The sequence below is a fragment of the Streptomyces ortus genome (genome assembly GCF_026341275.1).
GTDB lineage: Bacteria > Actinomycetota > Actinomycetes > Streptomycetales > Streptomycetaceae > Streptomyces > Streptomyces ortus.
The window spans coordinates 590,505-648,175 of sequence record NZ_JAIFZO010000001.1 but is presented as its reverse complement, the minus strand read 5'-3'; the positions used below and the strand labels follow the sequence as shown (position 1 = coordinate 648,175).

The 57,671-nt window shown below is 72.0% G+C and carries 46 protein-coding genes and 1 pseudogene (2 of these 47 cut by a window edge); 23 read left to right on the top strand and 24 right to left on the bottom strand.

Annotated features, from left to right (window positions below; genetic code table 11):
• The 4 genes in view from urtB to urtE are tightly spaced (at most 5 nt apart) and all read left to right on the top strand, a layout consistent with a single transcriptional unit that may run on beyond the window.
• A protein-coding gene (urtB, locus tag K3769_RS02605) for an urea ABC transporter permease subunit UrtB (protein WP_267024757.1) crosses the window boundary here: on the top strand, window positions 1-722 show its 3' portion. 175 nt of this gene lie to the left of the window's left edge; only the last 722 of its 897 coding nucleotides appear in the window; its start codon lies off the left edge, out of view; the stop codon is at window positions 720-722.
• On the top strand, window positions 719-1,828 hold the full coding sequence (gene urtC, locus K3769_RS02600) for an urea ABC transporter permease subunit UrtC (RefSeq protein ID WP_267024756.1): 1,110 nt from the start codon (window positions 719-721) through the stop codon (window positions 1,826-1,828). Before urtB ends, urtC begins: the two co-directional genes overlap by 4 nt.
• The gene (gene urtD / locus K3769_RS02595; RefSeq protein ID WP_267024755.1) at window positions 1,825-2,607 is read left to right on the top strand and encodes an urea ABC transporter ATP-binding protein UrtD; all 783 of its coding nucleotides are present in this window, start codon (window positions 1,825-1,827) and stop codon (window positions 2,605-2,607) included. Before urtC ends, urtD begins: the two co-directional genes overlap by 4 nt.
• A gap of 5 nt (window positions 2,608-2,612) precedes the next feature.
• Window positions 2,613-3,308: an urea ABC transporter ATP-binding subunit UrtE gene (gene urtE, locus K3769_RS02590; protein WP_267024754.1), complete on the top strand. Its 696-nt coding sequence runs from the start codon at window positions 2,613-2,615 to the stop codon at window positions 3,306-3,308.
• Between the two features lie 18 nt (window positions 3,309-3,326).
• On the opposite strand, the gene K3769_RS02585 is transcribed toward urtE, so the two are convergent.
• On the bottom strand, window positions 3,327-4,022 hold the full coding sequence (locus K3769_RS02585; protein ID WP_267024753.1) for a nucleotidyltransferase domain-containing protein: 696 nt from the start codon (window positions 4,020-4,022) through the stop codon (window positions 3,327-3,329).
• A 247-nt stretch (window positions 4,023-4,269) separates the two neighbouring features.
• On the bottom strand, window positions 4,270-4,437 hold the full coding sequence (locus tag K3769_RS02580) for a DUF8839 family protein (RefSeq protein ID WP_199854848.1): 168 nt from the start codon (window positions 4,435-4,437) through the stop codon (window positions 4,270-4,272).
• A 189-nt stretch (window positions 4,438-4,626) separates the two neighbouring features.
• Here K3769_RS02580 and K3769_RS02575 point away from each other — a divergent pair, with 189 nt between their 5' ends.
• On the top strand, window positions 4,627-6,159 hold the full coding sequence (locus K3769_RS02575; protein WP_267024752.1) for an SDR family oxidoreductase: 1,533 nt from the start codon (window positions 4,627-4,629) through the stop codon (window positions 6,157-6,159).
• Between the two features lie 199 nt (window positions 6,160-6,358).
• On the top strand, window positions 6,359-7,732 hold the full coding sequence (locus K3769_RS02570) for a cryptochrome/photolyase family protein (RefSeq protein ID WP_267024751.1): 1,374 nt from the start codon (window positions 6,359-6,361) through the stop codon (window positions 7,730-7,732).
• Window positions 7,733-7,740: 8 nt separating this feature from the next.
• On the opposite strand, the gene K3769_RS02565 is transcribed toward K3769_RS02570, so the two are convergent.
• Window positions 7,741-8,820: a MerR family transcriptional regulator gene (locus tag K3769_RS02565; RefSeq protein ID WP_372514851.1), complete on the bottom strand. Its 1,080-nt coding sequence runs from the start codon at window positions 8,818-8,820 to the stop codon at window positions 7,741-7,743.
• Between the two features lie 125 nt (window positions 8,821-8,945).
• Between K3769_RS02565 and K3769_RS02560 the strand changes: the two genes are divergently transcribed.
• The 3 genes from K3769_RS02560 (at window position 8,946) to K3769_RS02550 (ending at window position 11,367) form a co-directional block, all read left to right on the top strand.
• Window positions 8,946-9,551 (top strand): sigma-70 family RNA polymerase sigma factor, encoded by a 606-nt coding sequence (locus K3769_RS02560; RefSeq protein ID WP_372514850.1) that lies wholly within the window; start codon window positions 8,946-8,948, stop codon window positions 9,549-9,551.
• Window positions 9,552-10,033: 482 nt separating this feature from the next.
• Window positions 10,034-10,618 carry a sigma-70 family RNA polymerase sigma factor gene (locus K3769_RS02555; RefSeq protein WP_267024750.1) on the top strand — a complete coding sequence of 195 codons (585 nt, stop codon included), beginning with the start codon at window positions 10,034-10,036 and terminating at the stop codon, window positions 10,616-10,618.
• Window positions 10,615-11,367, top strand: coding sequence for an anti-sigma factor (locus K3769_RS02550; RefSeq protein ID WP_267024749.1), 753 nt, complete (start codon window positions 10,615-10,617; stop codon window positions 11,365-11,367). Before K3769_RS02555 ends, K3769_RS02550 begins: the two co-directional genes overlap by 4 nt.
• Window positions 11,368-11,446: 79 nt before the next feature.
• Here K3769_RS02550 and K3769_RS02545 read toward each other — a convergent pair whose 3' ends face one another.
• The 6 genes from K3769_RS02545 to K3769_RS02520 all read right to left on the bottom strand — a co-directional run bounded on the left by K3769_RS02545 (window position 11,447) and on the right by K3769_RS02520 (window position 17,869).
• A complete protein-coding gene (locus K3769_RS02545; protein ID WP_267024748.1) occupies window positions 11,447-12,253 on the bottom strand; it encodes a DUF1295 domain-containing protein in 807 nt (268 codons plus the stop codon).
• Complete coding sequence (locus K3769_RS02540) at window positions 12,250-13,560, bottom strand: class I SAM-dependent methyltransferase (protein ID WP_267024747.1); 1,311 nt, start codon at window positions 13,558-13,560, stop codon at window positions 12,250-12,252. Before K3769_RS02540 ends, K3769_RS02545 begins: the two co-directional genes overlap by 4 nt.
• Window positions 13,557-14,825 (bottom strand): SAM-dependent methyltransferase, encoded by a 1,269-nt coding sequence (locus tag K3769_RS02535; protein ID WP_267024746.1) that lies wholly within the window; start codon window positions 14,823-14,825, stop codon window positions 13,557-13,559. The genes K3769_RS02540 and K3769_RS02535 overlap by 4 nt, the downstream gene beginning before the upstream one ends.
• Complete coding sequence (locus tag K3769_RS02530; RefSeq protein ID WP_267024745.1) at window positions 14,822-15,610, bottom strand: DUF1365 domain-containing protein; 789 nt, start codon at window positions 15,608-15,610, stop codon at window positions 14,822-14,824. Before K3769_RS02530 ends, K3769_RS02535 begins: the two co-directional genes overlap by 4 nt.
• Window positions 15,604-16,890: an NAD(P)/FAD-dependent oxidoreductase gene (locus tag K3769_RS02525; RefSeq protein ID WP_267024828.1), complete on the bottom strand. Its 1,287-nt coding sequence runs from the start codon at window positions 16,888-16,890 to the stop codon at window positions 15,604-15,606. Before K3769_RS02525 ends, K3769_RS02530 begins: the two co-directional genes overlap by 7 nt.
• Window positions 16,891-17,098: 208 nt before the next feature.
• On the bottom strand, window positions 17,099-17,869 hold the full coding sequence (locus K3769_RS02520; RefSeq protein WP_267024744.1) for an ArsR/SmtB family transcription factor: 771 nt from the start codon (window positions 17,867-17,869) through the stop codon (window positions 17,099-17,101).
• Between the two features lie 558 nt (window positions 17,870-18,427).
• On the opposite strand from K3769_RS02520, the gene K3769_RS02515 reads away from it, so the two are divergent.
• Both K3769_RS02515 and K3769_RS02510 read left to right on the top strand, forming a co-directional pair.
• The gene (locus K3769_RS02515) at window positions 18,428-18,985 is read left to right on the top strand and encodes a GNAT family N-acetyltransferase (protein WP_267024743.1); all 558 of its coding nucleotides are present in this window, start codon (window positions 18,428-18,430) and stop codon (window positions 18,983-18,985) included.
• A gap of 134 nt (window positions 18,986-19,119) precedes the next feature.
• Window positions 19,120-19,386 (top strand): GlsB/YeaQ/YmgE family stress response membrane protein, encoded by a 267-nt coding sequence (locus tag K3769_RS02510; protein WP_267024742.1) that lies wholly within the window; start codon window positions 19,120-19,122, stop codon window positions 19,384-19,386.
• Window positions 19,387-19,718: 332 nt separating this feature from the next.
• On the opposite strand, the gene K3769_RS02505 is transcribed toward K3769_RS02510, so the two are convergent.
• Window positions 19,719-20,498 (bottom strand): GNAT family N-acetyltransferase, encoded by a 780-nt coding sequence (locus tag K3769_RS02505; RefSeq protein WP_267024741.1) that lies wholly within the window; start codon window positions 20,496-20,498, stop codon window positions 19,719-19,721.
• 198 nt (window positions 20,499-20,696) lie between these two features.
• Here K3769_RS02505 and K3769_RS02500 point away from each other — a divergent pair, with 198 nt between their 5' ends.
• Complete coding sequence (locus K3769_RS02500) at window positions 20,697-21,800, top strand: acyltransferase family protein (RefSeq protein WP_267024827.1); 1,104 nt, start codon at window positions 20,697-20,699, stop codon at window positions 21,798-21,800.
• 155 nt (window positions 21,801-21,955) lie between these two features.
• Here the strand turns inward: K3769_RS02500 and K3769_RS02495 are convergent, their stop codons facing one another.
• On the bottom strand, window positions 21,956-22,675 hold the full coding sequence (locus K3769_RS02495; RefSeq protein ID WP_267024740.1) for a chaplin: 720 nt from the start codon (window positions 22,673-22,675) through the stop codon (window positions 21,956-21,958).
• 361 nt (window positions 22,676-23,036) lie between these two features.
• Here K3769_RS02495 and K3769_RS02490 point away from each other — a divergent pair, with 361 nt between their 5' ends.
• Window positions 23,037-24,680 (top strand): alpha/beta hydrolase, encoded by a 1,644-nt coding sequence (locus tag K3769_RS02490; RefSeq protein ID WP_267024826.1) that lies wholly within the window; start codon window positions 23,037-23,039, stop codon window positions 24,678-24,680.
• A 97-nt stretch (window positions 24,681-24,777) separates the two neighbouring features.
• Entirely contained in the window at window positions 24,778-25,872 is a 1,095-nt protein-coding gene (locus K3769_RS02485; protein WP_267024739.1) for a baeRF3 domain-containing protein, read from the top strand.
• Window positions 25,873-25,903: 31 nt separating this feature from the next.
• On the opposite strand, the pseudogene K3769_RS02480 reads toward K3769_RS02485, so the two are convergent.
• Window positions 25,904-26,113, bottom strand: a pseudogene (locus tag K3769_RS02480) (hypothetical protein); the annotation flags it as partial.
• A 372-nt stretch (window positions 26,114-26,485) separates the two neighbouring features.
• On the opposite strand from K3769_RS02480, the gene K3769_RS02475 reads away from it, so the two are divergent.
• A complete protein-coding gene (locus tag K3769_RS02475; protein ID WP_267024738.1) occupies window positions 26,486-27,958 on the top strand; it encodes a PP2C family protein-serine/threonine phosphatase in 1,473 nt (490 codons plus the stop codon).
• 39 nt (window positions 27,959-27,997) lie between these two features.
• Here the strand turns inward: K3769_RS02475 and K3769_RS02470 are convergent, their stop codons facing one another.
• Window positions 27,998-29,497, bottom strand: coding sequence for a DNA-binding protein NsdB (locus K3769_RS02470; RefSeq protein ID WP_267024737.1), 1,500 nt, complete (start codon window positions 29,495-29,497; stop codon window positions 27,998-28,000).
• A gap of 232 nt (window positions 29,498-29,729) precedes the next feature.
• Here K3769_RS02470 and K3769_RS02465 point away from each other — a divergent pair, with 232 nt between their 5' ends.
• Together K3769_RS02465 and K3769_RS02460 are read left to right on the top strand one after the other, a co-directional pair.
• On the top strand, window positions 29,730-30,875 hold the full coding sequence (locus tag K3769_RS02465) for an aminoglycoside phosphotransferase family protein (RefSeq protein WP_267024736.1): 1,146 nt from the start codon (window positions 29,730-29,732) through the stop codon (window positions 30,873-30,875).
• A 264-nt stretch (window positions 30,876-31,139) separates the two neighbouring features.
• Window positions 31,140-33,176: an N-acetylmuramoyl-L-alanine amidase gene (locus K3769_RS02460; RefSeq protein WP_267024735.1), complete on the top strand. Its 2,037-nt coding sequence runs from the start codon at window positions 31,140-31,142 to the stop codon at window positions 33,174-33,176.
• Window positions 33,177-33,235: 59 nt separating this feature from the next.
• Here the strand turns inward: K3769_RS02460 and K3769_RS02455 are convergent, their stop codons facing one another.
• Window positions 33,236-34,090 (bottom strand): (2Fe-2S)-binding protein, encoded by an 855-nt coding sequence (locus K3769_RS02455; RefSeq protein ID WP_267024734.1) that lies wholly within the window; start codon window positions 34,088-34,090, stop codon window positions 33,236-33,238.
• A 140-nt stretch (window positions 34,091-34,230) separates the two neighbouring features.
• Here K3769_RS02455 and K3769_RS02450 point away from each other — a divergent pair, with 140 nt between their 5' ends.
• The 4 genes from K3769_RS02450 (at window position 34,231) to K3769_RS02435 (ending at window position 40,483) form a co-directional block, all read left to right on the top strand.
• Window positions 34,231-35,412, top strand: a complete 1,182-nt coding sequence (locus K3769_RS02450; protein ID WP_267024733.1) for an ATP-grasp domain-containing protein — start codon at window positions 34,231-34,233, stop codon at window positions 35,410-35,412.
• The gene (locus K3769_RS02445) at window positions 35,409-37,217 is read left to right on the top strand and encodes an IucA/IucC family protein (protein ID WP_372514847.1); all 1,809 of its coding nucleotides are present in this window, start codon (window positions 35,409-35,411) and stop codon (window positions 37,215-37,217) included. The genes K3769_RS02450 and K3769_RS02445 overlap by 4 nt, the downstream gene beginning before the upstream one ends.
• 99 nt (window positions 37,218-37,316) lie before the next feature.
• Window positions 37,317-39,260: an IucA/IucC family protein gene (locus K3769_RS02440; protein WP_267024732.1), complete on the top strand. Its 1,944-nt coding sequence runs from the start codon at window positions 37,317-37,319 to the stop codon at window positions 39,258-39,260.
• Entirely contained in the window at window positions 39,257-40,483 is a 1,227-nt protein-coding gene (locus K3769_RS02435; RefSeq protein ID WP_267024731.1) for a type III PLP-dependent enzyme, read from the top strand. Before K3769_RS02440 ends, K3769_RS02435 begins: the two co-directional genes overlap by 4 nt.
• Here the strand turns inward: K3769_RS02435 and K3769_RS02430 are convergent.
• From K3769_RS02430 to K3769_RS02390, 8 genes are all read right to left on the bottom strand, one after another.
• Complete coding sequence (locus K3769_RS02430; RefSeq protein ID WP_282566011.1) at window positions 40,480-42,963, bottom strand: glycoside hydrolase family 95 protein; 2,484 nt, start codon at window positions 42,961-42,963, stop codon at window positions 40,480-40,482. The two genes, K3769_RS02435 and K3769_RS02430, sit on opposite strands and share 4 nt — an antisense overlap.
• 91 nt (window positions 42,964-43,054) lie before the next feature.
• Window positions 43,055-43,552, bottom strand: coding sequence for a hypothetical protein (locus K3769_RS02425; protein WP_267024730.1), 498 nt, complete (start codon window positions 43,550-43,552; stop codon window positions 43,055-43,057).
• A gap of 118 nt (window positions 43,553-43,670) precedes the next feature.
• Window positions 43,671-46,895: an ATP-binding protein gene (locus K3769_RS02420; RefSeq protein ID WP_267024729.1), complete on the bottom strand. Its 3,225-nt coding sequence runs from the start codon at window positions 46,893-46,895 to the stop codon at window positions 43,671-43,673.
• Window positions 46,896-47,394: 499 nt separating this feature from the next.
• Window positions 47,395-47,637 (bottom strand): DUF397 domain-containing protein, encoded by a 243-nt coding sequence (locus K3769_RS02410; protein ID WP_055617755.1) that lies wholly within the window; start codon window positions 47,635-47,637, stop codon window positions 47,395-47,397.
• A gap of 82 nt (window positions 47,638-47,719) precedes the next feature.
• Entirely contained in the window at window positions 47,720-48,871 is a 1,152-nt protein-coding gene (locus K3769_RS02405; protein ID WP_267024728.1) for a thiolase family protein, read from the bottom strand.
• 119 nt (window positions 48,872-48,990) lie between these two features.
• Complete coding sequence (locus K3769_RS02400) at window positions 48,991-50,073, bottom strand: thiolase family protein (protein WP_267024727.1); 1,083 nt, start codon at window positions 50,071-50,073, stop codon at window positions 48,991-48,993.
• A gap of 54 nt (window positions 50,074-50,127) precedes the next feature.
• Window positions 50,128-51,072, bottom strand: a complete 945-nt coding sequence (locus K3769_RS02395; RefSeq protein ID WP_267024726.1) for a Zn-ribbon domain-containing OB-fold protein — start codon at window positions 51,070-51,072, stop codon at window positions 50,128-50,130.
• Between the two features lie 172 nt (window positions 51,073-51,244).
• Window positions 51,245-52,045: a crotonase/enoyl-CoA hydratase family protein gene (locus K3769_RS02390; protein ID WP_267024725.1), complete on the bottom strand. Its 801-nt coding sequence runs from the start codon at window positions 52,043-52,045 to the stop codon at window positions 51,245-51,247.
• Between the two features lie 187 nt (window positions 52,046-52,232).
• Here K3769_RS02390 and K3769_RS02385 point away from each other — a divergent pair, with 187 nt between their 5' ends.
• A complete protein-coding gene (locus tag K3769_RS02385; protein WP_267024724.1) occupies window positions 52,233-53,855 on the top strand; it encodes an acyl-CoA synthetase in 1,623 nt (540 codons plus the stop codon).
• 26 nt (window positions 53,856-53,881) lie between these two features.
• Here K3769_RS02385 and K3769_RS02380 read toward each other — a convergent pair whose 3' ends face one another.
• Entirely contained in the window at window positions 53,882-54,406 is a 525-nt protein-coding gene (locus K3769_RS02380; RefSeq protein ID WP_267024723.1) for a hypothetical protein, read from the bottom strand.
• Between the two features lie 204 nt (window positions 54,407-54,610).
• On the opposite strand from K3769_RS02380, the gene paaK reads away from it, so the two are divergent.
• Complete coding sequence (gene paaK, locus K3769_RS02375) at window positions 54,611-55,906, top strand: phenylacetate--CoA ligase PaaK (RefSeq protein WP_267024722.1); 1,296 nt, start codon at window positions 54,611-54,613, stop codon at window positions 55,904-55,906.
• A 66-nt stretch (window positions 55,907-55,972) separates the two neighbouring features.
• Here the strand turns inward: paaK and K3769_RS02370 are convergent, their stop codons facing one another.
• A protein-coding gene (locus tag K3769_RS02370; RefSeq protein WP_267024721.1) for an alkaline phosphatase family protein crosses the window boundary here: on the bottom strand, window positions 55,973-57,671 show its 3' portion. It continues 296 nt past the right edge of the window; 1,699 of the gene's 1,995 nt are visible here — the last part of the coding sequence; its start codon lies off the right edge, out of view — the gene reads right to left on this strand; it ends in the stop codon at window positions 55,973-55,975.

The following is a 57,671-nucleotide window of genomic DNA, read 5'->3' as shown; positions in this document are numbered from 1 at the left end:
GCGCGGGCCTGTCCCTGCTCGTGGCGCTGCCCGTCGCCTTTCTGGTGGCGGGCGCGCTCGGCGCGCTGCTGGAATGGGTCCTCATCCGCCGCCTGTACCTGCGCCCGCTCGACACACTGCTGGTGACCTGGGGTGTGTCGCTGATGCTCCAGCAGCTCGCCCGCGACATCTTCGGCGCGCCCAACGTCCAGACCCGCGCACCCGACTGGCTCACCGGGAACATCACCGTCCTCGGCGGCGACGACCCGCTGACCTTCGCCAACAGCCGGCTGTTCATCCTCGCCCTCGCGATCGCGGCCGTCGCCGCGCTGTCCCTGACCTTGCGGCTGACCTCGCTCGGCCGCCGGATCCGCGGGGTCGTGCAGAACCGGGACCTGGCCGAGGTGTCCGGCATCTCCACCTCCCGGGTGGACCGGACCGCGTTCTTCCTCGGCTCCGGGCTCGCCGGTGTCGCGGGCGTCGCGCTGACACTGGTCGGCCCGATCGGGCCCACGATGGGCACCAACATCATCATCGACGCGTTCCTGGTGATCGTGGTCGGCGGCATCGGGCAGCTCAGGGGCACGGTGATCGTCGCGTTCGTCCTGGGAGTCACGCAGTCCGTCCTGGAGTACTCCACCACCGTCAGCGTGGCGAAGGTACTCGTCCTCGTGGCCATCGTCGCCTTCCTCCAGTGGCGGCCCCAGGGGCTGTACACGCTGCGTACGAGGAGTCTCGTATGACCCTGTTCAAAGGTGCCCCGGGGGCCAAGGGCCTGTCGGCGTCCACCGGCCGCCCGGCCCGCGCGTGGGCCGGATTCGGCGCCGCCGCCGTCGCGCTCTTCGCCCTCGCCCCGCTGGCCCTCTCCGACTTCCGGCTCGGGCTGCTCGCCAAGTACCTGTGCACCGCGATGGTGGCCGTGGGCATCTGCCTGGCCTGGGGCCGCGGCGGCCTGCTCACGCTCGGCCAGGGCGTGTTCTTCGGACTCGGCGGCTATGCCATGGCGATGCATCTGAAGATCGCTGACGCGGGTCCCGGCAATCTTCCCGACTTCATGCAGCTGTACGGCACCGCGACCGAACTCCCGTGGTGGTGGCGGCCGTTCGGCAATCCCCTGTTCGCCCTCGCGGCCACCGTGCTGCTGCCCATGGCCGTCGCCGCGGTCCTCGGTTCGTTCGTCTTCCGCCGCCGGGTCAAGGGCGCGTACTTCGCGATCCTGAGCCAGGCGCTCGCCGCGGCCTTCGCGATCTGGCTGGTCGGCCAGCAGGCGACGACCGGCGGCACCAACGGACTCACCGACATCCAGGGCTTCTTCGGCTACGACCTCGACGACCCGGTCAACCAGCGAATGGTGTACTTCGTCATCGCCGCCGTCCTTCTCCTCCTGATCGCCCTGGTACGGCAGCTGATCCACAGCCGCTACGGCGAACTCCTCGTCGCCGTAAGGGACTCGGAGGAACGCGTGCGCTTCCTCGGGTACGACCCGGCGAACGTGAAACTCGTCGCGTACGTAGTGGCGGCCGGCACCGCCGGGCTCGCGGGGGCGCTGTTCGTGCCCGCGGTCGGCATCATCTCCCCCGCCATGATCGGCATCGTGCCGTCGATCGAGTTCGTCATCGGCGCCGCGATCGGCGGCCGGGCGAGCCTCGCCGGGGCGGTGCTCGGCGCGATCGGGGTGGCCTGGGCGAAGACGGCCCTGTCGGAGGAGTTCCCGGCGGGCTGGACGTACTTCCAGGGGCTGCTGTTCATCGTGGCCCTGGCCTTCCTGCCGGGCGGCCTCGTCTCGCTGGCCGGGATCGTCCGGCGGCGCCGCGCGGCGCCCGCCCTTCCCCTCGGAGGAGCGGCATGAGTGAGCTCTCAGGTCTTGAGATACGCGGACTGCGGGTGGCTTTCGACGGGTTCACCGCGGTCGACGGGGTGGACCTCGACGTACGGCCGGGTGACCTCCGCTTCCTGATCGGGCCGAACGGGGCGGGCAAGACCACGCTCGTCGACGCCGTCACCGGACTGGTGAAGGCGCGGGGCTCGGTCCTCTTCGGGGGTGGGGAACTGCTCGGCCGGAGCGTGCACCGGATCGCCCGGTCGGGCATCGGCCGGACCTTCCAGACCGCCACGGTCTTCGAGGAGCTGACGGTCCTGCAGAACCTGGACATCGCGGCCGGCGCCGGGCGCGGCGCGCTGACGATGCTGCGGCGGCGCAAGGGCGTGCCGGAGTCCGTCGCCCACGCCCTGGAGACGGTCGGGCTCACGGAACTGGCGGACGGTCTCGCCGGCACGCTCGCCCACGGCCAGAAGCAGTGGCTGGAGATCGGCATGCTGCTCGTGCAGGACGTACGACTGCTGCTGCTGGACGAGCCGGTCGCCGGGATGAGCCATGACGAACGGCAGGCCACCGGAGAGCTGTTGGAGCACATCAGTCAGGAGCGGACCGTGGTCGTCATCGAGCACGACATGGACTTCATGCGTTCCTTCGCGCGCAGCGTCAGCGTGCTGCACGCCGGCCGGGTGCTCAGCGAGGGGACCGTGGCGCAGGTGCAGGCCGACCCCCGGGTGCAGGAGGTCTACCTCGGTCACGCGGCCGTCGCGGACACCGGCGACCTGACCGGCGCCGCCGTACAGGAGGTGTGAGGCGTATGAAGCTGGAGATCGACGGCATCCGCGTCGGCTACCACCGCAGTCTCGTCCTGCACGGTGTGTCCGTCGAGGTGCCGGACGACGGCGTCGCGGCGGTGCTCGGACACAACGGCGCGGGCAAGAGCACCCTGCTGCGCGCGGCCGTCGGACTGCTCACTCCGTCGAGCGGGACGATCAGGCTCGACGGCGAGGACATCACCCGCCGCAGGCCGCACGAGCGGGTGGCGCGCGGCATGGCGTACGTGCCGCAGGGACAGCAGGGCTTCGCCCACCTCACGACGGCGGAGAACCTCCAGCTCGTCGCCGACGGCCGCAGACGGGGGAAGGCGGCGATCTCGGAAGCGCTGGACCTGTTTCCGGTGCTGCGCACCCTGTCGACGCGGCGGGCGGGTCTGCTCTCGGGCGGTCAGCGACAGCAACTGGCCATCGCGCGCGCCCTGGTGACGGACCCTCGGGTCCTGCTGCTCGACGAGCCGACCGAGGGCATCCAGCCCTCGGTCGTCGCGGAGATCGAGGAGACCGTCCTCGCCCTGGCGGCACGCGGCGGACTCTCCGTGCTCCTCGTCGAGCAGCATGTGGGCTTCGCGATGCGGGCGGCCCAGCGGTACTACGTCCTGGAGGCCGGTCGGATCACGTCGTCGGGCGAGGGCGGCCAGGAGGCCGAGCGGTCGGTCCGGGAGGCGCTGAGCGTGTGAGCGTCCGAGCGGAGCGAGTCACGATCCGGACCGCGTGTAGTACGCGGCCCGGACCCGGCGCAGCCAGGCCTCTGCCGGGGCCTCGTCCGGCTGGTCCGGAAGGACGCTGCGGGTCTCGTCGAAGGCCGCCTCGTACCGCTGGAGCAGGGGCAGCGCGACCATCGCGTCGGCCGCCACCTGCTCGCCGAAGCGGTGGTAGTCGTCCGGGTCCTCGACGCGGACGGTCAGGACACCGGTGGCGTACAGCTCGAAGCCCTGGTGGCACAGGCGTCGCAGATGGCGGGCGTGTTTGGCGGTGCGTCCGCGGGTGTCCGCGGAGGAGGAGCTGTTCCCGCGGTCGTAGAGCCGCTTGAACTGCCCGGTGGCGTACCCGAGGTAGGCGTCGCGGACTCTCTTCGCGGAGAGCAGGGTCGTGCGGATGCCGATCAGTTCGTCGCCGAGCGGGGTGCGGACCTCGTACAACTCGTCGGGCAGCCAGACCAGTTCCGTCACGGTCGGGTTGCCGCTCAGGGCGAGCCTGCACCACTTGGCCGCCTCGTGGAGGGTGTTGTCGGGCCTGGTCGTGACGTGGGTCTCCTTCGGTCCGCGCAGGCCGTGGAAGTCCTCGGTGGGGGCGGCGAACATGCCGAGCCGGTCCACGTCGGAGCCCGCCCGGGCCAGTCCGTACGCGGTCGAGCCGACGATGCCGGACAGCAGGACGTTCTCGGCGGTCACAGCGATCCCCCTTCTCCCCTGCCGCCCCGCTGCCTGGTGCGGGCCGGGCGACGACTCGCACAACGTCATCACCCGGGGGACGGCCGCGTACAGCGATTTATGGGTGTCACGGGGAACGCTCAGCGGCTCAGCTCGCGAACGGGACCTGCGCCGAGGGGGCGGGCCCGGGCGGCGGCACCCCGGCAACGGTGCCCCGGGCCGCCCGACCGCCCGAAGTCCGGCGCCGGGTTTCTCAGAGCACAGGCTCTCAGTCCCCGTCGTGAGCCGGGACCACCACGAGGAACGCGTCCGACTCCAGGTCCATCACCACGGCCGCGGGCTCGCCCTCGGCACGACGACGCGCCGCGTACTCCTCCGCGGGCCACGATCCACGCGGGGCCCCTGCGGGAAACTGCTCCAGCACCTTCGCACCCATGACGACCGACCTTCCCTGTGAACCGACGTCTCTGCGGAAGTCCGTCTGCCCGCGATCGCCGCGCCCATGTACCCCAAGTGGCCCACGTGGCGCATCCGCCGAGGGCCGACAGGGGGAAGGGGTGATGAGGAGGACACCGAACACAGCTGCACAGAGCCGAACAGAACCGAAGAGAAGGGCCGGAACACCATGAGCGGTGACGACGCCGGAGCCGGGCTGCGCTGCCTGGTGACGGGCGCGACGGGGTACATCGGGGGCCGCCTGGTCCCGGAACTCCTCGCCGAGGGGCACCGGGTGCGTTGTGTGGCCCGCTCCCCCGGCGCGCTCCGGGACCATCCGTGGGCCGCAGACGTCGAGGTGGTACGCGGTGACGTCACGGACGCCGAGTCGGTCGCCGCCGCGATGCGGGACATCGATGTCGCCTACTACCTGGTGCACGCGCTGGGCACGGGCAAGGGCTTCGAGGACACCGACCGCAGGGCGGCACGGATCTTCGGCGAGCAGGCCCGCGCGGCGGGCGTACGCCGGATCGTCTATCTGGGCGGACTCACCCCCGCCGGGGTGCCGGACCGGGAACTCTCACCGCATCTGCGCTCCCGGTCCGAGGTGGGCCGCATCCTCCTGGACTCGGGTGTCCCGACGACCGTGCTGCGGGCGGCCGTCATCATCGGTTCGGGCTCGGCCTCCTTCGAGATGCTGCGCTACCTCACCGAGCGGCTGCCGGTGATGGTCACGCCCAACTGGGTCCACACCCGCATCCAGCCGATCGCGGTACGGGACGTCCTGCGCACGCTCGTGGGCAGCGCGCGGATGCCGGACGACGTCAGCAGGGCCTTCGACATCGGCGGCCCGGAGATCCTGACGTACCGGCAGATGATGGTGCGGTACGCGGCCGTCGCCGGCCTTCCCCGGCGGCTCATCGTGCCGGTGCCCGTCCTGACGCCGAGGCTCTCCAGTCACTGGGTCGGTCTGGTGACTCCCGTGCCGCGGTCCATCGCCCGCCCGCTGACCGAGTCGCTGCGCCACGAGGTGGTCTGCCACGAGCACGACATCGCGCGGTACGTGCCCGACCCGCCGGGCCGGCCGATCCCCTTCGACGAGTCGGTGCGCCTGGCCCTGCAACGCATCCAGGACGCCCGGGTCACCACCCGCTGGTCGTCCGCCTCGCTGCCCGGCGCCCCCAGCGACCCCCTGCCCACGGACCCCGACTGGGCGGGCGGCAGCCTCTACACGGACCGTCGCGAACGCGTCGTCGACGCCTCGCCCGAAGCCCTGTGGCGGGTGATCGAGGGCATCGGGGGCGACAACGGCTGGTACTCCTTCCCCCTCGCCTGGGCGGCGCGCGGCCTGCTCGACCGGATGGTGGGCGGTGTGGGCCTGCGCCGGGGCCGCCGCGACGCGGCACGGCTGCGGGTCGGTGACTCGCTCGACTTCTGGCGCGTCGAGGAGATCGAACCGGGCCGGCTGCTGCGCCTGCGCGCCGAGATGCGGCTGCCGGGTCTGGCCTGGCTGGAGATGTGCGCGCAGACGGACGACGACGGACGCGTCCGCTACCGCCAGCGCGCCCTCTTCCATCCGCACGGGCTGCTCGGCCACGCCTACTGGTGGAGCGTGTCGCCGTTCCACGCCGTCGTGTTCGGCGGCATGGCGCGCAACATCGCGCGGACCGCCGAGCGGACGGGTCACCCGGTGGCCGCGTCGTCGCACACGCCCGCCGGCTGACACGGGCCGACCGACGCCGACCGGCGCGGGCCCGCCCGCGACCGGCCGCCCGCCGCCGCATCCGTCGGGCGTCCCGGCGGGGAAGTACTCGATGGCCGCGGGCGTCCGTGCCCGGCTCGCCCCCCTCCCCTCTCCCCCCTCTCCCCTTTTCCCCCTCCCTCCCCCCGTTCTTCCCGTCCCGGAGCTCCGGAGTCCCGTCATGAACGTCTCGGTCGTCCTGTTCACCTCCGACCTGCGGCTGCACGATCACCCGCCGCTGCGCGCGGCGCTCGACGGCTCGCGCACGGTGGTGCCTCTCTTCGTGCGCGACCGTGCCGTCGACAGGGCGGGTTTCGCCGCTCCCAACCGGCTGGCGTTCCTCGCCGACTGTCTCCGGGACCTGGACGCGGGACTGCGCGAGCGCGGCGGGCGGCTCGTGTACCGCGCCGGAGACCTCGTCGACGAGGTGTGCAAGGTGGTCACCGAGACGGACGCCGACGAGGTGCACATGGCCGCCGGGGTCTCCGCCCACGCCCAGCGGCGCGAGGAACGGCTGCGAGACGCCCTGGAGGGCGACGGGCGCCGGCTGCACGTCCACGACGAGGTGGTCACCGCCCTCGCGCCGGGCGAGGTCACACCGGCCTCCTCGGACCACTTCGCCGTCTTCACCCCGTACTTCCGGCGCTGGGCGGGGCACCACCAGCGTCAGGTGCTCGGCGCGCCCCGCGCCGTGCGTGTGCCGCCGGACATCGGCTCGGATCGGCTGCCGACGCGCGCGGAACTGTCCGGACTGTCCGCGGGGCTCGCCACGGGCGGCGAACGGGAGGGCAGGAAGCGGCTCACGGCCTGGCTGCGGGGCGGGATCCACACGTACGAGGACGGCCACGACGATCTCGCCGGGGACGCCACCTCGCACCTGTCCCCGCACCTCCACTTCGGCACGCTGTCCGCCGTGGAGGTCGTCCACCGGGCACGGAAGGCGGGCGGTCCCGGCGCCGACGCCTTCGTCCGGCAGGTGGCCTGGCGCGACTTCCACCACCAGGTACTGGCCGCGCGGCCCGCCTCCTCCAGGAAGGACCTGCGCACCCGCGACGACCTGTGGCGCTCGTCGGACTCGGCCGCGCGGGAGATCGAGGACTGGAAGGAGGGGCGGACCGGCTATCCCGTCGTCGACGCGGCCATGCGGCAACTGCGGCACGAGGGGTGGATGCACAACCGCGGACGCCTGCTGACCGCGAGCTTCCTCGCCAAGACGCTGTACGTCGACTGGCGGGTGGGCGCCGAGCACTTTATCAGCCTTCTCGTCGACGGTGACATCGCCAACAACCAGCTCAACTGGCAGTGGGTGGCGGGCACGGGCACCGACAGCCGCCCCAACCGGGTCCTCAACCCCGTCGTCCAGGGCAAGCGGTACGACCCCGAGGGCGCGTACGTACGGCGCTGGGTGCCCGAACTCGAAGGGCTCGGCGGGGCCGCCGTGCACGAACCGTGGAAACTCAAGGGGCCCGAGCGCGCCGCCTACGACTATCCCGAGCCCATCGTCGACCTCTCCGAAGCGCTGGCACGCTTCAAGCACGCGCGCGGGAAGGAGTGAGACGGCCGTCAGCCCACCGGGGTGCCGCTCTCGCAGCGGGCCGTGAGGACGGCCAGAGCTTCGCCCAGGCCCTGCGGGCGCAGCATGCCCTGGGCGGAGCGGCCCGCCCAGCCGGGCCCGCCGAGCACGACCAGCGGATTTCCGCGCGCCCCTCGCACACCCCACTGCGTGGCGGCGACGTGCCGGGCCAGGGGAAGGCTCGCCGTGGAACGGGCCTGGGCCCACAGGACGACGGCCGCGGGTCCGAGGCGGCGTACCGCCGCGGTGAGTGCTTCCGCCGGTACCGCCGCGCCGAACATCCTGGTGGACAGGCCGTGTTCCGTGAGCCCGGCGTTGAGCGCCTCCAGGGGCAGGGTGTGCTGTTCGCCGGGTACGCAGGCCAGCACCACGGGCCCCGGTACGCCGTCGGGCCCGGCCGTGCGCGAGACCGGTGTGACACGGCGGAGCACGGTGGAGATGTGCCAGGACAGCATGTGTTCCACCTCGACGTAGCGGTCGCCCGACGACGCCCACTTGCGGCCGACGGCGTGCAGCGTCGGCACCATCACCTCTTCCCAGGCGACGGCGAGCCCGTACCGCTGGACGGCCGAGGTCAGCTGCGCGTCCACGGCCGGGGCGTCGAGACGCACGGCCGCCCTGGCCAGTCCGCGGCACTCCTGGCGCACATCGCCGAGGGGCAACGAGGCCGCCGGCCGCGAGCGCCGGCCGTTCTCGGACGGGCGGTCGCCGGCGGCGGACGGGGTCGGGGGCGACGGGGTTTCCGCCGCCGGGGCCACCCGGTTTCCCGGGGCCACCGTCGCGGCGGCCGTCTCCCGGGCGGCGCGTGCCGCCTCGGCGGGCGGCACACCGGCCGCGGTGAGCCGGCACATCGCCTCGAGGACCGCCACGTCCCGCGGTGTCCAGCGGCGGTGCCGTCCGTCGGCGCGGACCGCGGGGCCCAGTCCGTACCGGCGGTCCCAGGTGCGCAGCGTGGTCGGTGACACCCCCAGACGCCGGGCGAGGCCCCCGGTCGTCATCCCCGTGCCGACCGCCGCGCTCTCGTTCGTATCGGGCTCCGGGAAACCCGGTTCCTCGGTCGGTTCGTCCATGCAGCGACTATACGACGCAGAATCGACGCGGTTTGAAGGCTTCGCCCCATCGCTCCCACGATGTGCCGTGCACGGCCGCTGCGCGCGGCCGGGACGCCGACGTCCGAGGCAAGGAGCCGTAAGCCATGACCGGACACCCGATGCCCGCGCGGCCCGCCGTGCCCCGGCGGGTGCTGTTCGAGGAACCGCTGACCGACGAAGAGGTGGGCCGGGGCCTGGTGCGCGGCGACGAGGCCTGTCTCGCCGCCGCCCACGACAGGTGGTCGCCCCTGGTGCACACGCTCGCCCGGCGTGCGCTGGGTGACGACAGGGAGGCCGAGGACGTCACCCAGCAGGTCTTTCTGGGGATGTGGCGGGGCCGGCACGGCTACCGGCCCGAGCGCGGCGCGATCGCGGGCTGGATCGTCGGCATCACCAAGCGCAAGATCGCCGACGCCCTCGCGGCCCGGACGCGCCGCGCCGAGCTCGTCGCCTCGGCGGGGGCCGTCCTGGCGCTCGCCGATCCCGTGGCGGAGCGGCCCGAGGCCGTCCTGGACCGAGTGGTGGTGGGCCGCGAGATGGCCAAGCTGCCCACCCCTCAGCAGCGGGTCCTGCGCCTCGCCTTCTACGAGGACCTCACCCAGACCCAGATCGCCCGGCGCACCGGCCTGCCGCTGGGGACGGTCAAGAGCCATGCCCGCCGCGGGCTGCACCAGTTGAAGCACGGGCTGCGCCAGGAGGAGATCGGCTGACATGCCGGCCGTCGAACGGGTGCACCCTCGCCGCGCATCGGTTCGACGCAGAAACGATGCATCTTTTTCCCGACCGCACAAACCGGACCAACTGCGCTTCGCTCCCCGTCGGCTTCGTTTCGAGGCCGACCTCTTTCGCTTCGGAACGTACCGTTCTCAGGGCGGTGCATCCGTCTGCCCCGTGGTTCCGGAAGACCGGATGACGAGGGGCGGCACGGGCAGCCGTGACGCCACTCCTCACGGACCCTCCTCCCGGGGCAGTCGGCTGTCCCGGGAGGAGAGGCCGCGCCGGCGTTCGGCCCGTCGGTACGGTCCAGCGGTCCGGGGCGCCGTCCTGAACCATGGGCGGCGCCCCGGACTCGGGCTTCTGCCGACACCTCCCGGCGGGCAGACGGACAGAAGAGATCCGCTTCCGACCAATCCGCCGCCGCCCCGGCAACGGATTCCAGCCGTACGAAGCTCGCCTCCCGGAGGACCCCGTCGTGAAAGAAGCCGTGCACATCGGCAAGAACCCCTCGGCCGAACCGGATCTGCAGGACCTGATGGGCAGTGTCGCCCTCGGTGACCAGCAGGCCTTCGCCGGGCTCTACGACGTCGTGGCGGGCCCCGTCATCGGCGTCGTGCGCGGCGTGCTGCGCGATCAGGCCCAGTCGGAGGAGGTGGCCCAGGAAGTACTGGTCGAGGTGTGGCGGTCCGCCGCCCGCTACCGGAGCGAACGCGGTTCGGTGATCAATTGGGTGCTCACACTCGCCCACCAGCGTGCCGTCGACCGGGTCCGCTCGGTCGAGGCCTCCGCCGCACGTGAGCACAGGGCGGCCCTGCTCGACCACGCCCCCGAGTACGACGAGGTGACGGAACAGGTGGAAGCCCGGCTGGAACGCGAACAGGTTCGACGCTGTCTGCGCACACTCACGGAACTGCAGCGTCAGTCGGTGACGCTCGCGTACTACCGCGGCATGACGTACCGCGAGGTGGCCGAGTCGCTGGCCCTGCCGCTCGGCACGGTCAAGACCCGGCTGCGCGACGGTCTCATCCGCCTGCGTGACTGCCTGGGGGTGACCGCGTGAGCACGGCCGACCTGCACACGATGACGGGCGCGTACGCGCTGCACGCGCTCTCCGACGAGGAGCGGGGCGCCTTCGAACGGCACGCCGCGGACTGCGAGGCCTGCGCGCAGGAGGCGCTCGAACTGCGCGAGACCGCGGCCCGGCTCGGTCTGGCGGTCTCCGCCTCCCCGCCGGCCGCGCTCAAGAGCCGGGTCATGCGGCGGATCACGACGGTCCGCCAGGACGGCCCGCGCGTCGCACCCCTGGCCCGGTCCACCGGCGACGGCACCCGGGCGCGCCGGCTGTCCCGGTGGGCGCTCGCGGCCTGTCTGGCCGGGGTGGCCGCGTTCGGCGGCACGACCGTGTGGCAGTACGACCGGGCGCAGGACGCGAACGAGCAGGCACGGCAGTCGGAGCGGCGTACGGACGCGATCGCGTCGGTGCTGGCCGCCTCCGACGCGAGGACGAGCAGCGCCGAACTGGCGGACGGGGCCCGCGGCACGGTCGTGGTCTCCAAGAGCCGTGACGAGGCGGTCTTCATCGCCTCGGGCATGGCGGCCCCGCCGAGCGGCAAGGTCTACCAGCTGTGGTTCAACGACGGGGGCACCATGCGGTCCGCCGGGCTGATGGACTCCCACCGCACGGCCGAGGCGGTCCTGCTGGAGGGGGCCGTGGACAAGGCCTCCGGTATGGGAATCACCGTCGAACCGGCCGGCGGCTCGGCCGAGCCGACCTCTGATCCCGTCGCCCTGATGACGTTCCCTGCCTGACCCGGACCGACTGTGCCGTTCTCTCCCCGGCGGGGGAGGGAACGGCACAGTCAGTTGTGGGTGGGCCGGCCGCTGGACGTCAGCCGCGCCGCTTCGGCGGGCGCGGGAAGAACCCGCTGGTCCTCGCCCGGTACTCGGCGAATCCCGGCCGCTCGGCCATGTGCCGCTCCAGCATCGGCTTCCCGCTGCCGTTGATGAGCAGGAAGCTCATCACGAGGGGGGACAGCACGGACACCACGACGGCCGCCCCGGAGTCGCAGGCCAGCAGGAACAGTCCCCACCAGACACAGAAGTCGCCGAAGTAGTTGGGGTGCCGGGTCCAGCTCCACAGGCCGCGGTCCATGATCCGGCCCCGGTTCACGGGGTCCGCCTTGAAGCGGGCGAGCTGGAAGTCCCCGACCGTCTCGAAGAACATCCCGACCGCCCACAGGACGACCCCGGCCCACACGAGTCCGCTGAGGGGGCCGGACACGTACTGCGCGGCCTGGACCGGCAGCGACACCAGCCAGACCAGGGCGCCCTGCAACAGGTAGACCATGCGCAGCGCGTAGAGGTTCCGGCTGCCGGGGGCCTTGGCGAGCATCGCGTCGTAGCGCGGATCCTCGCCGTGGCCACGGCCGCGCCAGGCGATGTGCCCGGCAAGGCGCAGCCCCCACACCGCGGTCAGTGCGGTGACCAGCAGGCGTCGCCCCTCGTCGCCCTCTCCGGCGGACGCGAGGAACGACACGAGGGCGACGGCGGTGAAGCCGAGCCCCCAGGCCACGTCCACCACGCGGTGCAGGCCCTTGCGGACGGCGACGGCGAAGGTGACGAGCATGACGGTCAGCGCGGCGCCGGCCGCGTAGGCGAGGTTCTGGGCGAAGGCCGCCCAGGGGAAGCCGTTCACCGTGCGTCCAGGGCGGTGTACCAGGAGCGCTGCGAGGGCGGCATTCCGCTGTCGCCGCCCGGCGCGGGGCGGGTGCTGAGGATCTGGTCGACGCCCATGCGCCCCTCCTCGAAGGCGAGGGCGCCGCCGACCAGGTAGAGCCGCCACACCCGGGCGGTCTCGCGGCCGACGAGGTGGACGAATTCCTCCCAGTGGTCCTCAAGTGTGCGGTGCCAGCCCTCGATCGTGCGGACGTAGTGCTCGCGCATCGACTCCACGGACCGCACTTCGAGACCGGCGGCTTCCAGCAGGCCGACCGTCTGTCCCATGGGCCGCATGTGCATGTCGGGCGCGATGTACGCCTCGATGAACTCGCCGCCGCCCGGGGCGTTGCCGCCGCGTGACATCTGCTGGACGAGGACACGGCCGCGCGGTCGGACCATGCGGTGCAGGGCGGCGGCGAACGCCGGGTACTCGGCGTCTCCCACGTGCTCGCCCATCTCGACCGTGGCGACCGCGTCGTAGGCGCCGCCCGTGATGTCGCGGTAGTCCTGGCACACGACGTCGACCTGGTGCTCCAGACCGCGCTCGCGGACCTGCTCCCGGATGTACGCGGCCTGTTCGCGGGCCAGGGTGACGGCGGTGACCTGCGCCTTGTGCTGTTCGGCGGCGTACAGCGTGAGGGAGCCCCAGCCGCAGCCGATGTCGAGCAGCCGGGCGCCCGGGACGAGATCCAGCTTGCGGCAGATCAGCTCCAGTTTGGCCCGCTGGGCGTCGGCGTCGGTGAAGCCGGCCTCGTCGCCGGCCCAGTAGCCGCACGAGTACGCCATGGTCTCGTCGAGCAGCAGCCGGTAGAAGTCGTTCGACAGGTCGTAGTGGTGGCTGATGGCGGCCCGGTCGCGGGCCTTGCTGTGCAGTCCGCCCCGCAGGCGTGCCTGGGAGGCGGGGGTGGCGGGGCGCGGGCCGACGGCACCCAGCCGCAGGGCGGTTCCGGCCGCCCTGACACGGTCGGCCGGGCCGAATCGGGGAGGGTGCGCGCCCCGTTCGCGTACGGCTCCCCACATGGCCCGCAGCCCCTGTGCGAGGTCGCCCTCGATGTCGAGTTCGCCGGTGACGTAGGCCTGGGCCAGGCCCAGTTCGCCGGGCTGCCACAGCAGTCTGCGCAGGGCGCGCCGGGAGCGTACGACGACCACGGGGGCGCCGGCGGGGCCGGTCTCGCTGCCGTCCCAGGCGCGCAGCCGGACCGGGAGACGGCCGCCGAGCGCGTCCTCGGCCAGCGCGGCGAGCCGGTGGGCGGCCCCGGTCCGTTCGGGGCGGGCGGTACTCATCGAGACGTGCTCTCCTTCGTGAACAGGTAGTGCTGGACGTCGAGGTAGCCGGAGCGGAATCCGGCTTCCGAGTAGGACAGGTAGAAGGTCCACATCCGGCGGAAGGTCTCGTCGAAGCCGAGGGCGTCGACCTCGTCCGCGCGGTCGGTGAAGCGTTCGCGCCACAGCCGGAGGGTCTCCGCGTAGTGCGCTCCGTGGGCGTCGCGGCGGGTGACCGCCAGCCGCGTGTGGTCGCGGACGGTCTCCTCCACCGCTTCCACGGAGGGCAGTTGGCCGCCGGGGAAGATGTACTTCTGGATCCAGGTGAAGGTGTGGCGGGCGGCCAGCATCCGCTCGTGCGGCATGGTGATGGCCTGCAGGGCGGCGCGCCCTCCGGGGGCGAGGCGGGCGTCGATCGTACGGAAGTAGACGGGCCAGAACTCGACGCCGACCGCCTCGACCATCTCGACGCTCACCACGGCGTCGTACGTTCCCGTGGCCTCGCGGTAGTCGCACAGTTCGATCGACACCCGGTCGGCGTGGCCTGCCTCGCGGACGCGCTCGCGGGCCAGGTCGCGCTGTTCGTGGGAGAGGGTGAGGGAGGTGACGTGGGCTCCGCGGGCGGCGGCGCGCAGGGCGAGTTCGCCCCAGCCGGTGCCGATCTCCAGGAGCCGGGTGCCCTCGCCCACCTCGGCCAGGTCGAGCAGCCGGTCGATCTTGCGGTGCTGTGCGGTGGCGAGGAGCGGCCAGGTGGCGGGGAAGCCCCGGAAGAGGGCCGCCGAGTAGCTGAGGGTGTCGTCGAGGAAGAGGGCGAACAGGTCGTTGGACAGGTCGTAGTGGCGGCTGATGTTGTCGCGGGCGCCGCCGGGTGTGTTGCGCTGGGCGCCCGGCTGCTTCGGTGCCCACAGTCCGCGCAGTCGCTGCAGCGGTGCCGGGATCAGCTCCGGCAGGCTGCCGGCCAGCACGGTGAGCGCGGCGACCAGGTCGGGGGCGTCCCACTCCCCCGCCATGTAGGACTCGCCGAAGCCGATCAGTCCCTGGGTGCCGATGCGGCGGTGGAACGCCTCCGGGTCGTGGATCTCGACGAGGGGTCCGCCCGCGCCGAACTGGGTCCCGTCGGGGAACCGGACGCGCAGCGGCAGCCGTTCGAGCGCTCTGCGCACCAGGGCCCGGGTGACAGCGGTCCGGGCGCGCGAGGCGCCCGGCCGGTCGGCCACGTCCGGCCAGAGCTCGGGGTTCACGTCCATCCGCCGTCCGGCGATGGAGCCGGGCTCCGCTGTCCTCATTCGGCACTCTCCTGTGATCGGTGTCGCGGGCGGGGCTGGACGGGCAGTCCCCGCAGGAAAAGGCGTATGCCGTGGACGCGGATGGCGGCCGAGACGGCCGCGGTGGACCACGGGTGGCGCAGGGCCTCGCGCACCAGCGCGCCCCGGGTGGCGGGGCGGCGGGTGCCGTGGACGGTCGCGGTGAAGGGCCGGCCGCCCTCGCGCTCCAGCCGCACGCTCAGGTCGAGGCGGCCGTCCGGCGCGGGCAGGCGCATGCGGTAGGCGCCGTCGACGGGGAAGAACGGCGAGACGTAGAACTCCTTGTCGGTGCGCGCCACGCCGGCCTCGTCCGGGGTCAGCAGATAGCTGTGCCGCTCCCCGTAGGTGTTGTGGACCTCGGCGACGACACAGCGCAGTTCGCCCTCGGGGTCGTGGCACCAGTAGAGGCTGAGCGGGTTGAAGACATGGCCCAGGACGCGGGCGTGGGCGAGCATCACCACGGGGCCGCCGGCGAGATGGACACCTTGCGAGGCGAGGAAGCGGTCCAGGCCCGCGCGGATCGTCGGCGCGCCGCCACCGAAGTGGTCGCGGGCGTCGAACCTGGCCAACGGGCGGACGTACCAGGGCAGTTCGGGCGGCCGGTCGGGGTCGATGAGCCACAGGTAGGTGCGGTGGCGCAGGGAGTACCGGGTCGGGGACGTACGGACATGGGTGACCGTGCACGGGTAGAGGGCGGGCGTGACCGTGCCCGGGCGGGGCGCGGACGGGCCGGTACCGGGTCGGGAGGCGGGTGCGGGGCTCACCATGTCACCCCCAGTGCCTCCGCCGCCGTCACGCCGGAACGGCAGCCGTCCTCGTGGAAGCCCCAGCCGTGGTAGGCGCCCGCGTAGGCGGTGACGGCGGTGTTCAGCGTGGGGAGCAGCCGCTGGGCGGCCACCGACTCGGGGGTGTAGACGGGGTGTTCGTACACCATGCGGGCCAGGACCTGGTCCGGGTCGACGCGGTCGAGACCGCCCAGGGTGACGACGTAGGTCTCGGGTGCGTCGAGGCGCTGGAGGCGGCTCATGTCGTAGCTGACCCGGACCCGGTCGGCGCCCGCGGCACACGACGGCATCAGGTAGTTCCAGGAGGCGCGTGCCCCACGGGCGCGCGGCAGGGGTGAGGTGTCGGTGTGCAGGAGGGTGGTGTTGCGGGAGTAGCGGAACGCGCCGAGCACGTCCTTCTCCTGCCGGGTGGGGTCGGCCAGCAGCCGCAGGGCCTGGTCGGGGTGGACGGCCAGCACCACCGAGTCGTACATGCCGGTGGTGCCGTCCTCGGCGGTGATCTCGACGCGGTCGTGGTACCGGCGGACCGCGCGGACCGGGGTCGAGGTGTGCACCGCGTCGATGTGTTCGGCGACCCGGTCGACGTATGCGCGCGAGCCGCCGGTCACGGTGCGCCAGGCCGGCGAGTCGCCGATCGACAGCATTCCGTGGTTGGCCAGGAACCGGAACAGGTACGCGGCCGGATAGCGCTGGGCCGTCTCGGCGTCACAGGACCACACCGCCGACACCATGGGGGTCATGAAGTGGGCGACGAAGTAGGCGGAGAAGCGGCGGCGGGCCAGGAACTCACCCAGAGTGAGGGTGTCGTCCTCTCCGCCGGTGCCCGCGTCCGCCCGGGCCAGCAGCCGGCGCGCGGCGCGGTGGAAGCGCGGCACCTCGGCGAGCATGCGCAGGTACGGGCCCCGCAGGGCGTTCCGGGGCTGGGCGAGGAGTCCCGCGGGGCCGCGCGCGCCCGCGTATTCGAGGCCGCAGCCGTCGCAGCGTACGGACATGCTCATCTCCGACTCCTGCGTGGCGACGCCGAGTTCCGTGAAGAGCCGGAGCAGGTGCGGATAGGTGCGGCGGTTGTGCACGATGAAGCCGGAGTCGACGCGGCGTGACCGGCCGTCCGACGAGGTCAGCTCATGGGTGTGCGCGTGTCCGCCGAGCCGCTCGTCCGCCTCGTACAGGGACACCGGGTGCGTACGTCCGAGGATGTACGCGGCGGTGAGTCCGGCGACCCCCGAGCCGACGACCGCCGTGCGCCTGGTCCGCCCGGCTATGCCCTCCCCGTCCCCCGCCGTGGCGTCCTGTGACGCTGCTGCCATCGTGCTTCCTCCCAGCCGTCTCCACTCGGAGTCGTCGTGGGTATTCCGAAGCTGCGACGTGCGTGGATTGGCCGGGTGGCCTGCGGATGGAGGACGGCCGGCCGGTCCGCGTGCGCGGCGCCGTGGACCGGCCGACGCGCGGCCCTCACCCAGCCCTCCGAGCTCAGTGCTCGGGCACCAGCCACGGCTCCTGCGGCAGCGGCTTTCCGGTTTCCAGCAGCGACTTCAGATTGGCCAGCACCGCCGGCCAGCCGAGGGAGACCTGCTGGACCGCGGTCTCGTCGGCCAGGTCCTCGTGGGTGACGGTGAGCCGGACGATGTCACCGTGCGGCCGGATGTCGTACGTGACCCTGGAGTGCTTGTCCTCCTGCCCCTCCTCCTCGGGCGAGGCCCAGGTGGCCACCAGGCGGGTGGGCCGCTCGCTCTCCACGACGGTGCCGACGACGTCGGCGACGCCGGTTCCGTCCGTACGCCGGTGCTCCCATCGGGAGCCGGGGAGCCAGTCCTCGGAGACGTTGCTGTGGCCCCAGTAGGTGGCGGTGAGATCGGCGTCGGTGAGCGCGTCCCAGACCTTCTCCGGCGTACTGGCGATGTAGGTGACGTACACGAATGTCGGCTTGTCGGTCATGGCTTCCTCGGCTCGTCGCTTGAGTGCGCTCAGCGCGCGAAGGCGCGGACGCTCGAATTTGTCGATCCACCGCTCCTGGATCTCGTGGAGCGGTACGGGATTGAGGTAGTGCAGCTTTTCCCGGCCCCGCCGCACCGTGCTGACCAGGTTGGCCGCCTCCAGTACGGACAGGTGCTGGGTCACCGACTGGCGGGTCATGTCGATGTGCTCGCAGAGCTCTCCCAGCGTCTGTCCGCCGTGCTCGTGCAGCCTGTCGAGCAGGCGTCTGCGCGTCCCGTCGGCCAGCGCCTTGAAGACCTGGTCCATCTGCGGACCCCGGTCCGGGCCCGGCCGACTCTCCGCCTCTGTTCCCTCATTCGATCGCACACTCAAAGTTATGCAGTCATTCGCCTGCATGTCAATCGGAGGAGGCCGGTCGCGATCGACGGCTGCCGACTGTCGGCGACGGGTCGGCGGTCGCGCTCGACTTCGCCGACGCACACGGGGGAATCCCGTTCCTCGACCGTCCCTCGACCGTCTGCGCCCGCGCTCGTTCCCGCCGGGGCCGGTGCACGCGAGCGCCTCGCGCGCCCGGGCCGACGCGTGGCGGGAGCGGATTCCGGACAACGATCCGCACCGCGCCCCGGCCGTCGCCGAACCACTCGCGCCCCTAGCGTCGGCGATGCGCCGTGAGACGTTCCCGGAGTGCGTCGAAACGTCGCAATGGGCCCTCCACCAGGGCGATTCCGGGCCCGTGAGCCGCGAGTCCGTACGCCGCGCGAACGCTCCCGGCCCGCGCCTCGACGGCCTGGGGCGCACCAGAAGGGGGTGAGCGCGGGGCACGCGCCCTTGGCCGCCCACCCGCGCGCGGGGCAGGATCACCTCATGGACAGTCCGCTGACACTCGACGCCCCCTCGTCCCTCCGGCTAGAAGGAGAGGGAGTTCACCTGCGCGAATGGTCCGAGGACGATCTGGACGCGCTCATCGCGCTGTACGACGACCCCGAGATGGCCCGCTGGACGCCGGTGGCCTCACCGTTCGACCCGGCCGCGGCACGGGTCTACCTCGCCGAGGCGCAGGGGGCCCGGGCCCAGGGACGCAAGGTGCAGCTCGCGATCACCACGGACGGCGGCCTGGCTCGGGGCGAGGTGCTGCTGTTCCCCAGCAAGGCCGACGAACGGGACGCCGAGATCGCGTACGGAGTCGGCTCGGCCCACCGCGGCCGGGGTCTCGCCTCCCGCGCCGTCCGGCTGCTCTCCTCCTACGCCCTGCGTCACACGGGCGCCCGGCGGGTGGTGCTGTGCATCGAGGAGGCCAACGCGGCCAGCGCGGCCGTCGCCCTGCGCGCCGGATTCGTCCTCACCGACGACGAGCCTCTTCTACGGATGTCACGAGGGCGGGAGATCACCCTGCGGACATGGAGTCTCACCAACGCCCCCTGAGCGTCCGCGACGGGACGGAGAAGGGAGAAAGGAGAACGGAGAACGGAGAACGGCTCGGACTGCCCTCGGCTCCAAGGGGCAAGCTGGGTATAAGGAGTACGACTGCGCAGGGAGTACGACGAAGAGGGGCTGAGATGGAGATAGCGGGCATCGTCAGTGCCATCGTGATCGGCATTGTCATCGGCGTGCTGGGCCGGCTCGTGGTTCCGGGCCGCCAGCGGATCGGCATCCTGTGGACGATCGCGGTCGGCATCGTGGCCGCACTCATCGGCTCGGCGCTCGCCCACGCGTTCGACGTGGGCGACACCAACGGGGTGGACTGGATCGAGTGGCTGATTCAGATCGGACTCGCGGCGCTCGGAGTCGCGGCGCTCGACCGGTCGAAGGCGGGCCGCCGCTGACGGGAACGGACCGCGTGCGGCACGCCGCACGCGGTTCGGAGCGGATCGCGGGGGCGCGCAAGTGGTTCGGAGTGGCGCCGCGTGCGATGTGGTGACAGGACGTCTGCGTCACGTCCGGCCGGTCTCCGGGTCCGCCGACACGCCCTCCCCTTCGTATCGGCGGACCCACGGCCTCGACCGTGCGTCGCCCTGTGCGGGAGATACGTGGCGGCGCGGGAGGCCGATCCCGGGACGGTGGGTCCCGTCTCCCGCAGCGTGCCACGCGGCCCTTCCCGCCGCCCGGGGCCGCCCGGCCCGCACCGAGGGCTGTTCGGCCCCCTTCCCCCGCGCGGTCAGGGCGCCGCGTGAACGTACGGGACGGTCGTGGTGAGCGGGGCGAAACCCAGCCGCTGGAGAACGGGGCGGCTCTGGTCGGAGGCGTCGACCTGGAGGTAGGGGTAGCCGCGGTCGGCGGCGATCCGGGCTCGGTGGGCGATCAGGGCGCGGTAGATGCCGCGGCCCCGCCACGCCTCGACGGTGCCGCCGCCCCACAGCCCGGCGAACCGCGTGCCGGGGACGAGTTCCATCCGGGCCGAGCTGACCGGAACGCCGTCGGCGAGGGCCACGACCGCGACGACGGTCTCCGGGGCCTCGTCGAGCAGGGCGAGCATCTGGTGGCGCAGCCCGGTGCCGGGCGTGCCGAAGGCCTTCTCGTGGACGTCGGCCATGAGCCCGACCCCGGCGGCGTCGGTGACAGGCCGCAGCTCGACTCCCGGCGGCGCCTCGGCGTCGAGATCAAGTTCACCGGCCTCGATGATCATCAGGGTTTCCGCCGGTTCGGGGGTGAAGCCGGCGGCCAGCAGGCGCTGCCCCAGATCGTGCGGCCGGTCGTGCCCGTACAGCTTCCACTCGAACTCGCGGCCGAGCTGCGCGAAGTGGCGGATCTGTCCGGCGATCGCCGCGTCCGCGTCGGCCTCGGTGAGGTCCGACCAGAGCACTCCGTTCCAGCCCTGCTCCGTACCCACGTGCCGGACCACCCCGCCGACGCGCTCCACGACGGAGTCGATGCCGAAAGGCCGCGCGTTCTCCCGCATGTCCCGGTCGAAGAGTGCCAGTACCGCTGTGTGATCCATCCCGCCACTCCAGCATCCGCGGAACAACCGGGCAACGGAGTTTCGGGTGCCGCGCCTTTGCGTCCGCGCGGTCCTCGTTCGTACGAACGAACGCGGGGCACGACTGAGCCGTACGTGAGGGGGCAGGCGGCAGAGATCGGCTCACCGCCACCGAGGCCAGGAGATGTGGTGTCGCACGATCTGTCGGTCCCCGCGCCCATAGCGCCACGGGCGAGCCCCACCGCGTCCACGCCCGCCCCCGGGGCGGCGTCCGCCCGCCGGGACCCGTACTTCGACAACGCGAAGTACCTCACCATCGTGCTGGTGGCCTGTGGCCACGCCTGGGAGCCCCTGACCCACGGGAGCCGGTTCGCGACCGCCGCGTATCTGACCGTCTACGCCTTCCACATGCCCGCGTTCGCCCTCGTCTCCGGCTATTTCTCGCGGAGTTTCGACATGGCGCCGGGCCGGGTGCGGCGGCTCCTGACCAGCGTCGTCGTGCCGTATCTGGTCTTCGAGACCGCGTACACGCTGTTCTACCGGTGGGCGCAGGACGATCCCGGCTATCCGCTGAGTCTGCTGGACCCCTGGTACGTGATGTGGTTCCTGCTCGCGCTCTTCATCTGGCGGATCACCACGCCGCTGTGGCTGACACTGCGTCACCCGGTGCCGGTCGCCCTGGCGTTGGCGGTGTTGGCCGCCGTCTCACCGGATCTGGGCGGGGACATCTCCATCCAGCGGGTGCTGGGATTCCTGCCGTTCTTCGTGCTCGGGCTGACGCTGCGAGCCGAGCACTTCGAGCGGCTGCGGACCTGGCGCGTACGGCTGCTCGCGCTGCCGGTGGCCGCGGCGGCGCTGCTCACGGCGTATCTGGTGGCGCCCTGGTTCAGCGCGGGCTGGCTCTACCACCGGGGCAGTGTCACGGGTCAGGGCGCGCCGAACTGGGTGGGGCTCTTCAGCACTCCGGCGCTGTTCTGCCTCGCCCTGGTCCTGACGGCCTGTTTCCTGTCCTGGGTTCCCGGGCGGCACCTGTGGTGCACGGCGCTGGGCGCGGGCACGATGTACGGCTATCTGCTGCACGGTTTCGTGATCAAGGCGTCCCGCTTCTGGGACTGGTACGACCACCCCTGGCTGCACACCGCGCTCGGCGAACTGGCCGTCACCGTGGCCGCCGTGGGCCTCATCACCGCGCTGTGCTCCGCGCCGGTCCGCACGGTGTTCCGGTTCGCCGTCGAGCCCCGCATGGAGTGGATGTTCCGCTCCCGCGAGGAGGCCGGGACGGGGCAGACCTCCAAGGGCGCCCGACCCGGCCGACCTGGGTGAAGAAGCGCGGCCCGGGAGACCCCACAAGGCCGTCGGGGGTCAGCGCGGCGCGCACCGGTCCGGACCCGGGCGCCGGTCCGGACCAGGGCGCCGGTCCGGACCAGGGCGCCGGTCCGGGCCACGGCTCCGGCCGGTGCGCGACCGCGGGCGCAAGGTCAGCGTCCGTCCCGGCGGCCCGATCGCTGAGCCGCGGCGGGCCGGGAGCGGCGGTACAGCGCGGCCCCGCCCAGCATCAGCGCGGCGCTCGCGGCGACCGTCGGGCCCATCAGGTCCGTGCCGGTCGAGGCCAGGGCGGCCCTGGGGACCGCCTGCGGCAGGATCTGCGGTCCCTCGGCCTCCACCGGGTCGGCCGGATCAGCGGGGTCGGCCGGGGCCACGGGCGGCTTCGACGGCTGGGGCGGCTTCGATCCGGACGGCTTCTCCGGCAGCTGCGGCCCCGGTGCCGAGGTGTTCGAGGATTCGTTGCCGACGGCGGGGTTGCCGATGCCGACCACGCTCACCGAGTTGCCGGTGACGTTCACGGGGAGCTGGACCGGGAGGTGCACGCCGTTGCCGGAGATCAGGCCCGGCGAGTCCTTCTCGGCGCCCTCGGCCACCGCGCCCGCGCCACCGTCGTGCGCGCTTGCTGCGCCATCGCCCTCGTTGGCGCAGCTGTTGCCCGCCGCCGGGTTGAGGAGCCCGACCACGTTCACGGTGTTCCCGCACGCGTTCACCGGTACGTCCACCGGGAGCTGAATGGTGTTGCCGGAGATCACCCCGGGCGAGTGGGCCGTGCCGCCGTCGGCCGCGGAGTCCGCGTACGCCGGCATGGTCACGGCCACGGCGCCGGAGGCGGCGGCCACGATGATCAAACCACTTCGGGCAACCCGCTTCATAGGTTCCCTGCCTTCCAGGACATGATCGCGAGCAGGCGCCCGCATCGTTTTAAACGCGGGCAAACCGCGCAGGTTATGGCTCATCCGGCAAACGCCCTCTTCGAGCGGACGATCGACTGCGGATGAGCGGGCAGTGACCGAGCACGCGGTGGCCCAGCAGGCGGATGTCGAGCCGGCGGCAGCCCAGCAGGCGGCTGTCGAGCCGGCGGCGGCTGAGGCGGTGCCGGTGACGGCGGCGCAGGACAAGGCCCCTGCCGACGCCCCGCTCGCCCGGAGGCGTGCCCCCAGGTGCCCCCTTATCGTGATCGAGGGGGTCGAGGGGAAAATCCCGGCCGCGGGCCGGGGCGTCCCGGGAGGCCTGATGCTGTCAACGCGCCGACGCCGTGCCCTCACCTGCGCCATGTCGCTGGCCCTGCTGGGAGCAGGGCTGCCGGCGGTGGCCGCGGCTGCCGCCGACCGACCCGACCTGTCCCGCTTCCACGACCAGACGATCAAGTGGTCGGCCTGTCCGGGTGACGGGCTGCCCGACGGCCTGCAGTGCGGGAAGGTGACCGTCCCCGTCGACTACGCGAACCCGGCCGACGGAACGCTCGACCTTGCCATGGCCAGATTCCGCGCGACCGGCAAGTCCAGGGGCTCGGTGCTGCTGAACTTCGGCGGCCCCGGCGGCCCGGGGGTCGGCGAACTCGCCGACGGCGGCGAGGACTTCATGGGTCTCACGAACGGCTACGACGTGGTGACCTTCGATCCGCGCGGCGTCGGCCGCAGCTCACCGGTCAGCTGCGGCGAGGGCTCGGACGAGGGAACGCAGGCCCCCGATCCCGACGCGGAGACCAGGGCCGGGACGGAGGCCCAGGCACAGGGGGAGGCACGGGCGCGGGCCCAGACGCAGGTGGACGAGAGCGACGATCCGCGGGCCGCTCTCGAAGTGCTGCGCGAGCTCGCCGCGGAGTGCGCCGAGCACTCCGGGCCGGTGCTGCCGCACATCGGCACGGTCGACGCCTCGCGCGACCTCGACGTGATGCGCGCGGCCCTCGGCGACAAGAAGCTCAACTACCTCGGCTTCTCGTACGGGACGCGGCTGGGCGCGGTGTACGCGGCCCAGTTCCCCGACAGGACCGGCCGCATGGTCCTGGACGGCGTGGACACCCTCACGGAACCGCTGAGCGAGCAGGGCATCGTCGGCGCCCAGGGCCAGCAGACCGCCCTGGAGGACTTCCTCGACTGGTGCACGGAGGACGTCAACTGCGCCTTCGGCCAGGACTCGCGTTCGGCGCGGGAGGAGGTGCTGCGGCTGATCCGTTCGCTGGACGAGAACCCGGTGCCGTCGGACTTCGGCATTCCGTTCTCCGGCCAGGACCTCGTGGGCGCGATAGGGCAGGCCCTCTACAGCAAGGAGCTGTGGCCGGCCCTGTCACACGCGCTCACCTCGCTGGTCCAGGACGGCGACACGCGGGGCATCATGGGGTTCTTCGTGGGCGGCGGCTCACACCCCAGCGGCGGCCTCCTCCGTCCGGACTCCCCCCGCGAGGACGGCGGTCTCGTCGACGAGGGGGAGATCCCGCTCGACAACCTTCCGGCCGCGCTCATGGCCGTCAACTGCGCCGACGACCCCGACCGGCCCACCGCCGACCAGCTCGTCGACGGCTTCGGCAGGCTGCGTGCCGCGTACGAGCAGGCGTCACCGGTCTTCGGCCGGTACCGGCTCGCCCAGGCCCTGATGTGCTACGGACGCCCCAAGGGCACCTCGTACATCCGCGACGAGGTGCGGGACGTCGACACCCCGAAGATGCTCCTCGTCGGCACCCGCGGCGACCCCGCCACGCCGTACCGCTGGACCACGGAGACCGCGGAACGGCTCGGCCCGTCGGCTGTCGTCCTCGACAACAAGGGCGAGGGCCACACCGGTTACTCGTCCTCGAAGTGCGTGCACCGGAAGATCGACGACTTCCTGCTGTACGGGCGGCTGCCCGCCGACGGCAGCTCGTGCGGCTCGGAGGAGTGAGGCACGGACCGCCACGCGATGTACGCGCCGGCCACCGCGGTCTCCCGGCCGGGTTCCTCCGAATGCCACGGCCTCGATTCGGTTCTAAGGTGCCTTTATGGAACATGTGCTGAGTTCCGACACTCTGACCGAGCTGCGCAGGCCGCGGCCCTACCCGGCGGTGTCGGTGCTGACGCCGACCCATCGCAGGGAGCCCGACAAGGCGCAGGATCCCGTCCGGCTGCGCAATGTGCTGGCCGAGGCGAAGAAGCGGCTGGAAGCCGACCCCGCGGTCACCCGCGAGCGGCGGACGGACGTCGTCGAGCAGCTCGAGCAGGCACTGGCCGAGGTCGATCTGAGCCACTCCGAGGACGGCCTCGCGATCTTCGCGGCTCCGGGTGAGCATCAGGTGTGGTCGCTGACCAGGACCGTTCCGGAGCGCGTCGTCCTGTCGGACACGTTCCTCACCCGCAACCTCGTCGCCGCCCGGGCCGCCGAGAGCCCGTACTGGGTACTGACGGTCTCCGCCGACCGGGTCGCGCTGTGGAGCGGTGCCGGAGAACGTGTCGTGCCGGCCGACCTGGCGGGGTTCCCGCTGACGCGGAGCCTGGAACCGCAGGACGTCGAACGTGAGGAACGGGTCGGCGATGTGCCGAGCACCTTCACCGACGAGGAGACGCGCCGCTTCCTGCGGGACGCCGACACCGCCCTCGCCGCTGTCCTGCGCTCCACCCCGCGACCCCTGTACGTCGCCGGTGAGAAGGCCGCGCTCGCGCTCCTCGGCGAGGTCGGCACCGCCGCCGAGGACGCCTTCCACGTCCCGCACGGCGGTCTCGGGCACGCCGGGGCCGAGGCCGTGTGGCAGGCGGTCCGGCCGGTGGTCGCGGCCGAGGACGTCCGGACCATCGACGCCGTGACGACCGAGCTGGAAAGTGCCAGGGGGCGCCGGGCGTACGCGGCGGGCGTCGACGAGCTGTGGCAGAACGCGACCGCCGGCCGCGTGCGCCTGCTGGCCGTCGAGGAGAACCACCGCGTGACGGTACGCGACGGCGGCGGCCATCTCGTCCCGGCCGACGGCGACGATCTCGACGCCCGGCACGACATCGTGGACGAGATCGTCGAGCAGTGCCTGGACACCGGGGCGCAGGTGCGCTTCGTGCCGGACGGGACACTGGCCGACGCGCAGGGCATGGCGGCGGTGCTCCGCTACTGAGCGGACCCGGTCGGGCGCCCGTGGACCGGGTTCAGTCGCGCTCCGCGTTGAGCCGGTCCACCGCGCCCTTCGCGTCTCCGACGGTCAGGTAGTCGACGGCGACGAAGTTGACCGGTGCGCCCCTCTGCCTCTCGCACGCGTGCGCCCGGTCCAGCACGGCACGGCGGGTGTTGATCACGCCCGCGTCGAGACGGCTGCCGCCGTCGGCGGTGAGGAAGTGGTTCAGCAGGACTGACCGACGAGGGCATCGCGAGAGTGGACGACCATCCGGTCAAGGACGGTGGAGTCTCGGAGGCCGGGCCGCGTGCCTATGTGTTGCCCGTCGGGGCCGCCCCGGGTGCGGTTCGGGGGGCTGGACGCCGTGCTGCGGCCGGCAGGGGTGGATCGCGGGTGAGTCGCACCCCTTCGGCTCACCCGAGTTGAGTACGCCTCGAACGTCGATCCGCGTACGGGATCCGCCCCGGTCAGGTACCCCAGCCAGGACGGTGGCACGTGCCAATGGCACCACCGTGTCGTGTGTTGCCGAATCCCTTACAGCGCGTCGCGGGCTGTGCAACAGTCGTAACGGTCCTTCCTCTGCCTTGGTCGTACCGTGCCTGTATCGGAGTACGTCATGCCGTCCCATCTCTCGGCGGACCACCCTGCCGCCCAGCCGCCCCCGCGCGGCTCGGTCGACGCGCTCATCTCGCAGACGCGCCGGCTCCGGGGCGACATGGACGCCGTACGACGCGACGCGCCGGCCGACGGCACGGACCCGGAGGGGCGCTGGCAGCGCGCCCTGTGCGACCTGGCCGTACATCAACTCGACGATCTCGACGCGCACTTGGCGCAGTTGCGGGACGGCCCCTCGACCGTCCCCGCCGAGCCGGAGGCGCCGCCCTCCGCCGTACGGGCCGTGCCCCCCGCGTCCCCCGGGCGTGGCTCGCTGATCAGCCGGGTCGGCAGTGCCGAGTGGAACCTGCTGACGGACGAGGCGACCTGGTCGGGTGAACTGTTCCAGATCCTCGGCAGGGACCCCGCCGCTCCCCCGCTCACCCTCGACGAACTGCCCTCCGTCGTCCTCGACGAGGACCGGCCGAGGCTGACCTCGATGGTCACGGACTGTCTGATCGACGGCAGACCGATCGACGGGGAGTTCCGCATGGTCCGGCCCGACGGCGGCGTACGGACCGTGCACATGATGGGCGAACCGGTGCTCGACGCGGACGGCAGCACCGCCTCGATGTGGGCCGTCCTGCGGGACGTCAGCGAACTGCGCCGCAGTCAGCGGACCGTCAGCGAGACCCGTGACTCGCTGCAGCGTCAACGGCAGGCCGCACAGACCGAACGCCGCCTGGCCGTCGAGTTGCAGGAAGCCGTCCTGCCGCCGTGGCGCGGCGCCCCGCCGCTTCCGCGACGGGGCCCGGGAACTCTGGACCTGGCCGCCCGCTATCTGCCCTCCTCGACCAGCTCGCTGATCGGCGGCAACTGGTACGACGCCCTCGACATGCCCGACGGACAGACGCTGCTGAGCGTCGGCGACCTCACCGGCCACGGCGTCGCCGTCACCTCGGGCATGGCGATGCTGCTCGGGGCGCTGCGCGGCATGGCCGTGGCGGGTACCGAACCCGGTCGGCTCATGGGGTGGCTCAACCAGTTGCTCGACGCCTCGGTCCAGCCCGCCCTGGGCAGCGCGGTGTGCTGCCGTTACCGGCCCGGCAGCCGGACCCTCGTCTGGGCGCAGGCCGGACACCCCGCCCCGCTGCTGTTCCGCAACGGGACGGGGCGCATGCTGGCGCCGCCGGACGGCGTCCTCCTCGGCGCCACCTCGGGCGCCGTCTACGGACAGGCCGAAGTCCCCCTCGCACCGGGCGACCTGCTGCTCCTGCACACCGACGGACTGGTCCCCCCGCGGTGGGGTCGCCCCCGCCCGGACGCGACCGGGACGGTGGAGAGCACCGCGGACGTCAGCCGTCTCCTCGACCTGGCCCCCCGCTTCCAGGAGGCCCGCAGCGCCCAGGACTGCGTCCGGACAGTGGTGGAGGAGTTCGGGGCGACGGAACGCGAGGACGACGCCTGCGTACTCATCGCCCGGGTGTCCGCCTGAGTATGAGTGTGAGTGTGCCGAGTGTTCCGCGCAGACCCCCTACGCCTGTGCGCCGTTGGCGCGCCTCGGCTTCAACGAGCCCTTGGGCAGCGACAGTTTGATCTCCTCACGCAGGTCGTGGATCTTCGGATAGCTGGAGTACTGCCCCGTCAGCCGGTACATCTCCCGGAGCCGGTCCCAGGTGCGATGCGAGGAGTTCGATCCCATCGACGTCAGGGCCAGGCGTGCGTACCGGTCGGCCTGTTCGGGGTCGTCGGCGATGAAGCAGGCGGAGGCGAGCGAGAGATGGTCGAAGATCTTCGAGCGGTCCCGGCCCTTCTCCCGCAGCGCCAGGGCCTCCTTGGCGTGGCGCTGCGCGACCACGGCCGCGGCCGGGTCGTGCTCCGCCAGCGTCCGGTAGGCCAGGGCCTGCATCCCGTGCATGTCCGCCTCGTCGAAGAGCTGCATCCAGCTCGGCGGCGGCACGTCGCCCTTGTCCGAGACGAAGAGGTCCTCCGCCTCGCCGAGGGTGCGCCGCATGGCCTGGGCCTTGCCCAGCGACGCCTGCGCCCAGGCCTCGATGGTGTAGAGCATCGCCTGCGTGCGCGGCAGGACCTCGTCACCCGATCCCGACTTGGCGAGATTCATGAGGTCGAGCGCGTCGTCGGGCCGTCCCAGGTGGACCATCTGACGGGCCGCCCGGGAGAGCGCCTCGCCGGCGCGGGGCCGGTCACCGCCTTCCCGGGCCGCGTGCGCGGCGATGATGAAGTACTTCTGCGCCGTGGGCTCCAGGCCGACGTCGTGCGACATCCAGCCCGCGAGGACGGCGAGGTTGGCGGCGACGCCCCACAGGCGCCGCTGCAGATGGTCGGGGTGGCGGTAGGAGAGCATTCCTCCCACTTCGTTGAGCTGTCCTACGACGGCCTTTCTCTGCAGGCCGCCGCCCCGGGAGGCGTCCCAGGCCCGGAACACCTCGACCGAGCGCTCCAGTTCCTCGATCTCCTGCGACCCGATGGGTGCGGCCTCGTAGCGGTCGAGCCCAGCGGGGTCGGCGTGCAGGAGATGGTCGGTGTCAGGGGCGTCGGCCGCCAGGGCCGGATCGGTGTGCAGCCACTCGTGCATGGAACTGCTGATCGTGGATCCTGCGGCGAGCGCGGCGCCCGCGCCCACCAAGCCGCGTCGGTTGAGCATGAGGTCCATTCCCGTGAATTCGGTGAGGACCGCGGCAGTCCGCTCGGGCGCCCACGGCACACCGTCGGGATGTCCCGCACTCCCGTCGCCCTGCCGTTTCCCCGTACGCCCGTGCCGGACCAGACCGAGATCCTCGATGGTCACGACACGGCCGAGACGCTCGGTGAACAGTGCTGCCAGCACCCGCGGCACCGGATCGCGCGGGATCTCTCCCGTGTCGATCCACCGCCGCACCCGTGAGGTGTCCGTCGCCAGCTGGGGGTGGCCCATGGCCGCCGCCTGCCGGTTGACCAGCCTCGCGAGTTCGCCCTTGGACCAGCCGGCCAGGCCGAACAGGTCCGACAGTCGGGTGTTGGGTTGTCCGCTCACGTCAAGCCCCCAGGTTCTCGGCTGAGTTGACAGTAACCGCCTGTCAGTTGCTGAGCGACTATTCGCCAGGGTTCGCCAGGGCACGCCAGATGGTGTGCCAGTGGGCGCCGGGTGTCAGGTAGGAACGCGCCACCCCGACCCGGTCACCGAGGGGCACTCCCCAGGGTGTACCGCCGCGACCGGGGCGGGTAGCGCGGCAACTCGCCGGCACACGAAGGGATCTGTTTCGCCCATGTACACAGCATCGTCCTCCGTGTCCGCCCCACCCCGGTCGCTGCACGCCCGTCCGGCAGGCGGCGGCCCCTACCTCGACCCCGCGCGTCCCGCGGCGGCTCCTCCCGTGCTCGGGGCCGGCCGGCCGCGGCGCCTGCCGGGGCTCGGGACACCACCGCTCAGCGGGAGACTCGACTTGTCCGGCCCCCAGGGCGCCCAGCTCCGCACGGCGATCGCGTCGGTGCACCGGATCTGTCCGGAGTTCGCGCCGGTGCAGGTGCTGCGCCGCAGTGGACGCTCCGTGCTCCTTGTCGGTACGACCGGGCGCAGCACCGCGGTGGCCAAGTGTTTACTGGACCACTCCCCCGTGTGGACGGAGCGGATCCGGCATGAGATAGCGGCATACCGCTCGTTCGTGCGGCACCGGCCGCCGGTGCGGGTACCCCGGCTGATCGCGGCGGACCCGGACAACTGCACCCTGGTGATCGAGCGGATGCCAGGACGGGTGGCGGCGTTGAGCCGGCATCCGGTGGAGGCACCGCCCCGCGCGGACATCAGGGCGGCGCTCGCCGCGATCTGCCGGCTGAACGCGTGGCGGCCACCGGCGGGGACGTTCGACGCTCCGCTGGACTACGCGGCACGGATCTCCCGGTTTCACGAGCTGGGACTGCTCACCGACCGGGACATGGGCGACCTGCAGAAGCTGGTGCACGGCATCGCGCACTCGGCGGGCCGCCAGGGCATGGGCCAGTTCTGCCACGGCGATTCCCTCCTGTCGAACATGCTCCTCTCACCGGCCGGTCCAGTGCTGGTGGACTGGGAGCACGCGGGTTGGTATCTGCCGGGGTACGACCTGGCGACGTTGTGGGCGGTCCTCGGGGAGGCGCCCGGCGCCCGGCGGCAGATCAGCCAGCTGGCCCAGTCGGCGGGACCCTCCGCGCGTGACGCGTTCCTGGTGAACCTGATGCTCGTCCTGACCAGGGAGATCCGTACGTACGAGACGGCCGTGCAGCGGTCGATGCACGAGGCGGCCCCGGCGGCCCCGGGACCGGCCCACCCGGGTGCCGCGCCGTCCGGCGAGGAACAGCGGCTGCTGCTGAGGCGGCTGCACGACGACTGCCAGATGGCCCGCAAGGCCGTTCGCGCGGCGGTCGGTACTCGCTGACGGGGACGAAGGCCCGCGGTACGCCCAGGGACAGGGAGCACCGCGGGCCTTCTTCGTGTCCGCGGCCTTCTCTCATCAGAGGTCCACTCCACTGACGCCTCGCAGGCCGGGTCGCCACCGCACCGATTTCGGTGAACCCGCGCCGCTGACGTGGGAAATCGTCCGCCTCTGGGAATGATTGACGGATCGTCGGAGAGCCGGTACCACTGACGCACACCCGCCCCCGTACGCACCGTCACGCCCGATCGTCCCAGGAGGCCTGCTTTGCGAGGATCCCCCACCGACCCCAGCACTTCCGTCCGGCACAGACGTACCCGCCGGACCGCGGGTGCCGTCGCCTCGGCCGCGCTGCTGCTGCCCCTGCTCGGCGCCGCTCCGTACGACGGCGTCGCCGACGGCGAGAGCGGCCCGACGTCCGCGTCCTCGGCGCCCTCCGCGTCCTCCGCGCAGCTGCAGAATGCTTTCGCCAGTGCCGCCGACGCGTACGACGTCCCGCGGAGCGTGCTGCTCGCCGTCTCCTATCTGCAGTCCCGGTGGGACACGCACGAGGGTGCTCCGAGCGTGACGGGCGGTTACGGCCCGATGCATCTGACCGACGCCCGTACGGCGATCGCCCGGACGGTGGCGCCGCACCACAGCGACGGTACGGAGGACGCGCGCGGTGACGATTCACGCGGCCCCCGGCTGCCCGACGCCCAGGATGCGGACCCCGAGGTCCCGGAGAACGCCGAGCTTCCGGCCCGCCTCAAGACCCTGGTCAAGGCCTCGGAGCTGAGCGGCATCCCTGCGGAGCGGCTGCGGACGGATGCCGCCGCGAACGTGGCGGGCGGTGCCGCGCTGCTGGCCGCGGCCCAGAAGCAGCTCGGCGAGCCGCTCAGTGACGACGCGGCCGACTGGTACGGCGCGGTGGCGCGCTACTCGGGCGCCGACGACACGGCGACGGCGGCCACGTACGCCGACGACGTCTTCGACGTGATCCGGCGCGGCGAGGAGCGCACGACGGACGCGGGGCAGCGGATCGCGCTCGCCGCGCAGCCGCGGGTGCGCCCGGCGACGGCCCAGTTGAAGAGGGCTGGGCTGCGGGCGCCGGCCGCGGGCAGCACCGAGTGTCCCCCGACCGTGTCCTGCGAGTGGATTCCGGCGCCGTACGAGGAGTTCGGCGACGGCGACTACGGCAACCACGATCTGGGCGACCGGCCGAAGTCCCAGAGCATCAAGTACATCGTCGTCCACGACACCGAGGGCGCGTGGGACGGCGTCCTCAACCTCGTACAGGACCCGACCTATGTGTCGTGGCAGTACACCCTGCGTTCCAGCGACGGGCACATCGCCCAGCATGTGAAGGCCAAGGACGTGGCCTGGCACGCGGGCAACTGGTACATCAACTCCAAGTCGATCGGCCTGGAGCACGAGGGTTTCCTGACCGCGCCCGACACCTGGTACACGGAGGCGATGTACCGGTCCTCGGCGCGTCTGGTGTCGTACCTGGCCAAGAAGTACGGCATCCCGCTGGACCGGCAGCACATCCTGGGCCACGACACCGTGCCCGGTACGACGACCGCGACCATCCCGGGGATGCACACGGACCCTGGCCCGTACTGGGACTGGCAGCACTATTTCGCGTTGCTCGGCAAGCCGCTGCGCGCCACGGCGGGGCCGAAGGGCGGGCTGGTGACCATCGCGCCGAAGTTCGCCACGAACAAGCCGGTGTTCACCGGCTGCGTCACGGCGGGCGAGCCCTGCGCCGTCCACGGATCGAGCGCCGTACGCCTCTACACCGAGCCGCGCGAGGACGCCCCGCTCGTCAAGGACATCGGTCTGCGGCCCGGCGGCGGCGACTCCACGACCGGTGTGAACGATCTCGGTTCACGGGTCTCCACCGGGCAGCGGTACGCGGTCGCCGGGCGCGACGGCGACTGGACCGCGATCTGGTACCTCGGCCAGAAGGCCTGGTTCAAGAACCCGGCGAAGCAGCCGACGGCGGTGAACGCGGCCGGTGCCGTCCTCACCCCGAAGGCCGGACTGACCGAGATCCCCGTGTACGGCCGCGCGTACCCGGAGAAGGAGGCGTACCCGGAGGGTGTGCCCGTCCAGTCGGTGTCGCCGCTGCCGTACAAGCTGCTCGCGGGTCAGAAGTACGCGGTCGGTGACAAGGTGCCCGGCGAGTACTTCTACGCGCCGACCTTCGACACGACGCCGCACCGGGTGGTGCGGGGTTCGGACATGTACTACGAGATCCAGTTCGGACACCGGGTGGCGTTCGTACGGGCCGCCGATGTGCGGGTGACGCCGTCGGCCTGAGCAGGAGGCAGGAAGCAGCAGGCAAGAGGCGGGAAGCAGGAAGGCAGGCTGCGCCGGGTTCAGGACTCGATCCGGCGCAGCCGCTCTGCGTCGCAGGTGCGCGGGCAGGTGCCGCAGGCCTCGGCGGGGCGGATCGTGTAGTAGAGGCAGCAGCCCATACGGGTGCGGGTCGGGTGCTGCCGGCCGTCGCCGCCGGTGAGGTGGCGGAAGTCCGCTCCGCCGGGGAAGGGTGCGACGGCTGAGGGCAGCAGCGCGGTGGCGGCCCGTACGGACTCCTCCTCCCGGCCGAGCATGCGGCCCAGGTACCAGATGCCGGAGACGAGGTCGTCGGTGACCAGGCCCCACAGCGCGCGCGGGCCGCGCCGGACGTAGGGAGCGATCGCGGAGAGCAGCGGCTCCATGTGGTCGGCGACGGCGACCCTCAGCTCCGCCCGCAGCGCCTCCTCGTGCGGGACCCTCAGGACTCCGGGGAGTGAGCCGGCCGCGTCCTTGGGCAGACAGGCCAGGTCCGGTCCGGGGGTGATCTGGAACATGCCGGACGACAGGTCGATCCGTACGTCCTCGGGGCGGACACGCGGCACGCGGCCGGTGAGGTACCAGACGCCGCTCATCAGCAGGCCGACCGACCACGCGTAGTCGTGGAGGGCGCGGGACGCGGCGACGTCGCGGCGCGGGACGTGGTCGTGGCGTGCCCGGATGCGGGAATCCTCGGCCGCCAGGAACGCCTCAAGGGCCTCCTGGTCCTTCGTCAACTCCGCGCCGCTCAAGCCCTTTCGGGTGAAGTCCTCCGCCGGGTCCGCCACGCGCACCGTCAGGGCCGGGCACACCCGTACCAGTTGGCGATACGTGTCGAGGAGCAGGGCCGACACGGCCGTGGGCGCACCGGTCGAGACAGTCTCCAGGGCCACGGTCATCGGTACTCCTGTGCAGGGGGAAAGCAAGATATGCAGGTAAGCCTTACCTTAGTATAGAGATCGTTCACAGCAGTGCGTGACGACACGCCCCCCACTTGATGTGACTGCGACCGACCCACGAGCGGAAGTTGTTCCCCCGCGTGCGTATGTACCTGCTTGCCCGCAACCCCACCGACTCCGTCACCGAAGGCTTCCTCCCGGCCGCCGCACGGCTCGGCCTCGACGTGACCGTGCTCACCGACCAGCCGGACGCCCATCGGCGCGTGTATCCGGAGATCGAGATCGTGGAGTGCGACGTCCGCGACTTCCGTTCCGTCGTCACCGGCGTCTCGGCGCTCGGCCGCCCCGACGCGATCTTCTCCAACAGCGACCATCTGCAGACGCAGACCGCTCTGGCCGCCGACTACTTCGGCCTGCCGGGCAAGGACTGGCGGGTCGCCCTGCGCACCAAGGACAAGGCGGAGATGCGGCGCCGTCTCGCCTCCGCCGACGTGGACACGGTGTGGTCGGCGGAGATCACCAAAGACACGGACGTGGCCGCCCTCGACGTGCCGTACCCGGCCGTCGTCAAGCCGCGCGAGGGCGTGGCCAGCGAGGACGTCGTACGCGTCGAGGGCCCCGCGGAACTGCTGGCCCGCTGCGCGGAGATCCGCGGTCGGCACCCCGGGGCCGCCCTGGTCGTCGAGGAGTATCTGCCCGGGGAGCTGTACACCCTGGAGACGCTGGGAGACGGTCACGTCCGCCATGTCCTGGGCGGCTTCCACACCGAACTCTCCCCGCAGCCGTACTTCATCGAGGAGCGGCTGACCTTCGTCGCGGCCCATCCCGATTCGGCGGTCACTCAGGTACTTGCTCAACTCGACGCGCTAGGCGTCGGTTTCGGCGCCTGCCACACCGAGTTCGTGGTGCACGAGGGCCGCGCGAGGATCATCGAGGTCAACTACCGCGCCATAGGCGACCAGTGCGATCTGCTGCTGGCGCACCTGCTGGAGATCCCACTCTTCGAACACATCCTGCGTACGCATCTGGGCGAACCCCTGCCCGCCTCGCTCGGTGAACGGCGCGACGGCGTGGCCCGGCTGGACTACCCGTACGCGAAGAGCGCGGGAACACTGACGGCGGCCCCGCCCGCCGCCGAACTCACGGTCGACGGGGTGCGGTTGACCTATCGGCCGCTCCGGGAGATCGGTGAGCGGCACGAGGTGTACCGCACCAACCGCGACTTCCTCGGCGTGGTGCGGGCCATCGGAACCGTCCAGGAGGACGTGGACAAGGCGGTGGCCGGGTTCCTGGCCGGACAGCGGTGGGAGATCCAGCCGTGACCGGTTCGTTCCCCGGGACCGGTGCCGGTGGCGGTGACTCCGGCGCGGAGGCCGGCACCTCCCGGGGCACGCTGGTGATCCGGGTGCTCAGCGCCCTGCTGCGTGAGGACGTCGTCGGTCTGCGTTCGGCCGGCAGGCTCGTGCACCGGCCGGACGGCGCCTGGCTGCGACGGGACGCCGGTGAGGGACAGTCCCTGCTGCTGCCGGTCGTCGAGGACGGGTTCCAGTGCGCGTACGCGGCCCGACTGCCGCTGCTGGTGCGGGACTTCGGCGTATCCGGAGGGTCCGTGGCGCACCGGACGTGCGACGCGATCCTCGCCGCCTTGCGCGACCTCGCACACCCCCTGGACCGGGACGGATACGACGCGTTCGCCGAGGAATGCCGCCAGACGCTGGCCACCATGCGGCTGCACAGGGCGGTCCGTGGCGAGGTGGTCGACCGACTGACGGCCCGTCACGGCGACGACCCCGCGTTCTGGTCGGGGATGACGAAAGGGCTGGCGTTCGACGCCCTCGCCGCCTACGCGGACCATCCCGTCTACCCCACCGCACGCGGACGCTCGGGGCTGGGCGAGCCGCAACTCCGTTCATACGCACCGGAGTTCGCGCCCCGGTTTCCTCTGCGCTGGCTCGCGCTACCGTCCGATGCGGTCACCGGAACACTTCCGGACGGCTGGCCCACCCCCGCACGGCTCGGACTCGCGGGACTCGATCACACGCATGTGGCGCTGCCCGTACACCCGTTGACCGTCGGGCATGCCCTGGAAAGGGCCCTGCGCGCCACCGGACTTGCGGACCGGGCCGTGCTCGCCGAACGGGCCCACCTCGAAGCCGTGCCCACCCTGTCGATGCGGACCGTGGCCCTGACCGGGCAGCCGCTCCTGCACGTCAAACTCCCCCTGCCCACCGCCACCCTGGGGCTGCGCAACCGCCGGACCGTCAAGCCCGGCACCCTCCGCGACGGGGTGGCGGGACAGCGTCTGATCGAGCACATCGTCGACCGTGAGCCGCGGTTCCGGAGCACGATCCTGCACGCCGACGAGACCCTGTACGCCCATGCCGGGCACGAGTTGCTCGCCGCGCTGTTCCGCCGGTACCCCGACGGCCTCCAGGACTCCGTCGTCGTCCCCATGGCCGCGCTCCTGGCCGAGGCGCCCGACGGGCGACCGGTCGTCGACCCGCTGGCCGACCGCTTCTACGACGGTGACGTCCTCGGACTGCTGGACGCCCTTCTGACCCTGCTCTTCGACTGGCAGACCACCCTGTTCGGGTACGGGATCGCGCTTGAGTCGCACCAGCAGAACATCTCACTGGTGCTGGACCCACGGCACGACGGCCGCACACGGCTGCGCCTGCTGTTCAAGGACAACGACGGGCCGCGCATCAACCGCGCGCGTCTGAGCGAGCGGCTGGGGACGGCGGCTCCACGGCTCGCCGACTTCGACGACGTCAGGACGTTCACCGAGGGCGACCGGCCCGTCGTCGACCTGTTCACCACCATCACGGTCCATCTGTGTGCGGGCGCCTACGCGTTCGGGTTGGCGGGGCACGGCCGGGTTCCCCTGCCGGTGTTGCTGCGGCTCGTACGCGACCGGCTCACCGAGGCCATCGAGCGGCTCGGGACGGGCGCGGGCGAACCCGGTGCCGTGCTGCGGGCCCAGGTGCTGGACGCGCCGGTCCTTCCCGTCAAGGCGATGGTCACCGCCGGAACGCTCCTCACCAAGGAACGCTCGGGTGCGGCCGACATCAATAAGCACTACACGACCGGGCCCAACTACCTGCGTTCCGCCGGGGCTTCGGCATGAGTGCCGGGGGTCGACGCTGCCGGCCTCCTCCCCGCCCCGCGCCCGGATCCCTCTACGCGCGACCGTTCTTCGCTCTCTTCGCCTTTGCTGGAGCCGCACATGCCCTCGCTGGCCGAGTCCCTCGGTAGCACCTTCCTCGCCGTCCCGAGCCGCACCGGCGCCCCCGTGGCCAACCTCGCGGCGCATCCTCACCTCCCCTCGGCCGACGAGGTCGTGGCGCACACGCTCCTCAACTGTCTGGTGCGCGAGGTGTCGGCGCCCGAGCATCAGACCGCCCTCACCGACCGGTATCTGCTGCTGCGGCTGCCCCGCCGAGGTGTGCTGCTGCGGGTCGCGCTGCGCCGTACGTCGATGCTCGGCGCGCACCGCTTCACCGGACCGGTGAGCGAGCGGACGGCCGACGGCGGCTGGAACGAGATCGGCTGGCGGCGACTGGCGGAGCACACGCAGGAGGAGCTGTCCCTGCGGACCGGCGTGCGCAACGAGGAGTTCCTGGAGCAGATCGACTCCAGCCACCGGAGTATCGCCGCGTCCCTCCCCTCACGGACCGGGACTCACCGCGTACGGACCGGGACTCACCGCGTACGGAGCGAGGCTCACCGCGTACGGAGCGAGGCTCACCGCGTACGGAGCGAGGCTCACCGCGTACGGAGCGAGGCTCACCGCGTACGGAGCGGGAACGGCCGGGCGGGGGCGGACACGCCCGTCGCCGCCTACCTCGCCTCCGAGCAGTCCCTGCTGTTCGGACACCGCTTCCACCCCACGCCCAAGGCCCGCACCGGAAACGCGGACTCCTGGCCCGCCTACGCACCGGAGGCCGGCGCGGTCTTCCCGCTGCGCCACCTCGCCGTACGCGAACACCTGATCGCCGAGGAATCTGCGGAGCCCGGCGCCCTGGACGTACTCGACCGGCCGATCTCACCCGTCTCCCTCCCCGAGGGCTACCGGCTGCTGCCCGCGCACCCCTGGCAGTACGAGATGCTGCGCGAGCACCCGGCACTGCGCGCGGCTCTCGAACGCGGGGACGTCCTCGATCTCGGGGAGGGCGGCCGGCCGTTCGCGGCCACCGCCTCCGTCCGGACCCTGTACGACGGCGAGTCGTTCCTGAAGTTCAGCCTGAACATCAGAATCACCAACTGCCTGCGCAAAAACGCCAGTTACGAACTGTCCGGCGCCGTCGCGCTCACCCGGGTGCTGGGTCCGGTGCTGGCCGACCTGGCCGAGCGGTTCCCCGGCAGCGCGGTGCTCCGCGAGCCCGCCTACCGCAGCCTCGCCCTGCCGGGACCCGACGGAACACCGGACCGCGACCTGCTCGAGGGCTTCGGCGTCATCGTCCGCGAGGGGCTGGCCCACCGGCTCCTGCCCGGTACCACCCCGCTGCTCGCGGCGGCCGTGGCGGACGAGTACCCCACCGGTCCGGCGCACATCTCCCGGCTCCTCGACGGGGCCGGGCCGCGGACCGCGCTCGACTGGTGGACGGCCTATCTGCGACTCCTCGTGCCGCCGGTGCTCGCGGCCTACTTCGACCACGGGCTCGTACTGGAACCGCACCTGCAGAACGTGCTGATCTGCGTCGACGGCGACGGCATGCCCGCCCAGGTGCTCTTCCGCGACCTGGAAGGCACCAAACTCGTGCCCGAGCGGCACGCCGAGACACTTGCCTCACTGCCGCCCGAGGTCGCGGACCCGATGACGTACGACGCGCGGCGCGGCTGGGACCGGGTCGTCTACTGCCTGCTCGTGAACCACGTCGCCGAACTGCTCGCGGCCGTCGCCGATCTGCATCCCCGTACCGAGGCCGCGTTGTGGGCGGAGGTGCGGGGCACCCTGCGGACGTACGCCGACCGGTACGGCTGCCCGCCGCCGCTGGCCGCGCTGCTCGCGGGAGTGCCCCTGCCCGCCAAGACGAACCTCCTGACCCGCTGGGAGCGAAAGGCCGACCGCGAGGCCGGCTACGTCCGCCTGGCCTCACCGCTCGGTGAACCACTCGGCGAGGACGCCCCGTCCCGCCCGACCACGAACTCGTCCGGGAGCGCCCGATGACCGATCCCACCGACGCCGTACGGGACCGGGCGCTCTCCCTGCCCTCCGCTGAACTGCCCGCCTACATCTACGACGTGGCGGCGCTGCGCGCGCACGCGGCGGCCGTGCGAGCCTGTCTGCCCGAGCGCGTCGAGCTGTACTACGCGGCGAAGGCCAACCCGGAGCCGGAGATCCTGGCCGCGCTGAGCCCGTACGTGGACGGATACGAGGTCGCGTCGGGCGGCGAACTCGCCCATGTCGCCAAGGCGGTGCCGGGACGCCCGCTGGCCTTCGGCGGTCCCGGCAAGACTCCTGACGAGATCGTCGCCGCGCTGGAGCTGGGCGTGGAGCGCTTCCATGTGGAGAGCGAGTACGAGCTGCACATGCTGGCCGAGCTGGCCCGTCAGGTGCGCCCCGACGACCGGGTGGGGGTACTGCCGCGTCTCAACCTCCCCGTCGCCGCCGACTCGTTGGCGGCGAGTTCCCTCGCCATGGGCGGGCGCCCCTCCCCCTTCGGCCTGGATCCGGCCCAGGCCGACACGGTGATGGGGCTGCTCACCGACGGCACGTATCCGCAGCTCGAACTCAAGGGCGTGCATGCCCATCTGGCCAGCGGACTCGGGGCCCGGGAGCAGGTCGCGGTGGCCGGGTCCGTCGTGGACCGGTCCGTTCGACTGGCGGAGCGGCACGGGGTACGGCCGGCGGAGGTGAACGTCGGCGGGGGAATGACGGTCGACTACGCGGCTCCCGACGAGCGCTTCGACTGGGCCGCGTACGGGACCGGGCTCGCCCGGCTTCTCGCGCGGCACCCGGGTCTGACGCTGCGTGTCGAACCCGGGCGGGCGCTGACGGCGTACTGCGGCTGGTACGTGACCGAGGTACTGGACGTGAAGCCGAGCCACGACGAGGAGTTCGCCGTGGTGCGGGGCGGCACCCATCACCTGCGCACTCCGGCGACCAAGGGGCACGACCAGCCCTGCACCCTCCTCGGGGTGGAGGACTGGCCGCATCCGTGGGCCCGGCCGGTCTCACGGGGCGAACTCGTCACGCTCGTGGGCCAGTTGTGCACTCCGAAGGACGTCCTGGCCCGGCACGTCCCCGTGTCGGCGCTGCGTGCGGGCGACCGTGTGGCGTTCGGGCTCGCGGGAGCCTACGCGTGGAACATCTCCCACCACGACTTCCTGATGCACCCGCACCCCGGCTTCCACTTCATCGACGCACCGGACTTCGCGGACACCCCCTAGGCACCTTCGGATGCCGCTCCCTCAGCGGGCCATGCGTCCCAGACGTAGGTCCGGCCCGCGATCGCCTTCAACGTGGTCTCGCCGTCCGGCACCAGGTCGCCGCGGACGGTGAGGCGCCGCGTGCGGGAAGCGGTCAGGGTGACGCGGGTCGCGCGGCCGTCGGCCCATTCGATGCCGACGGTGGCGCCGCCGCGGGCACGCAGCCCACGGACCGATCCGTCCCGCCAGGCGGCCGGCAGCGCGGGAAGGATCTCGATGACGTCGTACTGGCTCTGCAGCAGCATCTCGACGACGCCGGACGTCGCTCCGAAGTTGCCGTCGATCTGGAACGGCGGGTGCGTGTCCCAGAGGTTGGGCAGGGTGGACGACTTGAGCTGTTCGGCGAGTATCCGGTGTGCGTGGTCGCCGTCGCGCAGCCGCGCCCAGAAGTTGATCTTCCAGGCCTTGGACCAGCCGGTGCCACCGTCCCCACGCGCCGTGAGTGAGACTTTCGCGGCGTCGGCCCACGCGCTGCCGGGCTCGATCAGGCGGCCGGGGTGCAGTGCGTAGAGGTGGGAGACGTGCCGGTGGTCGTCCTTGGGGTCGTCCAGATCCGCCTTCCACTCCTGGAGCTGGCCCCAGGAGCCGATCCGCAGACCCGGGTCCAGACGGGCGAGGGTGTTCTCCAGTTCGGCGCGCAACGCGGGGCTGTCGCCCAGGGTGCGGGCCGCCTCCAGGGTGTTGGTCAGCAGGTCGTGCACGATCTGCTGGGACATGGCCGCGCCCGCCGTGAAGTCACCGTGCTCGGGCGAGTAGCTGGGGGTGACGACGAGCGTGCCGTCGCGCGGATCGGTGCGCAGGTTGTCGAGCCAGAACTCGGCGGCCTCCTTCATCACCGGGTACGCCGTCGAGCGCAGGTACTCAACGGAGCCGCCGAACCGGTAGTGCTCGTACAGCTGTTGGGTCAGCCAGGCGGCCGCTTCGGGGAACCAGAAGGCGGTGGCCCAGTCGTGCACGCCGGTGAAGCCGTACGGGTTGGTCTCGTTGTGCACGACCCAGCCACGCGAGCCGAACATCTCCTTCGCCGTGCGGCGTCCCGGTGCGCGCAGCGCCTCGACGAAGCGGTCGTAGGGCGCCGTGGCCTCGGCGAGGTTCGCGGCCTCGGCGGGCCAGTAGTTCATCTGCAGGTTGATGTTGACGTGGTAGTCGGCCGACCAGGGCGGTGACGTGCTGTTGTTCCAGAGGCCCTGGAGATTGGCGGGCAGCGAACCGGGCCGCGAGGAGGCGATGAGGAGGTAGCGGCCGTACTGGAAGTAGAGGGCTTCCAGGGCGCGGTCCGTGGCCGTGGGGCCACCGGTGTAGTCCGCGAGCAGCTGGTCCGTCGGGATGTCGGGGGCTTCGGCGCGTACGTCCAGCGCCACGCGTCCGAACAGGGCTCGGTGGTCACGGATGTGACGGGCCATCAGGGTGTCGTACTGTTCGCCGGCCGCCGCGTCGACGGCGTGGGTGACGGCCGGATGCGGGTCCTCGCCCCGGTAGTCGGGGTACGTGTCGGCGTAGTCCGTCCCGGCGGCCAGCACGAACCAGGCGCTGTCGGCGGCCGTCACGGTGAGGGTGCCGTCGGAGTTCGCGGTGACGGTGGCGCCCTTGCCGTGTGCGCGTACGCGGATCTGTACCTCGAAGCGCAGGCCGTTGTCGGCCAGTGCGCCGCGCACCGTCATCCTTCCGCCCGCTCCGGTGGTGGCGGAGGTGACGGTGAAGTCGTCGCGGGGCGAGGTGTGGCGGAGGGTGAAGGCGACGCTTGCCGGCCGGTCCGCGCTCAGCCGTCCCGCGACCACCCCGTCGGGGTACGAGGCGAAGAACTCGCGTCGGTGGCGGACCTGTTGGTGGGTGTAGAGGACGGTCGCCACGGCGTCGGCGATGTCGAGTTCGCGCCGGTAGGTGTCCGGGGGCGTCGCCGGGGCGTCCGGCACGTCGATGTGGAGGTCGCCGAGGGTCTGGTGGGCGCCGTACCCGCTCTTCGGCTGGCCGAGTTCGTCGGCCACGGCTTCGGGGTCGAGGCGGGTGGCGGTGTCGATGCGGTCCTGCACGGCGGTGATCGCGCCGGGGCGGGCGTCGCGCCAGTTCCCGTGGTCGTAGCCCTGGACCGAACCGGGACCACCGGTCCAGAGGGTCTTCTCGTTGAGCTGCAGTCGCTCGGAGCCGAGTGTCCCGAAGACCGTCGCTCCGAGGGCGCCGTTGCCTATGGGCAGTGCTTCACGTTCCCAGTCGTCGGCCGGGGCGGTGTACCAGAGGGACGAAAGCCCGGGTGACGGTGGCGGCGCCGCCGACGACACATCCGATGTATCCGGCGCGTCCGCAACCGCCGCCTCGATGGGACCAAGCGCTCCGGAACCCAGGGCGAGACCGGCCGCACCGCCAACTGCCGTCCTGATGGTGGCTCTTCGGGAGAGTGCAAGGGCCGACTGCGCATCGTGTGGTTCAGGTGACTGAAACGACATGACCCCTGACGCTAGAGGTCCGATCACCTCAGCGGCAAGGGTCATGACAAAGACGAAGGGAGGCGGAGAAGCGGTTCACCCGCCGGAAGGTTCAGCCCTGCTGGAACAGCTCTGCGGGCAGCGGCTTCAACAGCGCGTACAGGTCGTCGGTGATGGGGCGGTCCCAGGCGGCGATCGTCACGAGGACCTTGTCGCTGCGGTCGAACTGCACACAGGAGATACGCGTCTCGGAGAGCTTCAGGCGGCGCACGATGAGGAGGTTGTCCCCCTGCATGACCGGCATGTCCTCGGCGCCGGTGACGACGACCTCTTCGTCGTTCTCCAGCGCCTGCAGCAGCTGGGCCACCTCGAACGGGACCTCTCCCTCGGCGACGTCCCGGGCCGGGGAGCCCTCAGGCAGGTTGCCGATGATCATCGCCGGACCGCGCCCGCCGAACAGGTCGTAACGCAGGAACACACCCTGGCAGCTGCCATCGGGGGCGGGCAGCAGGCCCGCGCCGAGATTGCCCGGCCAGTCGCCCGGATCCATGGCCAGAACGTCGAAGTCTGGCCCGGCGGGAGTGGCGCTGCGGCGGCGGAGGAAGGACATGCCGCAATGGTACGTGCATCGGAGGGCGTACGGCCGTGGGGTCGGCGCCCACCGACGCCGCAGACCCTAGGGTCTGTCTGACAATTCCCGTCGTCGCCCGTAGGGCGGCTGCGCGGCGTCAGGTGCGTGCTCTCGGTGTGCCGGGCGTAGAGCCTCGTACTGGACGTACTTGGCTCTGCGCCCGGTGCGGCGCCCCGGGGCTCTCCCGCCGCGCCGTCCCCAGGGCCGCCCCCAGTCCCGTCCGCTCCGTTCCGACCTTGCGGTACACCGCCGACAGCAGCCGCACCACCGCGGTCTCCTGCGTGTGGAGCCGTTCCGCGATGGCCGCCGTGGTGAGTCCCCGCGTGGTCAGTTCCGCCACCGCGCACTCCCGGGCGGTGAGGGCGTCCGTCTCGGCGCTGTGCAGGCGGTGGGGCCGCAGCCCGGCTGCCGCCAGTTCGTCGCGCGCCTCCTCGACCAGCCCGTCGGCACCGCACTGCACGGCCGTGTCCAGCCCTCGGTAGAGGTGCTCGGCGGCCTCCCCGGGACGGCTGCCGCGGCGCAGCTCCGCGCCGAGGGCGACGAGCGCGCAGGCCAGTTCGTACGCGGCCGGGGAGCGCTCCAGATGTCCGACGGACTCTTCGAGGAGGTTGACGCGGGCCAGCCCCGAGGAGACGTCGGCCGCCGCGCGCAGCGCCTGGCCGACCGCCGACGGCGCCCCGTACTGCCGGGCCCGCCGCACCGCTTCGGCCGCCGTGGCCACCGCCCGCTCCGGAGCGTCGTGGCTCTCGGCGCGGGCCAGGTGCAGCTGCCACGGACACCAGGCCGGGTTGCGCATGCCGCGCGGGTCGAGGCGTCGCCCCGCCGCGGCGAGTTCGGCGGCGGCGTCCTTGGCGAGGCCTCTGGCCAGCAGCAGCTCGCCGTACACGGTCTGCGCGTCCGGGAAGACGACGGCGGCGGGGAACGGTTCCCGGAAGGCGTGGCCCTCGGCGAGCTGCGTGGCCTCGGTGAGCCGGCCGCGGGCGAGCAGGACCTCGACGAGGATGCCGACCGCGTACCAGTGGGCGGGGGTGCCGGGGCCGACCCGTTCGGCCAGCCCGAGCCCCGCGCGGACGAAGTCCTCGGCCTCGGCGAGCCGGCCGCGGCGGAAACGTACGTACGCGAGGAGCGTGTAGCCGAAGGAGAGGTGGGCGCCGTGCCAGCCCTGCCGTTCGAAGTCGGCGATCCCGGCGGCGAACAGTTCCTCGGTGCGCCCCGGCCGGTCGGCGTACATGAAGGCGAGCGCGACGAGGACGGGCACCTCGAAGCCGCGGTCGGCCTCGGCCCAGCCGAAGCCGCCGGCCAGGGCACGCTCCGCGTGGTGGACGGCGATGTGCGCGGGTTCGCCGCGCAGGGTGGCGTCCCAGGCGCGCAGGCCGATCACATAGCGCTCGGTGAGGTCGCGGCCGGTGAGCCGGTCGGCGAGCCTGGCCAGCCGGCGGGAGCGGGCCGGCGACTCGGGTTCGTCGGCGCGGAAGGCGTCCCACATGAACTGTTCCGACTGCATCCGCAGCCGTACGCGTACGTCGCCGGTCACCCTGATCTCGCGGGCGAGGGTGTCGGAGGCCTCGCCGAGCCGGTCGCTGTGGGCGAGGACCTGGGAGAGCCGGTAGACGATGTTGTGGCGCAGCCCGGGGTCGTCGATCGGCTCCTGGAGGGCGGCCCGCAGATGGTTGACGGTGGTCGCGGGCTCGGTGAGCAGGGAGGCGCAGCCGAGTTCGTAGAGGACGGCGGCGCGTTCCGCGAGGGGCGGGGGTTCGCGCAGGGCGCGGGCCAGGTGGCGGCGCGCGGCGTCGGGGGCTCCGGCGCGCAGGGTCTCGCGGGCGGCGGCCCGCAGTTGCCGGACGACCCAGGTGTCGCCGTCGGGGTGGGTCTCCATGAGGTGCCGGGCGGCGGCGGACGGACCGAGCCCCGCGTCGATGACGCACCAGGCGGCCTGTCCGTGCAGCGCGACGCGGAAGCTGCCGGGGATGGCCCGGTAGACGGCGGTGGCGATGAGCGGGTGGACGAATTCGAGTGCGCCCTCGCCGGTCGCGGCGCCGGTGAGGATACGGGCGTCGCGCAGGGTGTCCGCCGCGTCGGCCGCCTCCTCGGAGCCGAGGCCCGCGACGGCCGCGGCGAGCGTCGGGGAGATCTCGGTGCCGAGGAGGGCGCACGCCCAGGCGAAGCGGACGGTGGAGGTGCCGAGGCGTTCGAGGCGGGCGACGAGTCCGCTGCCCTTGACGGCGGCGGCCAGGTCGCGCAGCAGGTGCGCGCCCGGTTCGGTCGGGGCCAGGCCGCGGTCGCGTACCTTCGCGGTGAGCTCGACGGTCTCGAACGGGTTGCCCGCGGTGACGGCCCAGCACTCGCGGCAGAACGCGTCGTCGGCCCGGGTGCCGAGCGCCTCGCGCACCAGGCGGGCGACGCCGTCGGCGCTCAGCGGTTCCAGATCGAGGGGGCGTCCGCCCGCGCGGCCGGGCAGGCCTCTGAACGCCTCGGCGTGGTCCGGGAGTTCGTCGGGCCGGTAGGCGACGACGAGGAGCAGGGGCAGTTGTTCGGCGCGGGGCGCGAACGCGGCGAGCCACCGCAGCGACTCGGGGTCGGCCCAGTGGGCGTCGTCGAGGACGAGGACCATCGGGGCGCGGCGCACGGCGAGGTGGGTGAGGACCCAGTCGAGTCCGTCGCGCAAACCCTGCTGGTCGGGTGGCGGGCCGTCGGTGGCGGCGCACAGGCCGAGCGCGGGCCCGACGATGGCGTACCAACTGCCCAGGGAGGTACGGAGTTCGGGCTCGGGGACGCCTGCCAGGTGGGGTTGGAGGAGTTGGCGTGCGACGTGGAACGCGACGCGCTGTTCCTGTTCGCCGCCGCGTGCGGACAGGACCGTGCAGCCCTTCGCCTCGGCGCGCCTGCGCACTTCGGCGAGCAGCCGCGTCTTGCCGATCCCGGCCCGCCCGGCGAAGGCAAGCATCCCACCCCGGGCCCGGACAGTGGCACCCTCATGACGGGTCCCGTCTGCGCCCGGAGCGGCCTCCCCGCCGGTGGTGGCGGCCTCGCGAGAAGTGGCGGCCCGTTGCCGTGTGGGCTTCCAATGCGGGCGGACGGTCTTCCGGTGCGGCTTCGAGGGTCGCTGTTCGGTGTCTTCTCGGTGCGGCTCGGGGGCCGTGTGGTGCGACTGATCCGGGCCGGGGGTGGCCGTGGGGACTTCGGTGGCGATCGTGCGGAGCCCGAGCGGGTCCGCGCCGAGTTCGGAAGCGGAAGCCGTGCGCAGCCCGGTCAGCTCGGCCAACGCCTCGTCCACGGCCGCGAGTTCCATCTCGCGTTCGAAGAGCGTTCTGCTGCTCCGCATGCCCTGCCGCCCCATGACGCACCCCCTGCCACGGTGGTGCGGCCGACGCGGGGAGACGGTGCGCACCGTGGCTTACAGGCACCTCAGCGTACGCCGGGGGCGAGGGCCGCGGGCCCGTCCGGCCGTTACCGACCGGAGCGGTCGGCCGGTTGTTCCAGCAGGGCCACGGCTCCGGCGGCCCGCCCGTGCGGGACGAAGAGGTGCGCGGGGCGGAAGCCCGCGACGACGTCGCAGCTCAGGCCCTCTTCGGCGAGGGCCGGGGCGACGGCGGCCGTGCGCCCGACAGCGAGCGGCGAGCAGCGAGCGGCGTCCTCCTGTTCGAGTGCGAGGGTTACTCCCTCGTCGCCGGGACGCCGGGAGCAGAGCGGCTCGCGCGGTCAGCCAATTCGACGGCATCCCGCAAGGGGAGCAGCCCGGCCCGCCGGGGCGCACAGCGTGCGGCCTCGGCGAACACGAAGGCGACCGCGACCGCAACCGCGAAGGCGACCGGGGTCGGATCTCAGGTGAGGTCGAACTCCCCCTCCCGCGCCCCCGACACGAACGCGCCCCACTCCGCGGGCGTGAAGATCAAGGACGGGCTTTCCGGGCGGCCACTGTTGCGCATCGCGATGAAACCCTCGACAAAGGCGATCTGGACATCCCCCTGCCCACGGCTGCTCGAATGCCAGTCGGCGCTGCTGAGGTCAAGCTCCGGCTTGTCCCAGCCCGCGAGCGGGTGCTGCTGGATGGTGCTTTCGGCCACGTCCGTGCTCCTCCCGGTTCGTCGTCCGCGGCCAGCCTAGCTTTCGGCACCTGCCGCGCACAGGCCACGTAAGAGGGACAGTTCAGGAGGTGGGCGGCTCGGCTCCGACCAGCCACATCGAGAAGAACTGGGAGCCGCCGCCGTAGGCGTGCCCGAGGACCCGGCGGGCGCCCTCCACCTGGTGTTCTCCGGCCTGTCCCCGCACCTGGAGCGCGGCTTCGGCGAACCGGATCATCCCGGACGCCCCGATGGGATTGGTGGAGAGCACCCCGCCCGACATGTTCACCGGAAGGTCGCCGTCCAGTTCCGTGACCCCGGACTCGGTGAGTTTCCAGCCCTCGCCCTCGTCGGCGAAGCCCAGGTTCTCCAGCCACATGGGCTCGTACCAGGAGAACGGGACGTACATCTCGACCGCGTCGATGTCCCGGCGGGGGTCCGCGATGCCCGCCTGCCGGTACACGTCGGCCGCGCAGTCCTTGCCGGCCTGCGGGGAGACGAAGTCCTTGCCCGCGAAGAGAGTCGGTTCGCTGCGCATCGCGCCGCCGTGCATCCAGGCGGCCGGCCGCGGCGACCGGGCCGCCCCCGCCCGGTCGGTGAGGACCATCGCGCAGGCGCCGTCGGAGGACGGGCAGGTCTCCGAGTAGCGGATCGGGTCCCAGAGCATCGGCGAGGCCTGGACCTTCTCCAGCGTGATGTCGTGCTCGTGCAGATGCGCGTACGGATTCTTGAGCGCGTTGCGGCGGTCCTTGTACGCGACCAGGGAGCCGACCGTGTCGGGGGCGCCGGTGCGTCGCATGTAGGCGCGCACGTGCGGGGCGAAGAAGCCGCCCGCTCCGGCGAGCAGGGGCTGCTGGAAGGGGATCGGCAGGGACAGGCCCCACATGGCGTTCGACTCGGACTGCTTCTCGTAGGCGAGGGTCAGTACGGTGCCGTGCACGCGGCCCGCGACGAGGTTGGTGGCGACGAGCGCGGTGGAGCCGCCGACGGAGCCCGCGGTGTGCACGCGCAGCATCGGTTTGCCGACCGCGCCGAGGGCGTCGGCGAGGTAGAGCTCGGGCATCATGACGCCCTCGAAGAAGTCGGGCGCCTTGCCGATGACGACGGCGTCGATGTCGGCCCAGGTCAACTCCGCGTCGGCGAGCGCGCGTTGCGCCGCCTCTCGGACGAGCCCCGCGATCGACACGTCCCGTCGGGCGGCGACGTGCTTGGTCTGGCCGATCCCGACGACGGCCACGGGCTCCTTGGCCGTCGCGGGTCCCGTCGCTGGTCCCGTCGCAGGTCCGGGCGCGGGTACGGTCGCGGGGCGCGTCGCAGGACTCCTCACGGGGGTCGTGCCGGGGGTCGTTGCGGGGCTCATCGCGGGTCTCCTTCCAGTACGGCGACCAGGTTCTGCTGGAGGCAGGGCCCCGACGTGGCGTGGGCCAGCGCCCGGTCGGAGTGACCGCGCCGGATCCGGTCCGCCGCCTCGCCGATCCGGATGAGGCCCGCGGCCATGACGGGATTCGCGGCGAGCGCTCCCCCGGACGGATTGACGTCGACACCGTCACCGAGCCGCAGGGCTTTGCGCAGCACCACTTCCTGGGAGCTGAACGGAGCATGCAACTCGGCGGTGTCGACGGGTCGTTCGAAGAGCCCGGCCCGTTCCGCCGCCAGCCGCGTGGACGGCGAGTCGGTCAGATCCCGTACCCCCAGGCCGTGCGCCTCGATGCGGTGGTCGATGCCCCGTATCCAGGCGGGCCGCTCGCACAGTTCACGAGCCCGTTCCCCCGCGGCGAGGATCACCGCGGCGGCCCCGTCGCCGATGGGCGGGCAGTCTCCGGTGCGCAGGGGGCGTACGGCGTACTCGCCCCGTGGCACCGAACCGCGCAGCTGGGCATGGGAGTTGTCGGTGGCGGCGGTCCGGCTGCGGGTGGCGACGGCGGCGAGCGCCGGCTCGTCCGTGTCGCCCGCGTCGATGAGTGCCTGCGCCTGGAGTGCGGCCAGGGCGACGGAGTCGGGCCACAGGGGGGCCACGTAGTACGGGTCGAGCTGCCGGGTCAGCACATCGCGTATGGAGCCGGGCGACGACTTGCCGTACGCGTACACCAGCGCGGTGTCCGCGTCGCCGGTGAGGAGCTTCGTCCAGGCCTCGTACAGCGCCCACGCGCCGTCCATCTCCACGTGCGACTCGGAGATCGGCGGCCAGGCTCCCACACCGTCGAGGGCCATGGTGAAGGAGAACGCGCGGCCCGCGAGATAGTCCGTGGAGCCGGAGCAGGTGAAGCCGATGTCGCTGGTCTTCAGCCCGGTCTGCGCGAGCACCTGGTGCAGGACCGGCATGAGCATCTCCACCTCGGAGAGCTCGTCGCTGGTGCGCCGGTGGTCGGTCTGCGCGAAGGCGACGACCGCGATGTCCCTGAGCGGGCCGGGCGCGGACCTCGGGGCCGGCCTCTGCACGGGCCTCGGTGCAGGCCTGGATTCGGGCCTGGATTCGGGCCTCGACGCAGTCATCTACACCAGCTCCTTGTACGTCTCGTAGTCCGCGTCGGGTTCGCCGGTGGGCCGGTAGTGGTCGGGGTGGCCGCCCCCGTCCGCCCACACCGGCTCGACCCGCAGCCCCATGCGCACCTGGTCGTAGGGGATGCCGCCGATCCGGCCGTGCAGGGCGAGGTCGGCGCCGTCGAGGGCGATGTGCGCGTAGACGTAGGGCACTTCGATGTCGAGGTTCTTCGCCTTGATGTTGACGATGCAGTAGGTCGTCACCGTGCCGCGCGGACCCACCTCGACCCGTTCCGATGTGGCCACGCCACAGGTGGGGCACGCACCTCTCGGCGGGACGTAGACCTTGCGGCACGACGGACAGCGCTCCCCGACGACCCGCCGCTCGGCGAGCGCCTGGATGTAGGCGGTCTGCGCACGCCCCGGCGAGTAGGTGTAGTCGAGCCGGGCGGGGACGACGATGCCGGTCACCAGGTCCTCGAACCGCCCGTCGCTGCCCGTGAGTTCGGAGATGCCGTCGTCGTGGGGCTCGAAGCAGGCGAGGTCCGTGATACCACCGGAGCGTTCCGCGGCCCAGCGGACCCGGACACGCATACCGGTGTGCACGGAGTCGGGGCCGCCGGGGGCGTCGAGCGCGTGCAGCAGGGCGGTGTCGGCTCCGTCGAGCCGGACCAGCACCCAGGCGAACGGCCGGTCGAGCGGCTGTCCCCGGCGGGGTTCGTGGTTCCAGGCCCAGGTGGTGACGGTCCCGGTGGCCGCGACCTCGACGAGCTCGCTCAACTCCTCGGAGGTGACGGGGTCGTACTCGACGGGCGGGACGAGCACCCGGCCGTCCCCGGTCCGCACCCCGAACACGACGCGCTCACGCAAGCCGGTGAGGAACGCGCTCTGGACCGGCCCGAGGGACCGGGTGAAGGGAAACTCGACGACGAGGGGAGCTTTGAGAACTTCAGGCACGGAATCTCCTCACACAGGGGGCTATCGCCCCCGTCAGGGGCAAGGCCCCGTCACGGGCAGCGCCCCGTCAGGGGCGCGGGGAACTGCGCGACCAGCCACGACGGACCCGCACCGATGAACCGGCCTCCCGCGAAGGGACCTGACGGCGAGGCTCGGCAAGGCGCAGCGGGGCTCACTCCCGCCGATACACCGCGGGCCGCCGCTCGGCAAAAGCCCGAGCCCCTTCCTTCGCATCGGCGGTGTCGAACACCGGCCACCCCCGCTTCAGCTCGGCGGCCAGCCCTTCGGACTCACTGAGCTCCGCCGTCTCGTACACCGATGCCTTCACCGCCTCGACGGCGAGCGGCCCGCAGGCGTTGACCTGCTCGGCGATGGCCAGGGCCTTCTCCAGCGCGGTCCCGTCCGGCACGACGTGCCCGATCAGCCCGATACCGGCGGCCTCGCGGGCCGAGTACGGCCGCCCGGTCAGCAGCATCTCCAGCGCGTGCGTACGCGGAATCTGCCGCTGGAGCCGGACCGTCGAACCTCCGATCGGAAACAGCCCGCGCCGCACCTCGAAGAGCCCGAACGTGGCGGACTCCCCCGCGACCCGGATGTCGGTCCCCTGCAGGATCTCGGTGCCGCCGGCCACACAGTGGCCCTCGACGGCGGCGATCACGGGTTTGCGTGGCCGGTGATGACGCAGCATCGCCTTCCAGTGCAGATCGGGGTCGGCCGTGAGGCGCTCCCGGTGCCGCTGCCCCTCCATCCCCTTCCCCGCGAGGGCCTTGAGGTCCATGCCCGCGCAGAACGCGCCGCCCGCGCCGGTCAGGACGATCGAGCGGACGGCGTCGTCCTCGTCGGCCTCGACCCAGCCGTCGTACAGGCCGACCAGCATCGGCAGCGAGAGCGCGTTCTTGGCCTCGGGCCTGTTGAGCGTGAGCACCAGTGTGGCGCCTTCGCGCTGCACGGTGAGGTGTTCCGTCCCACCCATAGCCGTCCTCCCGTCTCAGGAACGAGAACAGGTTGCAGGAGGCGCCGAAGCAGTTCAAGGGTTTTCTGACAGACAGTCAGATTTCTTCTGCGCGGACCCTTCACAGTTGTGGCGGGCTTTGCTCTGATGACCGGCGAAGCGATGACGCACGTGCCTTCGTCGATGCTTGCCGGGGTCAGGAGGAACGGTGGAGTACAACCTTGCCGACCTGTTCGAGTCGGTCGTCGACGTGGTCCCCGACCGTGAGGCGCTGGTCCACATCGACCACCCCGGTACGGGAGCCGAACGCCGCCTCACCTACGCGGAGCTGGACGCGGCGGCCAACCGCGTCGCCCACCACCTGATCGACAGCGGCATCCGTCCCGGCGAGCACCTCGGCCTGCACCTCTACAACGGCATCGAGTACCTGCAGACCGTCCTCGGGTGCCTGAAGGCGCGGATCGTGCCGGTCAACGTCAACTACCGCTATATCGAAGAGGAGTTGATCTACCTCTACCGGGACGCCGACCTGGTGGCGCTGGTCTTCGACGCGGAGTTCACCGAGCGGGTGGCGGCGGCCCTGCCGCGCACCCCGGCGCTGCGCCTCCTCGTACGGGTGGGGGTCCCGGACCTGGACGCACCCCCGTTGCCGGCGGTGGACTTCGCCGCTGCCGAGGCCACCGGATCCACCCGGCGGGGCTTCCCGGCACGGTCGGGCGACGACCAGTTCATCATCTACACCGGCGGCACGACCGGGATGCCGAAGGGAGTGATGTGGCGTCAGGAGGACCTGTTCTTCTCGGGATTGGGCGGTGGAGCGCCGACCGGGGAGCCGGTGAAGAAACCGGAGGAGCTGGCCGAGCGGGTGGCGGCCGGCGGCGACGGGATCACCTTCTTTCCCACGGCTCCGCTGATGCACGGCACGTCGACCCTCACCGCCTTCATCGGCTTCAACTTCGGACAACGCATCGTCATCCACAGCAAGTTCGTACCCGACAAGGTGCTGCGGACCATCCAGAAGGAGAAGGTGACCAGCGCGTCGCTGGTCGGTGACGCGATGCTGCGGCCCCTGATCGACGCGCTGAACGGGCCGATGAAGGGCACCGACTGCTCGTCCCTGTTCAGCGTCTCCTCATCCGGCGCGATCATGTCGGAGACGGTGCGCGCCCAGTTCCAGGCCCTCGTGCCGAACGTGATGCTGCTCAACAACTTCGGCTCGTCGGAGTCCGGGTTCAACGGCACGGCGACCGCCGACTCGGGCCCTGGCCGCGGCTTCCGCATCCAGGTCAACTCCCGTACCCGCGTGGTGGATCCGGCGACGTTCGAGCCGGTGGCCGTCGGTGAGCCGGGCCGTATCGCGCAGCGCGGACATGTACCGCTCGGCTACTACAACGACCCGCGGAAGACCGCCGAGACCTTCTTCGAGAGGGACGGGGAGCGGTGGGTGCTGCTGGGCGACATGGCGACCGTCGACGAGGAGGGCGTCGTCACCGTGCTCGGCCGTGGCTCGCAGTGCATCAACACCGGCGGGGAGAAGGTGTATCCGGAGGAGGTCGAGCAGGCGCTCAAGTCGCACCCCGACGTGTACGACGCGCTGGTGGCCGGAGTGCCCGACGAGACCTGGGGCAACCATGTGGCGGCCGTGGTGCAGTTGCGCGAGGGCGGGGGGCGGCCCTCCCTGGACGAGATCCAGACCCACTGCCGTACCCATCTGGCGGGCTACAAGATCCCGCGCCAGCTGGTGATCGCGGACTCCATCCAGCGGTCCCCGAGCGGCAAGGCGGACTACCGGTGGGCACGGTCGGTGGCGGCGGACGCCGCCGCACACTGAGAGCCTCCGTCACATCCCCCGTCGGTTCACGTGTCGAAGGGCCGGTAGTGTACGAGGGTCCGGCCGTCGGCCTCGTCCCGCACCGTCAGTTCCACGGCCACGGCGCCTCCGTCGGCGTACGGGTCCAGGGTGAGCACTCCGCAGCGGTCGGCATCCTCCTGGGCGCAGCCCGTGCGCAACTCCAAGTCGGGGTAGGTGGCGGCGAGCCAGGTGTCGAGGTCGGTCCGGCCGATACGGAACCGGATGTCGTACTGCGTGTCGATGCCGTGCCGCATGACGCAGGCCGCGCCCTTCGCCCCGGACGGCAGCCGCTCCTGATCCGCGAACCGCAACGCCTCCCGACAGGGCACTTTCACCCCCGCGGCCCGCGAGTCACCGGCCCGCGGATCCCCGGCCCGTGTGTCCTCGGTCCGCCCTGCGCCGGTCCGCGTGCCCTCGCCGCCCCCGGAGTCGGCGGAAGCCGTCGCCCAGAGCGCCCACCCGAGACAGACCAGCGCCAGGACGGCGACCAGCCCGCCCACCCCGACGGTCCTTCCCCCACTGCGTGACATCGCGACCCTCCGTCTCCCGGACATCGCCCGTCCGTCCGCGCGCCCGCTCATCCGTACGGCCAGGAAGAGGGGTGATCGCCGGAACCGGTTCCCGCCGCACGCCTTGACGGCCGCCCGTACGGCTGGATTACTTGATCCCCGAGGACTCGACCGAATGATCGGTCGCCCGAATTGGTAATGGTCCAAGGGCGAGGGAGAAGGCCTGTGGCGGATGTGACGGACCTGCTGGACGCGGGCGAACGGCTCGACGCCGACGGCCTGCGCGCGCTCCAGCTGGAGCGGTTGCGGACCACCCTGCGGCACGCCTACGAGAACGTGCCGTTCTACCGCGACTCCTTCGACAAGGCGGGGCTGCGGCCCGAGGACTGCCACTCGCTCGCCGATCTGGCCCGCTTCCCCTTCACCACGAAGGCGGACCTGCGCGACAACTACCCGTACGGAATGTTCGCCGTGCCGCGGGACCGTGTCCGCCGCATCCATGCCTCCAGTGGCACCACGGGGCTGCCCACGGTCGTCGGGTACACCGAGAACGACCTCTCCATGTGGTCCGACATGGTGGCCCGCTCGATCCGCGCGGCGGGCGGCCGGTCCGGCGACATCGCACAGGTGGCCTACGGCTACGGCCTGTTCACCGGCGGGCTCGGCGCCCACTACGGCGCCGAACGGCTCGGCTGTACGGTGATTCCCGCGTCCGGCGGGATGACCGCGCGCCAGGTCCAGCTGATCCAGGACCTGAAACCCGGGATCATCATGGTGACGCCCTCCTACATGCTGACGATCCTCGACGAGTTCGAGCGGCAGGGGGTGGATCCGCGCCACACCTCGCTCCGCGTGGGCATCTTCGGTGCCGAGCCGTGGACCGAGGAGATGCGCCGGGAGATCGAGGAGCGGTTCGCCCTCGACGCGGTCGACATCTACGGGCTGTCGGAGGTGATCGGCCCCGGGGTGGCCCAGGAGTGTGTGGAGACGAAGGACGGACTGCACATCTGGGAGGACCACTTCTACCCGGAGGTCGTCGATCCGCTCACGGGTGAGGTGCTGCCGGACGGCGAGGAGGGCGAGCTGGTGTTCACCTCCCTCACCAAGGAGGCCATGCCCGTCATCCGCTACCGGACCCGGGACCTGACCACGCTGCTGCCCGGCACGGCCCGCGTCTTCCGCCGGATGCGGAAGATCACCGGCCGCAGTGACGACCTGGTCATCGTGCGCGGCGTGAACCTCTTCCCCACCCAGGTCGAGGAGATCGTCCTGCGGACACCGGGCGTCGCCCCGCACTTCCAGCTGCGGCTGACCCGCGAGGGCCGCCTCGACGCGCTGACCGTGCGGGCCGAGGCGCGGGCGGGCGCCGGTCCGGAGATCCGCGACGCCGCCGCGCGCGCCATCGCGGCGGCCGTCAAGGACGGTATCGGCGTCTCGGCGGCGGTCGAGATCGTCGAACCGGAGTCGCTGGAACGGTCGGTGGGCAAGATCAGGCGCATCGTGGACCTGCGCCCGCGCTGACCGTCCGCGCGGGCGCTCCCCGGCGCTCCCCGGCGCTCCCCGGGGCGCCGGAGCCCCCGGAACCGGCTAGGGGTGCGGGGTGGAGCCGTAAGCGGTCAGGAAGCGGTCGCGGAAGGAGTCCATCCGCCAGACCGGGGCCGTGTGGTCCGGCTTGATGCCGTCGGTCCAGCCCCAGTCGTCGATCTTGTCGAGCACGGACTTGTCGTGGGCGACGATGGAGACCGGCACGTCGCGGTTGGCGTGGTCGCCGCTGACCCTGGCGAGCGGCTGGTGGTCGCCCAGGAAGACCAGCACGGTGTTCTTGTCGCCGTACTTGACCACGTAGTCGATGAGGCTGGTCACCGAGTACTGGATGGACTTCCCGTACTCCTCCTTGACCTTCGTGGAGTCGTAGAAGACGTCCGAGGCCTTCTTGCCCTCCTTCTGGATGTCCTTGTAGACCGAGCCGTCACCGACCTCGTCCCAGGGAATGGTCTTCGGGATCGGCGCCCAGGGCTGGTGGCTGGAGGTCAGGATGATCTCCGACATCAGCGGCTTGTCGCGCTTCTTGCCGTGCTCGAGGCGCTGGTAGGCGCTCAGGGCGTACTGGTCCGGCATGGTCGACCAGCTGAACTTGGGGCCCTTGTAGCCGAGTTCCCTTGAGTCGTAGACGTTGTCGAGGCCGTAGAAGGAGCCCTCGGGCCAGCTCTTCTGGACGCCCGGCATGATGCCGACGGTCCGCCAGTCGCCGGTGCGCTGGAAGGCGCCGGTGAGCGTCAGGTGCTCGCCCGCGGTGACGGTGCGGTAGCGGGCCTGGTTGCTGATCCACAGCCCGGACAGGAAGGTGGAGTGGCCGAGCCAGCTGCTGCCGCCGTACGTCGCCGAGGTGAGCCAGCCGCTCTTGGCCGCGTAGCCGGCCTCGGTCAGCTCCGCCGTCTTCTCGTCGAGCGTGGCGTCGACCCCGGGCGCCATGATCGGGTCCTCGATGGCGCTTCGGCCGTAGCTCTCGATGAAGGCGAAGATGACGTCCTTGCCGCGCAGATCGGGGACGAGCTGGTCCGGCGGTGTCTTCGCGAACGTGTCCTTCTTGGCGATCTTGGCGAACTCGGCCTCGTCCTTGAGGGTCGCCTGCACCCGGTCGACCCGGTTCTGGACGGCCCCCGCGGTGCTGCGGGCCGCGAACTGCACGCCCGCGAACTGCACGCCGAGCGCCGAGCAGGCCACCCAGACCGTGCCGGCGACCAGCGTGGCACGGGTGGCCCGGCCGCTCTGGCGGGCCAGCAGGTTGGCGAGGCGGACGACGGAGAGGGCCATCAGCGCGAACACGGCGATGACGAGCACGATGACCGCGACGACGACACCGACCGCGCCGGCCTTGCCCATCGAGTCCTCGAGGTAAGTCCGGGCGTCGTCGAACAGGACCCAGTCGAGTACGACGTTGAAGCCGCGGCCGAGGAATTCGTTGAAGCCGAGGTCGAGGAGGTTCAGGACGGTCATCGCGCCCAGGCTCAGACCGGCGAGGACGGCCGTGATCAGCCGCAGTGTCTTCGGCAGGACCATGAGGACGGCCGCGCCGAAGATCGCCTCCACGGGCAGCCGGAGGAACACGGCGGGCCGGAAGCGGTCGGGGTCGTTCGGCATGAGCAGCGCGAAGAGCACGAGCAGGGCGGCAAGGGAGGTGACCGTCCAGGTCACGCTCCGCCCGGCCCCGGGGTGCCGGGCGCGCCAGCCGCGGGAGGCGGGGGGCACGTCGGCAGCCCCCTCGCCGCCCACCGAGGCGCCCTCG

Bases quoted from the DNA above. Each gene is read 5' to 3' on its own strand.
- urtC (WP_267024756.1), top strand. From the start codon at position 719: ATGACCCTGTTCAAAGGTGCCCCGGGGGCCAAGGGCCTGTCGGCGTCC.
- urtD (WP_267024755.1), top strand. From the start codon at position 1,825: ATGAGTGAGCTCTCAGGTCTTGAGATACGCGGACTGCGGGTGGCTTTC.
- urtE (WP_267024754.1), top strand. From the start codon at position 2,613: ATGAAGCTGGAGATCGACGGCATCCGCGTCGGCTACCACCGCAGTCTC.
- K3769_RS02580 (WP_199854848.1), bottom strand. From the start codon at position 4,437: ATGGGTGCGAAGGTGCTGGAGCAGTTTCCCGCAGGGGCCCCGCGTGGA.
- K3769_RS02575 (WP_267024752.1), top strand. From the start codon at position 4,627: ATGAGCGGTGACGACGCCGGAGCCGGGCTGCGCTGCCTGGTGACGGGC.
- K3769_RS02570 (WP_267024751.1), top strand. From the start codon at position 6,359: ATGAACGTCTCGGTCGTCCTGTTCACCTCCGACCTGCGGCTGCACGAT.
- K3769_RS02565 (WP_372514851.1), bottom strand. From the start codon at position 8,820: ATGGACGAACCGACCGAGGAACCGGGTTTCCCGGAGCCCGATACGAAC.
- K3769_RS02560 (WP_372514850.1), top strand. From the start codon at position 8,946: ATGACCGGACACCCGATGCCCGCGCGGCCCGCCGTGCCCCGGCGGGTG.
- K3769_RS02540 (WP_267024747.1), bottom strand. From the start codon at position 13,560: ATGAGTACCGCCCGCCCCGAACGGACCGGGGCCGCCCACCGGCTCGCC.
- K3769_RS02535 (WP_267024746.1), bottom strand. From the start codon at position 14,825: ATGAGGACAGCGGAGCCCGGCTCCATCGCCGGACGGCGGATGGACGTG.
- K3769_RS02530 (WP_267024745.1), bottom strand. From the start codon at position 15,610: ATGGTGAGCCCCGCACCCGCCTCCCGACCCGGTACCGGCCCGTCCGCG.
- K3769_RS02520 (WP_267024744.1), bottom strand. From the start codon at position 17,869: ATGGACCAGGTCTTCAAGGCGCTGGCCGACGGGACGCGCAGACGCCTG.
- K3769_RS02515 (WP_267024743.1), top strand. From the start codon at position 18,428: ATGGACAGTCCGCTGACACTCGACGCCCCCTCGTCCCTCCGGCTAGAA.
- K3769_RS02510 (WP_267024742.1), top strand. From the start codon at position 19,120: ATGGAGATAGCGGGCATCGTCAGTGCCATCGTGATCGGCATTGTCATC.
- K3769_RS02505 (WP_267024741.1), bottom strand. From the start codon at position 20,498: ATGGATCACACAGCGGTACTGGCACTCTTCGACCGGGACATGCGGGAG.
- K3769_RS02495 (WP_267024740.1), bottom strand. From the start codon at position 22,675: ATGAAGCGGGTTGCCCGAAGTGGTTTGATCATCGTGGCCGCCGCCTCC.
- K3769_RS02490 (WP_267024826.1), top strand. From the start codon at position 23,037: ATGCTGTCAACGCGCCGACGCCGTGCCCTCACCTGCGCCATGTCGCTG.
- K3769_RS02485 (WP_267024739.1), top strand. From the start codon at position 24,778: ATGGAACATGTGCTGAGTTCCGACACTCTGACCGAGCTGCGCAGGCCG.
- K3769_RS02475 (WP_267024738.1), top strand. From the start codon at position 26,486: ATGCCGTCCCATCTCTCGGCGGACCACCCTGCCGCCCAGCCGCCCCCG.
- K3769_RS02465 (WP_267024736.1), top strand. From the start codon at position 29,730: ATGTACACAGCATCGTCCTCCGTGTCCGCCCCACCCCGGTCGCTGCAC.
- K3769_RS02455 (WP_267024734.1), bottom strand. From the start codon at position 34,090: ATGACCGTGGCCCTGGAGACTGTCTCGACCGGTGCGCCCACGGCCGTG.
- K3769_RS02440 (WP_267024732.1), top strand. From the start codon at position 37,317: ATGCCCTCGCTGGCCGAGTCCCTCGGTAGCACCTTCCTCGCCGTCCCG.
- K3769_RS02435 (WP_267024731.1), top strand. From the start codon at position 39,257: ATGACCGATCCCACCGACGCCGTACGGGACCGGGCGCTCTCCCTGCCC.
- K3769_RS02430 (WP_282566011.1), bottom strand. From the start codon at position 42,963: ATGTCGTTTCAGTCACCTGAACCACACGATGCGCAGTCGGCCCTTGCA.
- K3769_RS02425 (WP_267024730.1), bottom strand. From the start codon at position 43,552: ATGTCCTTCCTCCGCCGCCGCAGCGCCACTCCCGCCGGGCCAGACTTC.
- K3769_RS02420 (WP_267024729.1), bottom strand. From the start codon at position 46,895: ATGCGGAGCAGCAGAACGCTCTTCGAACGCGAGATGGAACTCGCGGCC.
- K3769_RS02390 (WP_267024725.1), bottom strand. From the start codon at position 52,045: ATGGGTGGGACGGAACACCTCACCGTGCAGCGCGAAGGCGCCACACTG.
- K3769_RS02380 (WP_267024723.1), bottom strand. From the start codon at position 54,406: ATGTCACGCAGTGGGGGAAGGACCGTCGGGGTGGGCGGGCTGGTCGCC.